Origin of the sequence: Microbacterium sp. RU33B (assembly GCF_900155915.1) — a bacterium.
Lineage (GTDB): Bacteria > Actinomycetota > Actinomycetes > Actinomycetales > Microbacteriaceae > Microbacterium.
Window position 1 is genome coordinate 1413811 of sequence record NZ_FTPO01000001.1, and the last position, 56804, is coordinate 1470614.

Annotated in this window: 57 protein-coding genes, 4 tRNA genes and 1 pseudogene (2 of these 62 only partly in view); 43 read left to right on the forward strand and 19 right to left on the reverse strand. The window is 70.0% G+C overall.

Features of this window, described 5'->3' with window-relative positions:
- The 4 genes from B0B14_RS06865 to B0B14_RS06880 form a co-directional block, all read right to left on the reverse strand.
- Positions 1 to 441, reverse strand: the start of a protein-coding gene (locus tag B0B14_RS06865; protein WP_076680691.1) for a 3-hydroxyacyl-CoA dehydrogenase NAD-binding domain-containing protein. Its footprint begins 1707 nt before the window's first position; only the first 441 of its 2148 coding nucleotides appear in the window; it begins with the start codon at positions 439 to 441; the stop codon falls past the left edge of the window.
- Positions 442 to 445: 4 nt separating this feature from the next.
- Entirely contained in the window at positions 446 to 1648 is a 1203-nt protein-coding gene (locus tag B0B14_RS06870; protein WP_076680692.1) for a thiolase family protein, read from the reverse strand.
- A 73-nt stretch (positions 1649 to 1721) separates the two neighbouring features.
- Entirely contained in the window at positions 1722 to 2921 is a 1200-nt protein-coding gene (locus B0B14_RS06875) for a ribonuclease D (RefSeq protein ID WP_076680693.1), read from the reverse strand.
- Positions 2914 to 3504: a DUF3000 domain-containing protein gene (locus B0B14_RS06880; protein WP_076680694.1), complete on the reverse strand. Its 591-nt coding sequence runs from the start codon at positions 3502 to 3504 to the stop codon at positions 2914 to 2916. The genes B0B14_RS06875 and B0B14_RS06880 overlap by 8 nt, the downstream gene beginning before the upstream one ends.
- Before the next feature lie 25 nt (positions 3505 to 3529).
- Here B0B14_RS06880 and B0B14_RS06885 point away from each other — a divergent pair, with 25 nt between their 5' ends.
- Complete coding sequence (locus B0B14_RS06885; RefSeq protein ID WP_076680695.1) at positions 3530 to 4756, forward strand: alpha/beta hydrolase family protein; 1227 nt, start codon at positions 3530 to 3532, stop codon at positions 4754 to 4756.
- 9 nt (positions 4757 to 4765) lie between these two features.
- Here the strand turns inward: B0B14_RS06885 and B0B14_RS06890 are convergent, their stop codons facing one another.
- Together B0B14_RS06890 and B0B14_RS06895 are read right to left on the reverse strand one after the other, a co-directional pair.
- On the reverse strand, positions 4766 to 5206 hold the full coding sequence (locus B0B14_RS06890; RefSeq protein WP_076680696.1) for a SufE family protein: 441 nt from the start codon (positions 5204 to 5206) through the stop codon (positions 4766 to 4768).
- Positions 5207 to 5264: 58 nt separating this feature from the next.
- Complete coding sequence (locus tag B0B14_RS06895; RefSeq protein ID WP_076680697.1) at positions 5265 to 6161, reverse strand: sulfurtransferase; 897 nt, start codon at positions 6159 to 6161, stop codon at positions 5265 to 5267.
- Positions 6162 to 6281: 120 nt separating this feature from the next.
- Between B0B14_RS06895 and zapE the strand changes: the two genes are divergently transcribed.
- From zapE to B0B14_RS06915, 4 genes are all read left to right on the forward strand, one after another.
- Positions 6282 to 7304 carry a cell division protein ZapE gene (zapE, locus tag B0B14_RS06900; RefSeq protein WP_076680698.1) on the forward strand — a complete coding sequence of 341 codons (1023 nt, stop codon included), beginning with the start codon at positions 6282 to 6284 and terminating at the stop codon, positions 7302 to 7304.
- 201 nt (positions 7305 to 7505) lie between these two features.
- Entirely contained in the window at positions 7506 to 8774 is a 1269-nt protein-coding gene (locus tag B0B14_RS06905) for an ammonium transporter (RefSeq protein ID WP_076680699.1), read from the forward strand.
- Positions 8775 to 8959: 185 nt separating this feature from the next.
- A complete protein-coding gene (locus tag B0B14_RS06910; RefSeq protein WP_372236634.1) occupies positions 8960 to 9421 on the forward strand; it encodes a type II toxin-antitoxin system PemK/MazF family toxin in 462 nt (153 codons plus the stop codon).
- A 195-nt stretch (positions 9422 to 9616) separates the two neighbouring features.
- Positions 9617 to 10963 (forward strand): DUF7507 domain-containing protein, encoded by a 1347-nt coding sequence (locus B0B14_RS06915; protein ID WP_076680701.1) that lies wholly within the window; start codon positions 9617 to 9619, stop codon positions 10961 to 10963.
- Between the two features lie 106 nt (positions 10964 to 11069).
- On the opposite strand, the gene B0B14_RS06920 is transcribed toward B0B14_RS06915, so the two are convergent.
- Positions 11070 to 11145: transfer RNA gene (locus B0B14_RS06920), tRNA-Val, on the reverse strand.
- Between the two features lie 148 nt (positions 11146 to 11293).
- On the opposite strand from B0B14_RS06920, the gene B0B14_RS06925 reads away from it, so the two are divergent.
- From B0B14_RS06925 to B0B14_RS06945, 5 genes are all read left to right on the forward strand, one after another.
- Positions 11294 to 11365 (forward strand) — tRNA-Gly (locus B0B14_RS06925).
- A 51-nt stretch (positions 11366 to 11416) separates the two neighbouring features.
- Positions 11417 to 11487 (forward strand) — tRNA-Cys (locus B0B14_RS06930).
- Between the two features lie 27 nt (positions 11488 to 11514).
- Positions 11515 to 11589 (forward strand) — tRNA-Val (locus B0B14_RS06935).
- Between the two features lie 147 nt (positions 11590 to 11736).
- A complete protein-coding gene (locus B0B14_RS06940) occupies positions 11737 to 13011 on the forward strand; it encodes an acyltransferase family protein (protein WP_076680702.1) in 1275 nt (424 codons plus the stop codon).
- 9 nt (positions 13012 to 13020) lie between these two features.
- Complete coding sequence (locus B0B14_RS06945) at positions 13021 to 13527, forward strand: glycine cleavage system transcriptional repressor (RefSeq protein ID WP_076680703.1); 507 nt, start codon at positions 13021 to 13023, stop codon at positions 13525 to 13527.
- Between the two features lie 80 nt (positions 13528 to 13607).
- Here B0B14_RS06945 and B0B14_RS06950 read toward each other — a convergent pair whose 3' ends face one another.
- The gene (locus tag B0B14_RS06950; protein WP_256714286.1) at positions 13608 to 14792 is read right to left on the reverse strand and encodes an SLC13 family permease; all 1185 of its coding nucleotides are present in this window, start codon (positions 14790 to 14792) and stop codon (positions 13608 to 13610) included.
- Between the two features lie 169 nt (positions 14793 to 14961).
- Between B0B14_RS06950 and thrS the strand changes: the two genes are divergently transcribed.
- A complete protein-coding gene (gene thrS, locus B0B14_RS06955; protein WP_076680705.1) occupies positions 14962 to 16989 on the forward strand; it encodes a threonine--tRNA ligase in 2028 nt (675 codons plus the stop codon).
- 86 nt (positions 16990 to 17075) lie between these two features.
- Positions 17076 to 17573, forward strand: coding sequence for an HIT family protein (locus B0B14_RS06960; RefSeq protein ID WP_076681321.1), 498 nt, complete (start codon positions 17076 to 17078; stop codon positions 17571 to 17573).
- Positions 17574 to 17582: 9 nt separating this feature from the next.
- Here the strand turns inward: B0B14_RS06960 and B0B14_RS06965 are convergent, their stop codons facing one another.
- From B0B14_RS06965 to B0B14_RS06975, 3 genes are read right to left on the reverse strand one after another with little or no spacing between them, the layout of a single operon-like run.
- Positions 17583 to 17882: a hypothetical protein gene (locus B0B14_RS06965; protein ID WP_076680706.1), complete on the reverse strand. Its 300-nt coding sequence runs from the start codon at positions 17880 to 17882 to the stop codon at positions 17583 to 17585.
- A complete protein-coding gene (gene pdxY / locus B0B14_RS06970; protein ID WP_076680707.1) occupies positions 17882 to 18733 on the reverse strand; it encodes a pyridoxal kinase PdxY in 852 nt (283 codons plus the stop codon). Before pdxY ends, B0B14_RS06965 begins: the two co-directional genes overlap by 1 nt.
- Before the next feature lie 28 nt (positions 18734 to 18761).
- Complete coding sequence (locus B0B14_RS06975) at positions 18762 to 20138, reverse strand: pyridoxal phosphate-dependent decarboxylase family protein (RefSeq protein ID WP_076680708.1); 1377 nt, start codon at positions 20136 to 20138, stop codon at positions 18762 to 18764.
- Positions 20139 to 20246: 108 nt separating this feature from the next.
- On the opposite strand from B0B14_RS06975, the gene B0B14_RS06980 reads away from it, so the two are divergent.
- The 8 genes from B0B14_RS06980 (at position 20247) to B0B14_RS07015 (ending at position 29099) form a co-directional block, all read left to right on the forward strand.
- On the forward strand, positions 20247 to 21008 hold the full coding sequence (locus tag B0B14_RS06980; RefSeq protein WP_076680709.1) for a YebC/PmpR family DNA-binding transcriptional regulator: 762 nt from the start codon (positions 20247 to 20249) through the stop codon (positions 21006 to 21008).
- Positions 21009 to 21096: 88 nt separating this feature from the next.
- Entirely contained in the window at positions 21097 to 21654 is a 558-nt protein-coding gene (gene ruvC / locus B0B14_RS06985) for a crossover junction endodeoxyribonuclease RuvC (protein WP_076680710.1), read from the forward strand.
- A gap of 51 nt (positions 21655 to 21705) precedes the next feature.
- The gene (ruvA, locus tag B0B14_RS06990) at positions 21706 to 22329 is read left to right on the forward strand and encodes a Holliday junction branch migration protein RuvA (RefSeq protein WP_076680711.1); all 624 of its coding nucleotides are present in this window, start codon (positions 21706 to 21708) and stop codon (positions 22327 to 22329) included.
- Positions 22322 to 23386 (forward strand): Holliday junction branch migration DNA helicase RuvB, encoded by a 1065-nt coding sequence (ruvB, locus tag B0B14_RS06995; protein ID WP_076680712.1) that lies wholly within the window; start codon positions 22322 to 22324, stop codon positions 23384 to 23386. Before ruvA ends, ruvB begins: the two co-directional genes overlap by 8 nt.
- 87 nt (positions 23387 to 23473) lie before the next feature.
- Positions 23474 to 23953: a preprotein translocase subunit YajC gene (gene yajC, locus B0B14_RS07000; RefSeq protein WP_076680713.1), complete on the forward strand. Its 480-nt coding sequence runs from the start codon at positions 23474 to 23476 to the stop codon at positions 23951 to 23953.
- 41 nt (positions 23954 to 23994) lie between these two features.
- Positions 23995 to 25728 (forward strand): protein translocase subunit SecD, encoded by a 1734-nt coding sequence (gene secD, locus B0B14_RS07005; RefSeq protein WP_076680714.1) that lies wholly within the window; start codon positions 23995 to 23997, stop codon positions 25726 to 25728.
- Positions 25728 to 26717 carry a protein translocase subunit SecF gene (gene secF / locus B0B14_RS07010; RefSeq protein WP_076680715.1) on the forward strand — a complete coding sequence of 330 codons (990 nt, stop codon included), beginning with the start codon at positions 25728 to 25730 and terminating at the stop codon, positions 26715 to 26717. Before secD ends, secF begins: the two co-directional genes overlap by 1 nt.
- A gap of 129 nt (positions 26718 to 26846) precedes the next feature.
- Positions 26847 to 29099: a RelA/SpoT family protein gene (locus B0B14_RS07015; protein WP_076680716.1), complete on the forward strand. Its 2253-nt coding sequence runs from the start codon at positions 26847 to 26849 to the stop codon at positions 29097 to 29099.
- On the opposite strand, the gene B0B14_RS07020 is transcribed toward B0B14_RS07015, so the two are convergent.
- From B0B14_RS07020 to B0B14_RS16505, 6 genes are all read right to left on the reverse strand, one after another.
- The gene (locus B0B14_RS07020; protein WP_076680717.1) at positions 29086 to 29664 is read right to left on the reverse strand and encodes a type IV toxin-antitoxin system AbiEi family antitoxin; all 579 of its coding nucleotides are present in this window, start codon (positions 29662 to 29664) and stop codon (positions 29086 to 29088) included. The genes B0B14_RS07015 and B0B14_RS07020 overlap by 14 nt on opposite strands.
- 95 nt (positions 29665 to 29759) lie before the next feature.
- Positions 29760 to 31070 carry a DUF349 domain-containing protein gene (locus B0B14_RS07025; RefSeq protein ID WP_179085297.1) on the reverse strand — a complete coding sequence of 437 codons (1311 nt, stop codon included), beginning with the start codon at positions 31068 to 31070 and terminating at the stop codon, positions 29760 to 29762.
- A 392-nt stretch (positions 31071 to 31462) separates the two neighbouring features.
- Positions 31463 to 31771 carry a dioxygenase gene (locus tag B0B14_RS07030; protein WP_076680718.1) on the reverse strand — a complete coding sequence of 103 codons (309 nt, stop codon included), beginning with the start codon at positions 31769 to 31771 and terminating at the stop codon, positions 31463 to 31465.
- 84 nt (positions 31772 to 31855) lie between these two features.
- Entirely contained in the window at positions 31856 to 32407 is a 552-nt protein-coding gene (locus B0B14_RS07035; RefSeq protein ID WP_076680719.1) for a hypothetical protein, read from the reverse strand.
- On the reverse strand, positions 32404 to 34251 hold the full coding sequence (locus tag B0B14_RS07040) for an alpha/beta hydrolase (protein ID WP_083710383.1): 1848 nt from the start codon (positions 34249 to 34251) through the stop codon (positions 32404 to 32406). The genes B0B14_RS07035 and B0B14_RS07040 overlap by 4 nt, the downstream gene beginning before the upstream one ends.
- A gap of 68 nt (positions 34252 to 34319) precedes the next feature.
- Entirely contained in the window at positions 34320 to 34622 is a 303-nt protein-coding gene (locus B0B14_RS16505; RefSeq protein ID WP_076680720.1) for a hypothetical protein, read from the reverse strand.
- Positions 34623 to 34707: 85 nt separating this feature from the next.
- Between B0B14_RS16505 and B0B14_RS07050 the strand changes: the two genes are divergently transcribed.
- The 16 genes from B0B14_RS07050 to B0B14_RS07125 all read left to right on the forward strand — a co-directional run bounded on the left by B0B14_RS07050 (position 34708) and on the right by B0B14_RS07125 (position 50191).
- Positions 34708 to 36006: a replication-associated recombination protein A gene (locus B0B14_RS07050; RefSeq protein ID WP_076681324.1), complete on the forward strand. Its 1299-nt coding sequence runs from the start codon at positions 34708 to 34710 to the stop codon at positions 36004 to 36006.
- Between the two features lie 10 nt (positions 36007 to 36016).
- Positions 36017 to 36472 carry an NUDIX hydrolase gene (locus B0B14_RS07055; protein ID WP_076680721.1) on the forward strand — a complete coding sequence of 152 codons (456 nt, stop codon included), beginning with the start codon at positions 36017 to 36019 and terminating at the stop codon, positions 36470 to 36472.
- A 175-nt stretch (positions 36473 to 36647) separates the two neighbouring features.
- Entirely contained in the window at positions 36648 to 37277 is a 630-nt protein-coding gene (gene rpsD, locus B0B14_RS07060) for a 30S ribosomal protein S4 (protein ID WP_076680722.1), read from the forward strand.
- Positions 37278 to 37377: 100 nt separating this feature from the next.
- Positions 37378 to 37728 carry an ATPase gene (locus B0B14_RS07065; RefSeq protein WP_076680723.1) on the forward strand — a complete coding sequence of 117 codons (351 nt, stop codon included), beginning with the start codon at positions 37378 to 37380 and terminating at the stop codon, positions 37726 to 37728.
- A gap of 78 nt (positions 37729 to 37806) precedes the next feature.
- Positions 37807 to 40464 (forward strand): alanine--tRNA ligase, encoded by a 2658-nt coding sequence (gene alaS, locus B0B14_RS07070; protein WP_076680724.1) that lies wholly within the window; start codon positions 37807 to 37809, stop codon positions 40462 to 40464.
- Complete coding sequence (gene ruvX, locus B0B14_RS07075) at positions 40461 to 40949, forward strand: Holliday junction resolvase RuvX (RefSeq protein ID WP_076680725.1); 489 nt, start codon at positions 40461 to 40463, stop codon at positions 40947 to 40949. The genes alaS and ruvX overlap by 4 nt, the downstream gene beginning before the upstream one ends.
- A gap of 1 nt (position 40950) precedes the next feature.
- Positions 40951 to 42666, forward strand: a complete 1716-nt coding sequence (mltG, locus tag B0B14_RS07080) for an endolytic transglycosylase MltG (RefSeq protein WP_076680726.1) — start codon at positions 40951 to 40953, stop codon at positions 42664 to 42666.
- A gap of 4 nt (positions 42667 to 42670) precedes the next feature.
- On the forward strand, positions 42671 to 43528 hold the full coding sequence (locus B0B14_RS07085) for a shikimate dehydrogenase (RefSeq protein ID WP_076680727.1): 858 nt from the start codon (positions 42671 to 42673) through the stop codon (positions 43526 to 43528).
- 25 nt (positions 43529 to 43553) lie between these two features.
- Positions 43554 to 44795: a chorismate synthase gene (gene aroC, locus B0B14_RS07090; protein ID WP_076680728.1), complete on the forward strand. Its 1242-nt coding sequence runs from the start codon at positions 43554 to 43556 to the stop codon at positions 44793 to 44795.
- A complete protein-coding gene (locus tag B0B14_RS07095) occupies positions 44792 to 45304 on the forward strand; it encodes a shikimate kinase (RefSeq protein ID WP_076680729.1) in 513 nt (170 codons plus the stop codon). Before aroC ends, B0B14_RS07095 begins: the two co-directional genes overlap by 4 nt.
- The gene (gene aroB, locus B0B14_RS07100; protein WP_076680730.1) at positions 45301 to 46383 is read left to right on the forward strand and encodes a 3-dehydroquinate synthase; all 1083 of its coding nucleotides are present in this window, start codon (positions 45301 to 45303) and stop codon (positions 46381 to 46383) included. Before B0B14_RS07095 ends, aroB begins: the two co-directional genes overlap by 4 nt.
- Entirely contained in the window at positions 46380 to 46931 is a 552-nt protein-coding gene (locus B0B14_RS07105) for a GNAT family N-acetyltransferase (RefSeq protein WP_076680731.1), read from the forward strand. The genes aroB and B0B14_RS07105 overlap by 4 nt, the downstream gene beginning before the upstream one ends.
- Before the next feature lie 9 nt (positions 46932 to 46940).
- Positions 46941 to 47396 (forward strand): type II 3-dehydroquinate dehydratase, encoded by a 456-nt coding sequence (locus tag B0B14_RS07110; RefSeq protein ID WP_076680732.1) that lies wholly within the window; start codon positions 46941 to 46943, stop codon positions 47394 to 47396.
- Positions 47397 to 47523: 127 nt separating this feature from the next.
- Positions 47524 to 48084 (forward strand): elongation factor P, encoded by a 561-nt coding sequence (gene efp, locus B0B14_RS07115; protein ID WP_076680733.1) that lies wholly within the window; start codon positions 47524 to 47526, stop codon positions 48082 to 48084.
- Positions 48085 to 48087: 3 nt separating this feature from the next.
- Entirely contained in the window at positions 48088 to 48498 is a 411-nt protein-coding gene (gene nusB, locus B0B14_RS07120; protein WP_076680734.1) for a transcription antitermination factor NusB, read from the forward strand.
- A 118-nt stretch (positions 48499 to 48616) separates the two neighbouring features.
- Positions 48617 to 50191, forward strand: coding sequence for a Rieske 2Fe-2S domain-containing protein (locus B0B14_RS07125; protein WP_076680735.1), 1575 nt, complete (start codon positions 48617 to 48619; stop codon positions 50189 to 50191).
- 6 nt (positions 50192 to 50197) lie between these two features.
- Here the strand turns inward: B0B14_RS07125 and B0B14_RS07130 are convergent, their stop codons facing one another.
- Together B0B14_RS07130 and B0B14_RS07135 are read right to left on the reverse strand one after the other, a co-directional pair.
- A complete protein-coding gene (locus B0B14_RS07130) occupies positions 50198 to 51202 on the reverse strand; it encodes a radical SAM protein (protein ID WP_076680736.1) in 1005 nt (334 codons plus the stop codon).
- Positions 51203 to 51205: 3 nt separating this feature from the next.
- Entirely contained in the window at positions 51206 to 51529 is a 324-nt protein-coding gene (locus B0B14_RS07135) for a hypothetical protein (protein ID WP_076680737.1), read from the reverse strand.
- A 208-nt stretch (positions 51530 to 51737) separates the two neighbouring features.
- On the opposite strand from B0B14_RS07135, the gene B0B14_RS07140 reads away from it, so the two are divergent.
- The 7 genes and pseudogenes from B0B14_RS07140 to carB form a co-directional block, all read left to right on the forward strand.
- Entirely contained in the window at positions 51738 to 52157 is a 420-nt protein-coding gene (locus tag B0B14_RS07140; RefSeq protein WP_076680738.1) for a hypothetical protein, read from the forward strand.
- Between the two features lie 61 nt (positions 52158 to 52218).
- A pseudogene (gene pyrR / locus B0B14_RS07145) lies at positions 52219 to 52752 on the forward strand (bifunctional pyr operon transcriptional regulator/uracil phosphoribosyltransferase PyrR); the annotation flags it as partial.
- Complete coding sequence (locus B0B14_RS07150) at positions 52749 to 53711, forward strand: aspartate carbamoyltransferase catalytic subunit (RefSeq protein ID WP_076680740.1); 963 nt, start codon at positions 52749 to 52751, stop codon at positions 53709 to 53711. The pseudogene pyrR and the gene B0B14_RS07150, both read left to right, overlap by 4 nt.
- Positions 53708 to 55039, forward strand: a complete 1332-nt coding sequence (locus tag B0B14_RS07155; protein ID WP_076680741.1) for a dihydroorotase — start codon at positions 53708 to 53710, stop codon at positions 55037 to 55039. Before B0B14_RS07150 ends, B0B14_RS07155 begins: the two co-directional genes overlap by 4 nt.
- The gene (locus tag B0B14_RS07160; RefSeq protein ID WP_076680742.1) at positions 55036 to 55566 is read left to right on the forward strand and encodes a PH-like domain-containing protein; all 531 of its coding nucleotides are present in this window, start codon (positions 55036 to 55038) and stop codon (positions 55564 to 55566) included. Before B0B14_RS07155 ends, B0B14_RS07160 begins: the two co-directional genes overlap by 4 nt.
- Positions 55563 to 56711 carry a glutamine-hydrolyzing carbamoyl-phosphate synthase small subunit gene (gene carA / locus B0B14_RS07165; protein WP_076680743.1) on the forward strand — a complete coding sequence of 383 codons (1149 nt, stop codon included), beginning with the start codon at positions 55563 to 55565 and terminating at the stop codon, positions 56709 to 56711. The genes B0B14_RS07160 and carA overlap by 4 nt, the downstream gene beginning before the upstream one ends.
- Positions 56704 to 56804, forward strand: partial view of a carbamoyl-phosphate synthase large subunit gene (gene carB, locus B0B14_RS07170; protein WP_076680744.1) — the start only. 3187 nt of this gene lie beyond the right edge of the window; 101 of the gene's 3288 nt are visible here — the first part of the coding sequence; it begins with the start codon at positions 56704 to 56706; its stop codon lies off the right edge, out of view. The genes carA and carB overlap by 8 nt, the downstream gene beginning before the upstream one ends.

Sequence of the window (56804 nt, forward strand, 5' to 3'; positions counted from 1 at the left end):
ATTGAGGGCGATCTCGAGGCCGCCACCGAGCGCGAGCCCGTTGACGAAGGCGAAGGAGGGCACTCCGAGCTCGCCGAGCTGGCCGAGCACCTTGTGTCCGAGCTGGGCGATGAGCTTGGCGTTGTCCTTCGATCCCACCCGGGAGATGTCGGACAGATCGGCGCCGGCGGCGAGGATGTACTGCTTGCCGGTGATGCCGACCGCCTGGATCTCGCCGGCGGCCGCCCGCGCGGTGAGGGCTGTCAGGGTCTGCCCCAGCTCGGTCAGCGTCGCCGGACCGAGCGTGTTCGGCCGCGTGTGGTCGCGCCCGTTGTCGAGCGTGATGAGGGCGAGCACCTTGCCGGAGGGGAGGCGGATGTCGCGCACGGGGGAGTGCGTGATCACCTCGCCCTCGGTGAGGGCCATGATGGGCGTGAAGTCGACGTCGTCGTAGTTCGTCATCGGATCAGCGCTTCTTTCCGTCGTAGTGCGGGTTCTCCCAGATGACCGAACCGCCCTGTCCGAGGCCCACGCACATCGCGGTGAGGCCATAGCGCACGTCGGGACGCTCGGCGAACTGCGCCGCGAGCTGGATCATCAGACGCACACCGGATGCCGCGAGGGGGTGACCCAGCGCGATCGCGCCGCCCCACTGGTTGACGCGCGGGTCGTCGTCGTCGATGCCGAAGTGATCGAGGAGGGAGATCACCTGGATCGCGAACGCCTCGTTGAGCTCGAAGAGGCCGATGTCGCCGATCGTGAGACCGGCCTTCTTCAGCGCCTTCTCCGTGGAGGGGATCGGGCCGATGCCCATGATCTCCGGCTGCACGCCAGCGAATGCGAACGAGACGAGGCGCATCTTCGGGGCGAGACCGAGCTCCTTGACGGCTCGACCGCCCGCGAGGAGCGACATCGTCGCGCCGTCGGTGAGCGGCGACGATGTTCCGGCGGTCACCCGGCCGTGCGGACGGAACGGAGTCTTCAGCGCGGCTAGGTCGTCCATCGTCGTCTGCGGACGGCGACCCTCGTCTTCGGTGGCCAGCCCCCAGGCGCCGTCGGCGTCCTTGACGGCGACCGACACCAGGTCGGGCTGGAACTTGCCGGCGTCGTACGCCGCCTGAGCCTTCTGCTGACTGCGCATGCCGAACCGATCGGAGCGCTCCTTCGTGAGGTGCGGGAAGCGATCGAAGATGCGCTCGGCCGTGACGCCCATGTTCAAGGCGCCCGGGTCGACCATGCGCTCCGAGACGAAGCGCGGGTTGGGGTCGGCGTTTCCGCCGATCGGGTAGTGCCCCATGTGCTCGACGCCGCCGGCGAGGGCGAGGTCGTACATGCCCATGCCGATGGATCCCGCCATCGTCGTGACGCTCGTCATCGCTCCGGCGCACATCCGGTCGATCGCGAAGCCGGGCACCGACTGCGGGAGCCCCGCGAGGATCGCGACCGAGCGGCCGAGGGTCAGGCCCTGTTCGCCGGTCTGCGACGTCGCGGCGATCGCGACGTCGTCGATGCGGTCCGCAGGAACGTTCGCGTTGCGCTCCATGAGTCCGATGGTCGCCTTGACGGCGAGGTCATCGGAGCGGGTGTTCCAGTACTGGCCTTTTTCGCCGGCACGCCCGAAAGGGGTTCGCATGCCATCGACGAAGAAGACGTCCGAGATCTCGGCCACTCTGCCTCCAAGTTTGGGTATGACCCCAGCCTACGGAAGGCGTTTTTCCCGGCTCGAATCGGGTGGGGGAAACCTACGAAGCGGTTTCGGGCGCCTCCGAGTCGTCTTGCACGGAACCCACAAAGGCATCGGCGATCACCTGTGCAGTCTGCGCAATCTGCCACGGGCGCGCGCCGAGCGCGGCCAGCGATGCGCCGATGGACTCGGCCGTGATGTCGGCGGGAGGCGTCCACGCGACGCGGCGGAGGGTCTCGGGTGTCAGCAGGTTCTCGGTCGGCATCGCCAGAGCCTCGGCGATCTCCTCGACCCGTGGCCTGGCCGCCTTCAGGCGGGCGTCGGCGTCGGGGTTGCGATCGACCCAGGCCCGCGGGGGCGGCAGCGTGTCGCCGCCGACCGCGCGGTCGGTCGGGAGGTCGGTCGCCGCGCGACCGGCCTCGATCGCCGCCCACCACCGGTCGAGCTCGGAGCGGCTCGCACGGCCGTTGAACTCCTTGAGGCGCGCGAGCTCGGCCTTCGACGGGGGATCGGCGAGGATCGCAGCGACGAGCGATCGATCGGGCACGAGCCGGCCGGGCGAGACATCCTGCGCCTGCGCGAACTCCTCACGCGCCTGCCACAGCGATCGTGCGACCGCGAGAGCCCGCCGACCACGGACGGTGTGCAGGCCGCTCAGACGCCGCCAGGGCTCTTCGCGCGCCGGCTTGGGCACCCGATCGAGCACCGCGCGGAACTCCTCGGCCGCGAACTCGGTCTTGGCCTGCTCGACGAGTTCGGCGACGAGGACGTCGCGGACGTCGATGAGGTGCTCGACATCGAGGGCGGCGTACTCCAGCCACGACTGCGGCAGCGGTCGCGTGGACCAGTCGGACGCGGAGTGGGCCTTGGCGAGGGTGATGCCCAGCGTGTCCTCCACGACGGCGCCGAGCCCGACGCGCGCATGCCCGAGGAGCCGGGCGGCGAGCTCGGTGTCGAAGATCGTGTGAGGGTCGAGCCCCAGTTCGCGCAGCGACGGCAGGTCCTGGCTCGCGGCGTGCAGCACCCACTCCTCGTCGCCGATCGCCTCCTGGAGAGCGGTGAAGTCGCCGACCGCGGGCGGGTCGAAGAGGAAGACGCCCGCGCCACGGCGGAACACCTGCACCAGATACGCGCGCTGCGAGTAGCGGAAGCCCGACGCGCGTTCGACGTCGACGGCGACCGGGCCCGTGCCCTCGGCCAGCGTCAGCGCCGCATCGACGGCGGCATCGGCATCCGTGATGACGGTGTATTCAGCCACGCGCAGTCCTGCGAGTTCCGAGCACTTCGATGCCCTCCGACCCCGGGGGCAACCCCGCCAACATGCAGACGAGTTCGGCCCAGGCCTCGACGTGCGGGGTGAGGGGTCCCTGGGGAGACCAAGAGGCGCGCAGTTCGATCTGGGCGCCGTCGCCTTCGGCGGCGAGCGTGCCGAAGCCCTTCGAGATCGTCTTGGTGGCGGTGCCGGATGCCGAGTGGTGTCCGGCGCCGTGCGACTTCAGCGCGTCGACGAGCCACGCCCACGCGACGTCGGCCAGGAGCGGATCGACGCCGATGTCGGGTTCGAGCGGCGCCTGCGCGAAGCAGATGATGCGCCACGGCCCGTTCCATGCACCCGGCTCGTCGGGATCGTGCAGCAGGATGAGGCGTCCGGTGCCGTAGGGGGAGTCGACGCCCTCCTCCTCCGGTCGCACGTCGCCGGCCAAGGCGAGGGCGTCGGGCGCGAGTCCGGGCGGAGCGGGGATCTCGCGGACGAGGAAGTCCCCGCGGATCTCGAGCGAGCGGATGTCGTCTGCGGCGCGCGCGAAGGCGACCGGAGTCGCGGGGGGACGGAGCGTGGCCACGCCGACAGACTAGAGTGAGGCCTCGATGGTCCCCTCCAGGCGCGCCGCATCACGCGGCGCCTCACCCGCACTCGTGGACACGCTCCGCGCAGCCGTCGCAGGCTTGAGCCTCGCGCTGGCCGGTGTGCTGTCGGTCCTCGCGTTCTTCTCGGTGCGTCTGGCCCGCCAGGTCGTGACCCCGGCGCTGCGGGTCGCCGACACCCGCATCCTCTCGCTCGACACCGCCGCGCAGACGATCACGCTGTCGCGAACGGCCGACACCGGACTCCCCGGCCGTTACGGCCTCTTCACGAGCGGCACCGAGGCGTATCTCAAGCTCGGGTCCGTGCTCGCGGAGGACGACACGTCGGTGAAGCGCAAGCTCCTGACCGAGGTGGACGGCCGTTCGCGCCTGTCACCGGATGCCGCCTTCAGCGGGTGGTACTTCTCCCGCCCGGAAGAGCTCCACCTCCCCTTCAGCCCCGAACTCGTCGGCTCACCGCTCGGACCGTGCCCGGCCTGGCTTTTCCCCGCCGATCCGGATGCCGCCGCCGAGACCGACACGTGGGTCATCCAGGTGCACGGACGCGGCACCACACGGGCGGAGTGCCTCCGTGCCGTTCCGCTGTTCCATTCCCTCGGCTTCTCGAGCCTCGTGGTGTCGTACCGCAACGACGGCGAGGCGCCGCGCAGCCGCGCCGGCACGTACGCCCTCGGCGCCACCGAGTGGCGCGACGTGGATGCCGCGCTCGGCTTCGCCCGCCGCCGCGGCGCGAAGCGCGTCCTGCTCATGGGCTGGTCGATGGGCGGCGCGATCGTGCTGCAGGTCGCGCTCAACTCGGCCCACCGCGACCTGATCGCCGGGATCATCGTCGATTCCCCCGTGGTCGACTGGCGGGTCGTCCTCGACTATCAGGCGAAGCTCATGCGGGTCCCGCACACCGTCGCGGGCCTGGCGATCGGGGCCCTCGCGGCCGACTGGGCGACGCCCGTCGTCGGTTCGGGCGCGGCGATCCCGTTCGATCGCCTCGACGTCGTCAAGCGTGCGGCGGAGCTGCGGCATCCGGTGCTCATCCTGCACTCCGACGACGACGGCTTCGTGCCCTCGGATGCGTCGCACGACCTCGTCCTCGCGCGTCCCGACCTCGTCGAGCTCGAAGTGTTCGAGGTCGCCCGCCACACGAAGCTGTGGAACTACGACCAGGAGCGGTGGAGCGACCGCATCCGCACCTGGATCGACCGCCGCGTGACGGCGCCCGCGGCGAGCGGCTGACGTCTGCGGTCAGGCCGCGCGCTTCGCCTTCACCTGACGCTTCGCGCGCAGGAGCATCCCCGTCATGCCGGCGATGCGCAGGGGCGACACGGCGCGCGTGAGGCCGATGGACTGCGGGAAGTCGTCGGGGATGCCGATCACTTCGTCGGCGGTGAGTCCGGTGAGACCCTGCGCGAGGATGCTCGCGAACCCCCGCGTCGTCGGCGCCTCGCGCGGCGCGGTGGCATGCATCGCCACGACGTCGTCGGCGGAGACGTCGACGACGATGTAGACCGGCGACTGGCATTCGACGACCCGCTCCTGCAGCTCGGGGTGCCCCGCGTACTCCTCGGGGATGTCCGGGAGGTCGTTCGCGAATTCGAGAAGCAGCTCGAGACGCTCGGGCTCGGGGAGCTCGAGGAACTCCTCGCGGATCTCGGCGAGGCGGGAGGGGAGGGCGGTGTCGGTCATCGCCCCCATCCTCCCACGCGTACGGTGCGAGCGCCGGGCGCGCGGACCGCGCGGAGGGCTAGACCGTGCCGGGCTCGGATCCCGTGACGATCGGAACCCGCACAGCGCTGCCCCACTCGGTCCACGAGCCGTCGTAGTTGCGCACGTTCTCGAAGCCGAGCAGGTGGTTGAGCACGAACCACGTGTGGCTCGACCGCTCGCCGATGCGGCAGTACGCGACGATCTCGTCGCCGTCGCGCAGTCCGGCCCCGTCGCGGTAGATCGCGTCGAGCTCGGCGCGGGACTTGAAGCCGCCGTCCTCGGCGACCGCCCGCGCCCACGGCACGCTCTGCGCCGTCGGGATGTGCCCGGCGCGCAGCGCGCCCTCCTCGGGATAGGCCGGGGCGGACGTGCGGGTGCCGTCGTACTCCTCCGGGGAGCGCACGTCGATGAGCGATCCGCGGCCGAGATGCGCCACCACGTCCTCCTTGTAGGCGCGCAGAACCGAGTCGTCGCGCTCGACGACGGGGTACTCGGTCGTCGGACGCACGGTCTTGTCGGTCGTGATCGGCCGTCCCTCCGCGATCCACTTGTCGCGGCCGCCGTCGAGGAGACGCACGTCCTCGTGTCCGAACAGCGAGAACACCCAGAGCGCGTAGGCGGCCCACCAGTTGTTCTTGTCGCCGTAGATCACGACGGTGTCGTCGCGTGCGATGCCCTTGCGGCTGAGCAGCTCGGCGAAACCCGCGCCGTCGACGTAGTCGCGCACGACGGGGTCGTTCAGCTCGGTGTGCCAGTCGACCTTCACGGCTCCCGGGATGTGACCGGTCTCGTAGAGGAGCACATCCTCGTCGGATTCCATCACGACGAGTCCGGGCGTGCCGAGGCGCGCCTCGAGCCACTCGCCCGTCACGAGGCGACCCGGCTCGGAGTATTCGGCGAACTTGGCGGACGACGTGTCGGTCTCGACGGTCACTGGGGGCTCCTCGGGTCGGGGATCGATGGGCGACGGTAGGGTGGAACCGTCGACTCCGACCCTAGATTCCCCGGCGGGGTACCGCATTCCCGCCGTCACCCTGCGACACAGGATCACCGCATGACCTCCACCGGCATCGTCCATCTCTCCGAGCGCGCTCCGCAGGTCTCGGGGGCCGAGATGGTCGCCGCGCTCGTTCCGCCTCCGCAGTTCGACGACGCGACGTTCGACACATACCGTGCCGACCCTGCCTTCCCGTCGCAGCAGGAAGCGAAGGACACCCTCCTGGCCTTCTGCGGCCAGGGGGCTCCCGCCGCGAAGGGCGGATTCTTCCGACGCCCCAAGAAGGGGCCCGAGCCCAAGCCGGGCGTGTACCTCGACGGCGGCTTCGGCGTCGGCAAGACCCACCTGCTCGCCGCCGTCTATCTCGACATGCCCGCCCGGCGGAAGTACTTCGGCTCGTTCATCGAGTACACCGCGCTGGTGGGCGCACTGGGCTACAAGAACACCGTCGACCTGTTCCGCGGCTCCGACCTGCTGTGCATCGACGAGTTCGAACTCGACGATCCCGGCGACACGATGGTGATGACCCGGCTGCTGGGCGAGCTCGTCGCGACGGGAACGAAGCTGGCGGCGACGTCCAACACCCCGCCGAATGCCCTCGGCGAGGGGCGTTTCGCGGCCCAGGACTTCCTCCGCGAGATCCACGCGATGTCGGCGAGCTTCGAGACGCTCCGCATCGACGGCACCGACTACCGTCAGCGCGCGCTCGACGGGCACGCGGTGTCGCTGGCCGACGACGAGTATCCGACGGCGATCGCGGATGCCGCGACGCGCGGCGTGGTGTCCGACGACGCGTTCGACTCGCTGATCGACCACCTCGCCCGTGTGCACCCCAGCCGGTACATCCGTCTGCTCGACGGGCTCGACGTCATCGGCCTGCGCGACGTGCACCAGCTCGTCGACCAGTCGAGCGCGCTGCGCCTGGTGGCCTTCATCGACCGCGCGTATGACGCGCAGATCCCCATCCGGGCCTCCGGACGCCCTCTCGACGAAGTCTTCGGAGACGAGATGCTGGCCGGCGGATATCGCAAGAAGTACCTCAGGGCCGTCTCACGGCTCAACGCCCTCACACACGAGTGAGAGGGGTTCGGGGGCCGACTGACGGCATCCCGAAACGTGATGTTTACGCAGGGGGCACCCGCGTAACCGTTGCGAAACACGACACGCACGCCGTTCGAAACGGTGTGTCGTGAAACTTGGGCCCAGCCCGAAGTGCCGCGACCCGACCTGCGGCCACCTCGGCGCCCCTCGAGTAACACGACACATTGGATGAGGATTCTCATGGACAGCGGAAATCTCGCTTGGTACATCACCGCGACAGCGCTGGTGCTCTTCATGACGCCGGGCGTGGCGTTCTTCTATGGCGGTCTCGTCAAGGCGAAGAGCGTCGTCAGCATGATGATGATGAGCTTCGGCGCCATCGCACTCATCGGCGTTCTCTGGATCCTCTACGGATTCAACATGGGCACCGTGAGCCCCGGCGAGGGAAACCTCATCCCCGGCGTGCTCGGCAACCCCTTCTCGGACTTCGGTCTCACCAAGCTCGCTGAGGGCAGCCTCGGCACGCAGGGCGACGGCCTCGCCGGCGTCGCGTACGGTGCGACCTTCGCGATCATCACGGTCGCACTGATCTCCGGCGCCATCGCCGACCGCGCCAAGTTCGGCGCGTGGATGATCTTCGCGGCCATCTGGGCCACCATCGTCTACTTCCCGGTCGCCGGCTGGGTCTGGGGCTTCAACGACGAGGGGATGACCGGCTGGATCGGCAACCTCGGTGGTCTGCTGGGCCTCTCCACCACCACGATCGACTACGCGGGCGGCACGGCCGTCCACATCAACGCCGGTGCCGCCGCCCTCGCGCTGGCGCTCGTCCTCGGCAAGCGCATCGGCTTCCAGAAGGGCATCCAGAAGCCGCACAACGTGCCCCTCGTGCTCCTGGGCGCGGCGATCCTGTGGTTCGGCTGGTTCGGCTTCAACGGCGGCGCTGCGGCGACGGTCGGCATGGACGGACTCGGCCTCATCACGATCAACACGCTCGGCGCCACCGCCGCGGCGATCCTCGGCTGGGTCATCATCGAGAAGGTCAAGGACGGCAAGGCCACGTCGGTCGGCGCTGCGTCCGGAGCCGTCGCAGGCCTGGTCGCCATCACCCCCGCGTGCTACGCACTCGCACCGGGCTGGGCGCTCCTCCTCGGCCTCGTGGCCGGTGTCGTCTGCGCCCTCGCGGTCGAGCTCAAGTGGAAGCTCGGCTTCGACGACTCGCTCGACGTCGTCGGCATCCACCTCGTCGGCGGCCTCATCGGAACCCTGTACCTCGGCTTCTTCGCCACGGGCACGGGCCTGTTCCTCGGCGGCAACGCCGACCAGCTGATCGTCCAGTTCCTCTCGGCCGGCGCCGTCCTGCTCTACTCGTTCGCCGTCGCCTGGGTCCTGGGCACGATCATCGAGAAGACGATCGGCTTCCGCGTCACCAACGAGGACGAGATCGCCGGAGTCGACACCGTCGTCCACGGCGAAGAGGGCTACAAGCTCGCCGACCAGATCGCCTGATCGGTTCCACTTCCTCGCACACAGCAGCAGAGGGGCGTCGCGTTCGCGCGGCGCCCCTCTCGCGTGCGCCGGGCGGGGGCACGTGAGAGGGTGGGCAGGTGGCTCAGAGAACGACCCTCCTCGATCGGATCAAGGGCTTCTTCCGTGCGGCGGCGCCGGGCGTCGTCAACGTGGCCGCGGGCGGACTGCCGGTGCTCGACGAGCAGCTGCAGCGCGCCGCACGCGCCGACGCCGCGATCGCGACCGTCGAGATCCCGCCGCCGGGCCGCAACGGCCTGCGGATCACGTACGCCCCGGATCGCGACGGGGATCCGGATGCCGGTGAGGTCGTGTGGACCTGGGTGCCCTACGCCGAGAACGACGGCCGCGGCAAAGACCGACCGGTGCTCGTGATCGGCCGTCAGAGCGCCGACCGCGTGTACGCCGTGCGGCTCACGAGCAAGGCGCACGAAGGCGATCGCGATTTCCTCTCGATCGGGTCGGGTCCGTGGGATTCCCAGGGCCGGCCGTCATGGGTCGACATCGAGCAGCTGTACAGCGTGCATGCGAACGGGATGCGCCGAGAGGCATCCGCTCTCGACCTCGATCGGTTCACGCGGATCGCGGCGGCCCTCCAGCGTCGCTACGGCTGGAGCGTGGGGGAGTAGACCCCGCTTTCGGCCGGTACGCAATCGAGCGCGGCGAGTACGCAAGCGAGGGCTCGTCACTACTGCACCTCGATGGGCGCGCACGGCACCACCTCCTCTCGAGCGACCGGCGACCGCCGCGCCTGACAACGTCGAATGATCGACTTCGCTCCGCCGGATCGCCCGCGGAGACGACATTCCTCGGGGGAGACGCTCTTGAACACCATTTCCGCGCGCCCGGCGCGCACACTGTCACTCGGCCTCATCGGCCTTCTCGTCGCGGGCGGTACGTCCGCCCTCACCACCGCGGCCGTCGCGGACGATTCGTACGCGCCCGTCGCTGCCGAGGTGCCCACGCTTGCGCCCCTCACGCTGGAGCCGGCGACGCGCTACACGATCTCCAAGGATCGGATGTGGTGCTGGGACGACACCACGATGGCGGAGGACGACGAGCAGCGCTCGTCCGCCGCCTTCGTCAACGGCTTCACTCCACGCAGCAATGCGGCCAGCGCGGGCAGCGTCGGGAGTGATGCGAACATCACCACCTGGATCTCTGACGGAGACAGCATCCGATACTTCGGGACGAGTGCCGGATGCAGCGTTTCCAGCACGGTCTGGGGCGACGTCGACGGTGCGTGGGACCTCACGAGCTTCGGCACGCCGCCGGAGATGGCGGAGCAGTACGCCACCGATCCCGGCGACGGCGCCGTGCCGTTCGACGGCTCGTGGTGGAAGCGCATCCCCCTGGACAACGTCGATGCCGGCGCACCCGGGAAGTTCATCTTCACCGGCGACAAGGTGCTCGGCCCCTTCACGGCCGACACCCGGCCGGTGCGCGTCTGGTACGGCAACGTGCCCGGGGTCAACACGGGTACAACGCCGAACCCCGGCGTGCGGATCTCATCCGCCGACTCGGCCTACATCGCGGTTGCCCAGCCCGGTCTTTCGGTGCTGCGCGAGGTCTGCATCGACGGACTCTGCGACCCGGCCGACGACGCCGCGTGGGGGAAGGACGTCCTGGTGCCGCGCGGATCCGACGTGCGGTGGCGCACGACCGTCACCAACACGGGCAACCTGACCCTCACCGGCCTCACCGTCTCGGACGACGGCTTCGCCGGCGACGACTTCCCGACGACCCTCGCCCCCGGCGCGTCCGCCTCGGTCGTCTACACGCAGGAGTCGCTCGTCGGAGCGGTCACCAGCCCGGCCACGGCGTCGGCGGACTTCGCAGACCCCACCCGCGCGGGCGCGTTCCTGCCGGGGCAGTCCATCGGCGAGCGCTACATCGCCGCGGCATCCGCTCTCGGTCAATCGCACGTGCTGACCGCGACCGACGCGGCATCCGCCCGCACGCCCGACGAGATCGTTCCCGAGATCGTCGACCCCGAGGTCGATCCGACACCCGAGGAGAAGCCCCTCACCGAGGGCAGCGGATCGGTCACCCCGCAGGAGCTCGCCGCCACCGGCGGGCAGCAGCTCTGGGCCGGCGTGGGAGCGGCGATCGCCTCTCTCGTCCTGGGTGCGCTCGCCCTCGTCGCGCGGCGGCGCCCCCGCGGGGTCTGACGACGAAGGAGGCGGATGCTGCGCACGCCGGTGGAGTCCGCCTCCCGGCACGCGCGCAGGGTGGGCCCGGAAACACAAGAGACCCGCGTCGTGACGCGGGTCTCGGTGGTGGGCGATACCAGACTCGAACTGATGACCTCTTCCGTGTGAAGGAAGCGCGCTACCAACTGCGCCAATCGCCCGTGATCCCGGAGGACCGAGTCTCGATAGTACCGGATGCCGGGGGCAGGTCACGAACCGGGAGAGGTGACACGCGCGACATCGTGTCGGTTTTGCGCTCCGGCATTCGTCGGCTAAAGTCGATCAAGTGCCCGGGGAAACCAGGGTCACGCGGATGTAGCGCAGTGGTAGCGCATCACCTTGCCAAGGTGAGGGTCGCGAGTTCGAATCTCGTCATCCGCTCGAGTGCGGGGATCTCTCTCGAGAGATCACGACACGTGGGTCGAACCACATGGTGGCGTGGCCGAGCGGCTAGGCACCGGCCTGCAAAGCCGTTTACACGGGTTCGAATCCCGTCGCCACCTCGCCGGACAACTGAACAGCCTGTACAGGCGCGATTGGCGCAGCGGTAGCGCGCTTCCCTGACACGGAAGAGGTCACTGGTTCGATCCCAGTATCGCGCACCAAGAAACCCCCGGATTCCCGGGGGTTTTTTCGTTCCCGCCCGAGTCTGCGGCGATGGTGGCGCTCCGACTTCTCCACAGCACGCGTCGCCGCCCGCACGAGGAGGGCTCCTGCCGTACATTCGGGTGCGAGCAGCCCACGGAGGTGCCATGACCCGGACCGCCCCGCCCGAGATCGATCTGGCCACGCGCGACCTCACCCTCGATCTCGCGCGCGTCACGTGCGTGCTGCTGGTCGTCGTCATCCACCTCGTGCAGGTGGGCATCGGCGCCGGGCCCGACGGCGCGCTCGTCGTCACGCGGCCCGCAGAGCTCCAGCCCTGGTTCCCGGCCGCCACATGGGCGGGTCAGATCATGCCGCTCTTCTTCGTGGTGGGCGGATTCGCGTCGGCAGCGGGATGGCGTTCGCACACCGCCCGGGGCGGCACGGCGACCGCCTTCGTGCGGGGCCGCGCCCTGCGCCTGGCTCAGCCGGCACTTCCGCTGTTCGTGTTCTTCGCCGTCGTCCTGACTGCCGCCTCACTCCTCGGACTCGCCCCCGACATCGTCGCCGCGGCCGCCGTCGGTGCGGGATCGCCCCTGTGGTTCCTCGCGGCCTACCTCCTGTGCCAGGCATCCGTCCCCCTCATGATGAGACGGGATGCCGCGGCCCCGCGCCTCACCGTGGTCGTGCTCGCCGTCGCCGTCGTCGGGGTCGATGCGCTCCGCTACTCGACGGGACTCGAAGACATCGGGCTGTTCAACCTCGCCTTCGTCTGGCTCCTGTGCCAGCAGTTCGGCATCCTGTACTTCCGCGGGGTGTTCGACCGCCTCCGCGGCCCCGTCCTCGTCGTGATCGCCATCGCGTGCTATCTCGCCCTGTGGCCGCTGACCGCCCTCGGTCCGTACGACGTGAGCATGCTCGAGAACCTCAACCCGCCGACTCTGCCGCTGGTCGTTCTCGGACTCGCGCAGGCCTGCATCCTGCGACTGCTCAAGGATCCGCTCACGGCGTTGATGCGGCATCGCGTGGCCCAGGGGGTCGTCTTCATCGTCGGCGGCCGCCTCATGACGATCTACCTCTGGCACCTTCCAGTGATCCTCGCGGTGACCGGACTCACGCTCCTCATCCCGGGTGCGGCACCAGCCCCGGCGACGGCCGCGTGGTGGTGGAGCCGGATCCCGATGTTCCTCGTGGTGATGGGTCTGCTCTACGCCCTCTCCCTCGTCGTCGCGCGGTGGGAGGCGATGCCGTCGCTGCCCCCGGCGCCGCGGACAGGTGCGGTCGCGCTCGGGGTGCTGCTCGCCTTCGTCCCCGCGTTCCTGGTCATGGAGCTCGGCCTCGACGTGCGCCTGGCGCTCCTCGGGGCAGCGGCCTACGCGGTCGCCGTGCTCGCCCTGCGCCGAACGGGCGTCCGCCGGTCCATCGCCGACGCACAGCGCTAGGCTCACGGCATGGCTCAGCTCGTGCTCACCCTGGTCGGAGACGACCGGGCAGGACTCGTCCGTTCATTGGCGGATGCCGTGGCCACCCACGGCGGCAACTGGGAGCGCAGTGAGCTCGCCGAGCTCGCCGGGGCGTTCGCGGGGATCGTGCTGATCTCGGTTCCGGACGATTCGCTCGCGGCCCTGACCGAGGAGCTGAAGAGCCTCGACGGGCTTCTGTACATCACTCCGCACGCGAGCAGGGGAGCGGCCGCGCCGGCGGGGGAGAAGCTGTCGTTCACCGTGCTCGGCAACGACCACCCCGGCATCGTGCGCGACATCACCCGCGCCCTCGTCGACCACGGTCTCAGCATCGACCGCTTCACGAGTCGCACGCTGGAAGCGCCCATGTCGGGCGGGACGCTGTTCGAGGCGACCGTGAGCGCGCACATCCCGTCCGGTGTCGACGCTGCGGAGGCGACCGGCGCGCTCGAACGCATCGCCGGTGAGATCCAGGTCGACCTCACCGTCGGCTGAATTCCGCACACCGAGGCTGTCGGGTCCTGCGCGCGGCGCGAAGATGCGCAGCACGGTCGAGAGCTGCCGCGCGAGCGGAATCAGAACAGCGCCAGCGGGATGACGGAGAGGCCCACCACGAGCGGCGCCGTGATCAGCCCGAGGAGCACGTAGCGCCGCCACGGCACGTCGATGCCCACGGCCGTGAGCCGGGCGTGCCAGAGCAGCGTCGCGAGGGACGCCCACGGTGTGATGAGCGGGCCCGCGTTGACACCGATCAGGAGCGCGGCCAGCCGCGCCGGGGAGTCGGCCGAGGACTCGAACGCCAGGTACGCCGGCAGGTTGTTGATCGCATTCGCGCCCAGCATCCCGACACCCGAGAGCTGCCACAGCGACAGCAGGTCGTCTCCCGTGCCCGTGGCGGCCGCGACCACCGCACCCGATCCGAGCGCCTCCAGGGCTCCGACGGCGAGGAAGAGCCCCGCCGCGAACACCACGAGCTGCCACGGCACGAGCGCGAAGCGCAGCGCACCCGGCGACCGCCACGCGAAGAGGATGCCCAGGACGACCGCCGCGGCGAGTGCCGGCATCCAGGGAGGCAGTCCGCTCACCAGGAGCGGCAGGAGCACGACGACGACGGACGCCGCGACCACGAGCTGCACGCGGTCGGAGACCACGGGGGGCCGTGCCGGGGCGTAGGAGCCGCGCAGCGCACGGCGGTGCACGAGGACGAGCACGGCACAGGTGACGACGACGGCGACGAGGGCGGGAAGCCCCAGGAGCGCGACGAACGAGCCCGCATGCCCCGCACCGACCCGCTCGACGGCGAGCAGGTTGGTCAGGTTGGACACGGGAAGGAACAGGGATGCCGTGTTGGCCAGCCACACCGTCGCGAACGCGAAGGGAAGCGGATCGAGGCGATGGGCGCGGGCGACGGCGACCACGACGGGCGTCAGCAGCACCGCCGTGGTGTCGAGCGAGAGGAACGCCGTCACGGCGATCGCCAGCACCACGACGAGCAGCCACAGCACCCACGTACGCCCCTTCGCGACGCGGGCGAGCCAGGAGGCTGCGACGTCGAACACGCCCGCGGTTGCGGCGAGCTCGGCGACGATCGTCACGGCGACGACGAACAGCAGGATCGGCCACACGCGGTCGGCGATCACGAGGGCGTCCGAGGCGGGGAGCAGGCCGAGCGCCATCGCCAGCCCGCCGAGGACGAGCAGCACACCGCCGACGATCGCGAGCTTCACGGCATCCATCATCCCCGTCCGCGCGGGTACCATGGCCACATGGAACTCCGCCGGCACGTCGCGACCGTCGTCGCCGTCACCGGCACGCGAACTCCGCAGGCCTGAGCGGGCAGGACGCCAGCGCGTCCGAAGCTGAGCACCGCCGCGGCGCATCCGCGCGCCGACGGTAGCCTGGAATCCACGCATCCTCTGGAGAGTTCCCTTGACTGACGTCGTCATCCCGTCGGACGCGGCCTACCCCGCCGACGGCTTCGCACTTTTCCCCGACCGCTCCGTCGTCGCCCTGCGCGTGAACGGAGAGCTGAAAGACCTCGCGACCCTCGTGCAGGAGACCGATGTCGTCGAGCCCGTCCTGGTCGACAGCCCCGAAGGCCTCGGCATCCTGCGCCACTCGTCGGCGCACGTGCTCGCCCAGGCCGTGCAGCGCATCCGACCGCAGTCGGATCTCGGCATCGGTCCGCCGATCGAGAACGGCTTCTACTACGACTTCGGCGTCGACGAGCCCTTCACGCCGGAGGACCTCAAGGCGATCAAGAAGGAGATGGAGCGGATCGTCCGCGAGAACCAGCGCTTCGTCCGCCGCGTCGTCACCGACGACGAGGCGCGCGCAGAGCTGGCCGACGAGCCGTTCAAGCTCGAGCTGATCGGGCTCAAGGGGCCTTCGGCGGGCTCAGGGACCGAGATCGCGAAGACCGAGGGCGCCTCCGTGGAGGTCGGCGCCGGCGAGCTGACGATCTACGACAACGTCGACCGCAACGGCGAGACCGTGTGGAAGGACCTCTGCCGCGGACCCCACGTGCCCGGCACGCGCTACATCGGCAACGGCTGGGACCTCACCCGCGTCGCCGGCGCGTACTGGCGGGGGAGCGAGAAGAACCCCCAGCTGCAGCGCATCTACGGCACGGCCTGGCCGACGAAGGACGAGCTGCGCGCCTATCAGGAGCGCCTCGAGGAAGCCGCCAAGCGCGATCACCGCAAGCTCGGCAAGGAGCTCGACCTCTTCTCGTTCCCGGACGAGATCGGATCTGGCCTGTCGGTCTGGCATCCCCGCGGCGGCATCGTGCGCGGCGAGATGGAGCAGCACGCCCGCAAGCGCCACATCGAGGGCGGCTACACGTACGTCTACACGCCCCACATCTCGAAGCAGGATCTCTTCCTGCAGTCCAACCACCTCGTCACCTACAAGGAGGGCATGTACCCGCCCATCCACATGGACGAGGAGCGCGACGAGAACGGCGAGATCACCAAGGCCGGCATCGACTACTACCTGAAGCCGATGAACTGCCCGATGCACATCCTCATCTACAAGGAGCGGGGCCGCAGCTACCGCGACCTCCCGATGCGCCTCGCGGAGAACGGGACGGTGTACCGCAACGAGCTGTCGGGGACGATCCACGGCCTCACCCGCGTGCGCGGGTTCACGCAGGACGACTCGCACCTGTTCGTGACGCCCGACCAGCTCGAGGGGGAGACCACCCGCGTTCTGGAGTTCGTCATCTCGATGCTGCGCGACTTCGGACTCGAGGACTTCGAGCTCGAGCTGTCGATGCGCGACGACGAGAAGTCGAAGTGGATCGGCTCGGACGAGTTCTGGGAGTATTCGACGAGTGCGCTGCGCAACGTCGCGCACGCCAGCGGTCTGAAGGTCACCGAGGTGCCGGGTGAGGCCGCCTTCTACGGTCCGAAGATCGACCTGAAGACGAAGGACGCGATCGGCCGCACGTGGCAGCTGTCGACCGTGCAGGTCGACGTCAACCTCCCCGAGCGCTTCGACCTCGAGTACACCGGCCCCGACGGCGAGAAGCACCGCCCGATCATGATCCACCGCGCCCTGTTCGGATCGATCGAGCGGTTCTTCGCGATCCTGCTCGAGCACTACGCGGGCGCGTTCCCGGTCTGGCTCGCACCCGTGCAGGTCGTCGGCATCCCGATCGCCGACGATTTCGCGGACTACCTCGGCGAAGTCGTCGTGCAGCTGAAGGCCGACGGCGTGCGCGCCGAGCTCGACCACAGCAGCGACCGGATGCAGAAGAAGATCCGCACCCACACGACGCAGAAGGTGCCGATCATGCTGATCGCCGGCGCCGCCGATCGCGACGCGGGCACCGTGTCGTTCCGCTTCCGCGACGGCTCGCAGGAGAACGGCGTTCCGATCGCCGACGCGGTGCGCCGCATCCGGCACGCCATCGCGGCCAAGACGCTCGTCAACACCGCCGAGGATCTCGCGTGAGCGACCCTTCGACGGGCTCAGGGACCGAGGTCTCAGGATCAGGGGCCGAGGTCCCGGACCCCGAGCCCGTCGAAGGGTTCGCCGGCGTGCCCGATGCCTTCCAGCGTCTGTGGACTCCGCACCGGATGGCGTACATCCAGGCGGGCCCGCAGGTGCTGCGCGACGACTGCCCGTTCTGCGCGGCTCCCGACAAGTCCGACGAGGCGGGCCTCATCGTCGCGCGGGGCCGGACCGCGTACGTGCTGCTGAACCTCTTCCCGTACAACTCCGGCCATCTGCTCGTGTGTCCGTACCGTCACGTCGCGACCTACGACCAGGCGACTCCCGAGGAGATCGCCGAGATCGGCGCGCTCACCCAGCAGGGCATGCGCGTGCTCCGCAGGGTCTCACGGTGCGACGGCTTCAACATCGGCATGAATCAGGGAGCCGTGGCGGGCGCCGGCGTCGACGAGCACCTGCACCAGCACATCGTGCCGCGATGGAGCGCCGACGCGAACTTCTTCCCGATCATCGCCCGCACCAAAGCGCTGCCGCAGCTGCTGGGGGACGTGCGCGAGGCCGTCGCGGCGGCCTGGGACGACTGAGTCGAGCCGTCAGCCCCCGAGTGCGTCCCAGTTCACGTCGACCGCGTCGTGGTGTCGCACGGAGATGCGTGCGGGGAGCACGCGGCCGGCGTCGGGCCACCGCCGGGAATCGAAGACGACCGTCATGACGACGGTGCGCGGGGCGATTCCGGATGCCTCGGCCAGCAGCTCGATCTCGCACTCCTGGTAGCGGCGTCGACCGGCGGGCGGAGGCACGCGCACGATCGTCACGCGCCCGGGCACCGCGTCGGCGAATCGGCTGCCCGTGATCACCTCGAGGATGTGAGCGGAATCGCCCTCGGAGCTCATCAGCGGACCTGACGCACGGCGAACTGCAGGCGAGGATGGGCGTACGCCCCCTGCGACTCGACCAGCTGCAGTTCGCGCTGACCCGAGAGATGCGTCTTCTCGAGCAGATCGAACACGCTGGACACCGTCCGTGCCAGCGCATCGGCTGCATCGCCGGTGGCGCGGTAGTGCGCCGTGAACAGCGCGGCCGTGACGTCGCCCGATCCGTTGGCCTTCATCGGAAGCAGGGGCGTCTGCACGATCCATGCGCCGGAGTCGTCGACCGCGAGCATCTCGATCGTCTCCGGATCACGGTCGGGCCGCTCGACGCTCGTGACGAGGACGGTGCGCGGACCCATTGCGCGTGCGGCGTCGACCGAGGCGAGCGTGGACTCGATCGAATCGGGTTCCGTGCCGGTCAGGAAGCCGAGCTCGAACTGGTTGGGGGTGATGAGGTCGGCGGCGGGCACGACCTTCTCGCGGAGGAGGACAGGGATCGCCGGGGCCACGAAGCATCCCGACTTCGCATTCCCCATGACCGGATCGCAGGCGTAGATCGCGCTCGGGTTGGCCGCCTTGACGCGTGCCACGGCGTCGACGATGACGTCGCCGATGCCTTCGCTGCCCTGGTAGCCCGACAGCACCGCATCGATCTCGGGGAACACCCCGCGGTCCTCGATGCCGGCGATCACGTCGGCGACGTCGGCGGGGGAGATGAGCGGACCTCGCCAGGCTCCGTAGCCGGTGTGGTTCGAGAAGTTCACGGTGTAGACCGGGAGCACTTCGACGCCGATGCGCTGGAGGGGGAACACGGCGGCCGAGTTGCCGACGTGACCGAAGGCGACGGCCGACTGGATCGAGAGGATCTTCACTCCCCGATCATCCCACCCGCGGAGCGGCTCATCGCATCCCGGTCACCAGCCGCCCGATCGCGGCGACGGTCAGGTCGACATCGTCGAACGTCGTCGCCCACGACGACATCGAGCAGCGGAGCGCCGCCGCTCCGCGCCACTGGGCACCCGTGAGAGCCGCCGTCCCCTCGACGAGGATCGCTGCGCCCAAGGCCTGCGTCGCCTCGTCGGTATCGAGGCGGAACATCACCTGCGTGTACGGCACGTCGTTCACGATCGACACGCCAGGAATGTCGCGGAGACCGGCCGCGAGCCGCAGGGCGTTGCGGTGCAGGCGGTCCACGAGCCCACCCACGCCGCGGCGACCGAGGGCCCGCAGCGCCGCCCAGGCGGGCACTCCGCGGGCGCGCCGCGACAGCTCGGGATTCACGTCCCACGGATCGAGGCTCGTGAACATGAGGTAGTCGCCGCCCGTGCGGAACATCGCGATCGCATCTGCGGGGTCGCGCACGACGGCGATGCCGCAGTCGTAGGGCACGTTGAGCGTCTTGTGGGCGTCCGTCGTCCACGAGTCGGCGCCCTCCATGCCGAGGGTGAGCTCCCGGAGGTCGTCGGATGCCGCCGCCCAGAGGCCGAACGCACCGTCGATGTGGACCCACACGTTCGCCAGCCGCCGCGCGATCTCGATCAGCTCGCCGAACGGGTCGAAGGCGCCCGTGTGCACCTCCCCGGCCTGCAGGCAGATGATCGTCGGGATTCCGCGGTCTCCCGCGAGAGCGTCCTCCAACGCGGTCGGCAGCATCCGGCCTTGGTCGTCGGACGGCACGACCGTGAACTCCGCCGATCCGATGCCGCAGAACCGCGCTGCGCGGTCGATCGAGCCATGTCGGTCCGCACCGACGACGAATCGCACGGACGGCGCTCCGCGCAGTCCCTGCACCGTGATATCCCATCCCGCACGCCGGAGGACGGCGTGCTGCCCCGAGGCGAGACACACGACGTTCGACACCTGCGCTCCCGTGACCCAGCCGACGGCGGCTCCTGCCGGCAGACCCAGAAGATCGCACACCCATTCGCCGGCCACCCGCTCGAGGGCCACGGTCGCCGGTGTGAGGGTGCTCGATCCCGAGTTCTGGTCCCAGGTCGACACGAGCCAGTCCGCGGCCAGCGCGGCGGGGAGGGTGCCGCCGATCACGAAGCCGAAGAAGCGGCCGCCGGGGATCGCGACGAGGCCCGGTCCGGCGCGCTCGGCGAGGTCGGTGACGAGGGTCGCGGCATCCATCCCCTCGTCGGGAAGGTCGCCGCCGAACACGTCGATCATGTGGTCGATCCCCACGCGGGGCCAGACCGGTCGATCGACGAGGGAATCGAGGAAGGCGAGGGATGCCGTATGCGCGGCGTCGAGCGCACGCTGTCGTTCGTCCATGCCACGAAGTGTTCTCCGGGTGGAGTCCTGATACAACCGCCCCCGCTGCAACCGCCCCTGCGCCGAGATCTGCGCGGGCGGACGAGCAGTCGGAATAGACTTGTCGTCATGTCCGGCCACTCCAAGTGGGCGACGACCAAGCACAAGAAGGCCGTGATCGACGGCCGCCGTGCGAAGTCCTTCGCCAAGCTCATCAAGAACATCGAGGTCGCCGCGAAGCTCGGCGGAGCCGATATCGCAGGCAACCCGACGCTGTACGACGCCATCCAGAAGGCGAAGAAGACGTCGGTCCCCAACGACAACATCGATCGCGCCGTCAAGCGCGGTGCGGGTATCGGGGGCGACGCCGTCGAGTACACGACCATCGTGTACGAAGGCTACGGACCCAGCGGCGTCGCGCTGCTGATCGAGTGTCTGACCGACAACAAGAACCGCGCGGCCGCAGAAGTGCGCACCGCCCTCTCGCGCAACGGCGGCACGCTCGCCGACCCCGGCTCGGTCGCGTACAACTTCTCCCGCAAGGGCGTCATCGTCGTCTCCGGCGAGGGCACCACGGAGGACGACGTCATGATGGCGGCGCTCGAAGCGGGCGCCGAAGAGGTCGAGCCGCACGCGCAGGGCTTCGAGGTCACCACCGAGGCTTCCGACCTCGTGCCGGTGCGCGCCGCGCTGCAGGCCGCAGGCCTCGACTACGAGTCGGCCGACGTCGAGTTCGTCCCCAACCTCAAGGTGGAGGTCGACGCCGAGACCGCGCGCAAGGTCTTCCGCCTCATCGACGCCCTCGAAGACAGCGATGACGTGCAGAACGTCTTCAGCAACTTCGACCTCACCCCCGAGGTGCAGGCCGAGCTCGAAGCCGCCGACGACTGAACCTCCGCGGGATCGGCGCCGACCGCCGAGCCCGTGCACGAGGGCGCGCCTGACCCGGGCGCGCCCTCGTCGCGTTTAGCGTGGGGGAGTGCCCAGCCTTCGCGTCCTCGGGGTCGACCCCGGCCTGACCCGCTGCGGCGTGGGCGTCGTCGACGTCGCGCGCGACCGCTCCGCGACGCTCGTGCACGTCGGCGTCGTGCGATCGGACCCCGGCACGCCGATCGAGAAGCGGCTCGCCGCGATCGCCGCCGGGATCCGCGCGGTGATCGAAGAGCACCGACCGGATGTCGTGGCCGTCGAGCGCGTGTTCGCCCAGCAGAACCGCAGCACCGTCATGGGGACGGCGCAGGCGAGCGGGATCGCGCTGCTCTTGGCGGGGGAGCGGGGGCTCCCCGCCGCGACGCACACCCCGACGGAGGTCAAGGCGGCGATCACGGGCTACGGCGCAGCAGACAAGCGTCAGGTGCAGACCATGGTCGCCCGCATCCTGCGTCTGGACGCTCTGCCCCAGCCGGCGGATGCCGCCGACGCCCTGGCACTCGCGCTGTGCCATGCCTGGCGCGGCGGACTCGCGGCCCCCTCCGACGCCCCTCTGACGCCCGCCCAGCGCGCGTGGGCCGAGGCCGAGCGCCTGACCCGCCGCTGAGGCGTGCGTGTCGCTCGAACAAATCTCCGAAGCATTCCGTAGGCTCGCTGCATGATCTCCTCGCTGCGGGGGCGCATCGCCCACGTCGACGCCGAATCGCTCGTCCTCGAGGTCGGCGGCGTCGGCCTGTCGGTCTTCGTCTCGCCGCAGCTCCTCCACGGCGCGCACACCGGGAACGACCTTCACCTGCACACGAACCTCATCGTGCGGGAGGACGCGCTCACCCTGTTCGGCTTCGAGACCCGCGAAGAGCTCGTCGTGTTCACCCAGCTGCTCGGGGTGACCGGCGTCGGGCCGAAATCCGCCCTCGGTGTGCTCGCGACGCTCACGGTGGATCAGATCGCCGAGGCCGTCATCGCCGACGACGACGCCCCCTTCCGGCGGGTCTCGGGCATCGGCCCCAAGACGGCCAAGCTCATCGTGGTGCAGCTCTCCGGCAAGCTCGCCCCTCCCCGGCCGACCGTCGTCGCGGGCGTCTCTACGGCGGCCCCCGCTGTCGCGGTGCAGGTGACGCAGGCGCTGATCGGACTCGGGTGGTCGGAGCGCGTGGCGGCGGATGCCGTCGCCTCCGTCGCGGCGGACGCCGGCGAGTCCGACCGCGCATCCGTCTCGGCGCTGCTGCGTCTCACGCTCGCGATGCTCGGGCCCGCGCGCAAGGAGTCCGTCGGTGGATGACCTGCGCGACATCGACGATCCGATCGATGAGACCGAGCTCGCGATCGAGGGCGCGCTGCGTCCCACGTCGCTCGCCGAGTTCGTCGGACAGCAGAAGGTGCGCGCGCAGCTCCAGCTCCTGCTCGACGCAGCGCGCATCCAGCAGCGCGCCCCCGACCACATCCTGCTGTCCGGTCCACCGGGTCTCGGCAAGACGACCCTCGCGATGATCGTCGCGCACGAGAGCGGGCGTCCCCTCCGGCTCTCGAGCGGTCCGGCCATCCAGCACGCCGGTGATCTCGCGGCTCTGCTGTCGAGCCTGACCCCCGGCGAAGTGCTGTTCATCGACGAGATCCACCGCATGGCGCGCTCCGCCGAGGAGATGCTGTATCTCGCCATGGAGGACTTCCGCATCGACATCATGGTGGGCAAGGGCGCCGGTGCCACCAGCATCCCGCTCGACCTCGCGCCGTTCACCCTCGTCGGGGCGACGACGCGGTCCGGGATGCTGCCCAATCCGCTGCGCGACCGCTTCGGATTCACCGCGCACCTCGAGTTCTACGAGACCGATGAGCTCGAAGTGGTGGTCCGCCGCTCGGCCGAGCGTCTCGACGTTCGGCTCGCCGACGACGCGCGCGTCGAGATCGCCCGACGGTCGCGGGGGACTCCCCGCATCGCGAACCGCCTGCTGCGCCGTGTGCGCGACTATGCGCTCGTGCACGGACCGTCGACGGGTGCCGGCACGGCGCGGGGAGTGCGGGTGGGCTCGGAGGTGTCGGTGACGGATGCGGGGCACGCCCTCGCCCTCTACGACGTCGACGCGATCGGCCTCGACCGCCTCGACCGCGCCGTCCTCGATGCGATCGTGCGACGCTTCCGCGGCGGTCCCGTCGGCCTCAGCACCCTCGCGGTCGCGGTGGGCGAGGAATCCGACACGATCGAGTCCGTCGTCGAGCCGTATCTCGTGCGGATCGGATTCCTCGGGCGCACCCCGCGCGGACGCGTCGCGACGCCCGAGGCCTACGCGCATCTGGGCGTCGCGGCCCCCGACGGGGCCCTCAGATTCGATGACCTATAATCACTGAAGGCTTTCGCCACATCACCCCCTTCTTCGAGGCAGCGCCGCCCACGGCGCGCCCGAACCCGAAAGGTGTCCGCACACTCCATGGATCTCGCGACCTTCTTCGGCCAGTACGGCCTGATCATCATCCTGTTCGTCCTCCTGATCTTCATGTTCTGGAGTTCGCGTCGCCGCATGCAGAAGCAGAAGGCGGAGCAGGAGACCAAGGCCCGCCAGACCGTGCCGGGTGCCGAGGTGCTGCTGCAGGGCGGCCTGTACGGCACGATCGTGGCGTACGACGTCGAGAACCTCGACCAGCCCGCGATCGTCGAGATCGCTCCGGGCGTCGAGATCAAGGTGCACAGCCAGGCCATCCTCCGCGTGGTCAGCCCCACCGAGGGCGTCGTGACCGAGGACGAGTTCCTCGAGGCCGAGGCAGACCAGGCCGAGTACGCGTCGGATGTCGCGAACGGCTTCGAGACGTCGATCAGCGACGACCACGCGATCGCCGCCGAGAAGGCCGCTCGTGAGGCCGAGAAGACGGCCGACACCGACACCGAGCCCGGCGCCAAGCCGCAGGCCTGATCCGTCCGCCCTTCGCGGGCACCCGAGAAAGCTGACCCTTCGTGGCCACTCCCACCCCCGTCCGGCACGCCTGGCGCGCGCTCACCTGGCTTCTGGTGATCACCGCCGTCCTGTTCGGCATCAACGCCCTCGGCGTGTACGTCTTCAAGGGCAGCTCGTGGGCCCCCGAGCTCGCGCTCGACCTGCAGGGCGGCACGCAGATCATCCTCGAGGCGAACACGCCCGACGGCGCCGAGCCGTCCGCGGAACAGATGGCCCAGGCCGCCACGATCATCCGCCAGCGCATCGACGCCTCGGGCGTCAGCGAGGCCGATGTCACGACGCAGGCCGGCAACCAGATCGTGGTGCAGATCCCCGGCGTCGCCGACGAGGAGACCCGCAACCGCATCGAGGCCTCCGCGCAGCTGCAGCTGCGCGCCGTCCTGTTCACCGGCGCTCCCGCGACCAGCTTCGTGGGAGAGGACGGCACGGCCACGCCCTACCCGACGCCCGATCCGTCGCTCAACTCCACGCCGACGACGTCGCCGACGAACGGCAGCGACCCCGCGTGGATCACCGACTCGCTCTACGCGCAGTTCCTCGTGTACGACTGCGCCGATCCCGCCAACGACCCGGCGAACGCGCCCCAGGACCAGCCGCTCATCACCTGCGACGCGTCCAACACGATCAAGTACATCCTCGGACCGGTCGAGCTCGACGGCTCGTCGATCGACGACGCCACGTTCGGCATGCAGCAGAACAACGGCCAGTGGGCCGTCAACCTGACCTTCGACGGCGACGGCACCGAGACGTTCGGACAGATCAGCCAGCGCCTCTACGGCGCCACTGCCCCGCTCAACCAGTTCGCCTTCGTGCTCGACGGCTTCGTGCTGTCGGCGCCGTCGATGAACGGCGTCATCCTCGACGGCAAGCCGAGCATCACCGGAAGCTTCACTCAGGAGTCCGCGAAGACCCTCGCCGACCAGCTGAAGTACGGTGCGCTGCCGCTGAGCTTCTCGGTGGAGAGCTCCAATGCGATCTCCGCGACCCTCGGCTCGCAGCAGCTGCAGATCGGTCTCGTCGCCGGCCTGATCGGTCTCGCTCTGGTCGCGCTGTACTCGCTCATCGTCTACCGCGCGCTCGGTGCCGTGATCATCGCGTCGCTGGTGGTGATGGGTGTCCTGACGTACATCACGCTGTGCATCCTCGCGTGGCGCATGGGCTTCCGTCTGTCGCTCGCGGGCGTCGCGGGCCTGATCGTCACGATCGGCTTCACGGCGGACTCGTTCATCGTGTACTTCGAACGCATCCGAGACGAGCTGCGCGACGGGAAGTCGATCACCAGCGCCGTCGAGGACGGCTGGGGCCGTGCCAAGCGCACGATCTACATCTCGAAGTCGGTCAACATCCTGGCCGCCATCGTGCTGTACATCCTGGCCGACGCCAACGTGAAGGGCTTCGCGTTCACGCTCGGTCTCACGACCGCGATCGACGTCCTGATCTTCATCCTCTTCACCCACCCCGTGCTCCAGCTGCTGGCGCGTACGCGGTTCTTCGGCGGTGGACACCCGCTGTCGGGCCTCGACCCGGAGGCGCTGGGCGCCGTCTACCGCGGTCGCGCGCAGTTCCGTGCCCCGGTGCCGGCGACCGCGAAGACGCAGGCGGCACGTCGCTCGCAGAAGTCGCGCGGCGAAGCCGAGCGGCGCCAGACCATCGCCGAGCGAAAGCAGGCGGAGCTCGACGCGAAGTCGGGCGACAGCAGACCGGGCACGACCGGCAAGGAAGGTGACGTCTGATGCGCACCATGAACCAGCTGGGCAACGACCTCTACACCGGCAAGACCTCTGTTCCCTTCGTGGGCCGCCGACGCCTGTGGTTCATCATCGCGGCGATCCTCGTCATCGGTGCGGCGCTCGTACCGCTGCTGCGTCCGATCCAGTTCTCGATCGAGTTCACCGGCGGATCGCAGTTCACGGTGTCCGGCGTGGCCACACCCGACCAGGATCTGGCGAGCGAGGTCGTGCGCGAGGTCGTCCCCAGCGCGACCACCAAGGTCGTGACGGTCGGCACCGACACCCTCCGCATCCAGACCGATCAGCTCACCGATCAGGAGAGCCGGGATGTCTCGGCCGCCCTCGCCGAACGCTTCGACGTCGCCGCCGACGAAGTCAGCTACTCGTTCATCGGTCCCAGCTGGGGAGCCGACGTCACCCGGCAGTCGCTGTGGGGACTGGCGATCTTCCTCGCGCTGACGTTCCTGATCCTGGCGATCTACTTCCGCACGTGGAAGATGTCGGTCGCCGCCATCATCGGCCTGGTCGACGTGCTCGTCATCACGATCGGCGTGTACGCGCTGTTCGGATTCGAGATCTCGCCCGCCGCCGTCATCGGGTTCCTGACGATCCTGTCCTACGCGCTCTACGACACCGTCGTGGTGTTCGACAAGATCAGGGAGAACACCGCGGAGGACGGCGAGATTTCCGGGCGCACGTTCGGCGAGTCCGTGAACCTCGCGGTCAACCAGACCCTCGTGCGCTCGATCAACACCACCGTGGTGGCGGTCCTCCCCACCGGGGCGATCCTGTTCATCGGCGCCCTGTGGCTCGGCGCGCAGACCCTGACCGACATCTCGCTGTCGATCTTCGTCGGCACGATCGTCGCGGCCTACTCGACGGTGTTCGTCGCGTCGCCGCTGTACTCGCTCATGCGCGAGAACGAGCCCGCCATCAAGGCGCGCGACGCGCGGGTCCTCGCGTCCCGCGAGCTCGCCGCCGCCTCGGCGTAACCCGACCCGGTTCCAGAGGGCAGGCCTCCACCCCGGTGGAGACCTGCCCTTTCGGTCGTCTCGGGTCGGTCTGCGGCCCGGCGCCGCGGGCATAGGATTGAGCAGTCCGTCGCAGGGGAGGAGTCCGACATGACCGAGACCGCCCCCGCGTCTGCCCAGTCCTCGTCGCTCCGCCGGCTCGTACCGCGGATCTTCTCGCGCTCCGCCCGACGGGACGGGCTCGAGCAGCTGCTGCGCACCGTCCGCACGAACCACCCCAAGGGCGATCTCTCCGTCATCGAGCGCGCCTACACGGTGGCCGAGAAGGCCCACTCCGGCCAGGTGCGTCAGAGCGGCGAGCCCTACATCACGCATCCGCTCGCCGTCGCCCAGATCCTGGCCGACTTCGGGCTCGGACCGAAGGCGATCACGGCGGCGCTCCTGCACGACACCGTGGAGGACACCGACTACAGCCTCGACCAGCTCACCGCCGAGTTCGGCGACGAGGTCGCGATGCTCGTCGACGGCGTCACCAAGCTCGACAAGGTCAAGTACGGCGAGAGCGCGCAGGCCGAGACCGTCCGCAAGATGATCGTGGCGATGTCGAAAGACATCCGGGTGCTGCTCATCAAGCTCGCCGATCGCCTCCACAACGCGCGCACGTGGGGCTTCGTGCCGCCGCACAAGGCCGCCAAGAAGGCGACGGAGACCCTAGAGATCTACGCGCCGCTGGCGCACCGGCTCGGCATCCAGGCCATCAAGTCGGAGCTCGAGGACCTCTCGTTCGCGGTGCTCCATCCCAAGCTCTACGCCGAGATCGAGAGCCTCGTGAAGCAGCGCACGCCGCAGCGCGAGCAGTACGTGCAGAGCGTGATCGACGCCGTCGACGCCGATCTGCGCGAGCTGCGCATCCGCGGACGCGTCATGGGCCGCCCCAAGCAGCTCTACTCCGTGTACCAGAAGATGGTCGTGCGCGGCCGCGAGTTCGACGACATCTACGACCTCATCGGCATCCGGGTGCTCGTCGGCAGCGTGCGCGACTGCTACGGCGTGCTCGGCTCGATCCACGCACGCTGGACGCCGCTTCCCGGACGCTTCAAGGACTACATCGCGACCCCGAAGTTCAACCTCTACCAGTCACTGCACACGACCGTGATCGGGCCGGGCGGCCGCACCGTCGAGATCCAGATCCGCACGAACGAGATGCACCAGCAGGCGGAGTACGGCGTCGCGGCGCACTGGAAGTACAAGGAGCAGGTCGCCGGCGGAAAGGTCGACTCGAAGTCGGTCGACACCGACATGGCGTGGCTGGCGCACATCTCGGACTGGCAGGCCGAGACGGCCGACCCGGGCGAGTTCCTCGATTCGCTGCGCTTCGAGATCGGTGCGAAGGAGGTCTACGTCTTCACCCCGAAGGGTCGGGTCATCGGACTTCCGAGCGGGGCCACCCCGGTCGACTTCGCGTACGCGGTGCACACCGAGGTGGGGCACCGCACGATGGGCGCGAAGGTCAACGGCCGCCTCGTGCCCCTCGAGTCCGAGCTGAAGAGCGGCGACGTCGTCGAGGTCTTCACGTCGAAGAATCCGGATGCCGGACCCAGCCAGGACTGGCTCGGCTTCGTGAAGAGCACCCGGGCGCGCAGCAAGATCCGCGGCTGGTACGCGAAGGAACGGCGCGAAGAGGCCATCGAGCAGGGCAAGGAGGCCATCGCCCGTGCGATGCGCCGCCAGAACCTGCCGCTTCAGCGCCTGATGAGTCAGGACTCGTTCGCCGAAGTCGCCCAGCAGCTGCGCTACGAGGATGTGTCGTCGCTGTACGCCGCGGTCGGCGAGGGGCACGTGTCGACGCAGTCGGTGATCGAGAAGGTCACGGCGCTCGTCAGTGCCGCCGACACGTCGACCGGGCCCATCGACATCCCCGCCGTAGGACGCTCACGGGCACCGCGGGGCGGCGATTCCGGCATCCTCGTGCGCGGAGCGCCCGACATCCTGGTCAAGCTGGCCAAGTGCTGCACACCGGTGCCCGGCGACGAGATCCTCGGGTTCGTCACGCGGGGGAGCGGCGTGTCGGTGCATCGCAGCGACTGCACGAACGTCCAGTCGCTCCTGAACGACGCAGAGCGCATCATCGACGTCGAGTGGGCGCCGACCACCAAGAGCATCTTCCTCGTGCAGATCCAGGTGGAGGCGCTCGACCGCTCGGGCCTGCTCAGCGACGTCACCCGCGTCCTGAGCGAGCATCACGTCAACATCCTCTCCGCCACCGTCTCGACCTCGAGCGACCGCCTGGCGATCAGCCGGTTCGTCTTCGAGATGGGCGACATCGTGCACCTCGATCGGGTGCTGAACGCCGTGCGGCGCATCGACGCCGTCTACGACGTCTACCGCGTCACGTCGTCGTAGGGGCGCGGCCCGCGACCGCGTCTTCTGCGGCGGCGAGACCTCGGAGGAAGACCAGTCCGGAGCGCTTGTGCGGGAGCTTCCCCGAGCGCTCGAGCCGGTCGGCAGCCTCTCGTGCGAGACCCGCGTACGCCGCGGCCAGCAGTCGTGCCGCGTGGGCGTGGGCCTCATCGGGCACCCGCGCGAGGTCGGCCAGGGTGCGCACGGGCGTCGTGACGCGCACGCCTCCGAGGAGCACGACGTCTGTCGCGGCGACGCTGCCGTCGCGGTAGAGGAGCCGCAGATCGATCACGGCGTGGAGGCGCCTCTCGACCGCCCGCTGGACCGTATGGCGCACCGGGGGGAAGGGAAGGGCTCCATGCACCCAGGCGGCCGTCAGATGCGTCGCAGCGAGCGTGTCGCCCAGGATGCCGCGCAGCGACCCGGCGCGGAGCCCCGCGGTCTCGACGGCGTCTGCCGGGATGTAGGCGTCGCCGAGTTCGACCAGGTGTCCGTCGAGCCGAGCGGCGGAGAGCTCGGCCGTGGAGAGACGGTCATCCGCGAAATACAGGAACGGCGACGGATGCATGTGAGCCAGTGTGGCCCACGGCATCCGTCGCCGTTCCCGCGTCATGCGCGACTGTGGACAACCTCCCTCGCAGCGGAGCCGAGGGAGGACGGGTGTCAGCCTCCGAGTGCTCGCAGCCAGCCCTTGCGAGCTTCGAGCGCGTCGGTGGCCTGAGCGATCTTCGACGCGTCGCCGGACTTCTTCGCAGCGGCGAGCTCGGCCTCGAGCTTCTCGATCGCGTCGGTGAGCTGACGCGTCATGTCGTTGGCGCGCGCCTTCGTCTCCGGATTGTTCCGCTTCCAGTCGGTCTCTTCGCGCGTGCGGAGGGCGTTCTCGACCTTCCGCAGGTCGTCGTCGAGGGTGCGCTCGGCATCCCTCGGGAAGATCCGGCCGATCTCATCCCACTGCCGCTGGATGCTCGTGAGGAGCTGACGCGCCTTGGCGATCTCCGGCTCGTCGGCGACCGCTTTGGCCTCGACGAGCAGGGCGCGCTTCTGCACGATCTTCTCGCGCGACTCCTCGGCCTCGACCGCCTCCCGCTCACCGCGGGCGCTGTACAGCGCATCGCCGGCGGCCTTGAAACGCGCCCAGAGCGCGTCGTCGGCCTTCTTGCCGGCGCGACCGGCGGTCTTCCACTGATCCAGCAGCTCGCGGTACGCGGCGATGCCGTCCTCGCCCTTGGGGGCGAGCGCCTCGGCTCGTTCCACGAGCTTCGCCTTGCGCTCACGGACGCCCTTGTGGGCCTCATCGAGCTCGGCGTAGAACTCGCGGCGGTGCTTGTCGACCGTCGCGCGCGCGTCGCGGAACCGCTTCCAGAGCTGCTGGCCAGCCGCCTTCGGGAGGCGCGGACCCGTCTTCTGCTGCGCCTGCCAGGCGTCGAAGAGCTCCGTCATGTCGACGGATGCCTGCTTCCACTGCACGCTGCGCGGATCGCGGGCAGCGAGGGCCTCGGCCTTCTCCACGAGGGCCGTGCGTGCCTTGACCGCCTCGTCGACCGCTTCGCGCGCAGCGGCCGACTCGGCCTGCGTCGCCACCGAGAGCTCCTCGGTCAGCGCCGCGACGCGGGCTTCGAGCGATGCCAGGTCGCCGACGGCAGCGGCCCCCGTGATCTTGTCCCGGACGAGCTTTGCCGTCGCCCGCAGATCGGATGCCGACGCCCCGCCGCTGTGGTGACGCACCTCGAGCAGCGTGACCTCGCTCACGAGGTCGGCGAACTTGCGCTCGAAGTAGGCGAGGGCTTCGTCGGTCGTTCCGTCGGGGTACTGCCCGACCACACGCCACTCGTCGCCTTCGCGGACCGACACGGTGCCGTCCTCCTCGACCCGACCCCACGGCTCTCCGGTGGGTGCCGGGGCGGGCGCGGTCTCGGTCGGGCGCGGTGCAGCCACGGGGGGCTTCGGGCGGGCGACCATCTTCGGGGTCGGCATCGGGCGCGGCGAGGGGTGGGGCACCGGAGCCGGCGCAGCCGCCGGCTCGGTGGACTCGGCGGCTTCCGGCTCGTCGGTCACCGGCGCTTCGGCGGCCTCCGCGGCCTCGACGGGCTCGGATTCCGCGGGTGCGGTTTCGTCGACTGCGGCCTCCGAGGCCGCATCGTCTTCGGCCGGAGCGGGATCGGTCTGCTCAGCGGCGCTCGTCGGCTCGTCGACGCCGGCGGTCGACTCGGTGGCGTCGCTCGTCGGTTCTTCGACGACGGCGTCGAGATCGGCGGGGGTTTCGGGTGTGGGGTCTGCTGCGGCAGTCACGGAATGCACCTCAATGCGGCTCGTGCCGCCTTCGGGGGATGGACGCGCACCAGCCTAGTACGGCGGGGCCGATCGACTCAGGGCGTGGGAGTGGGCGCAGGCTCGGTCGCGTCGGGCGCCGGCGTCGGATCCCCCGTCGGCGTCGGGCTCGGCGTCGGGACGGACGTCGAGGTGCCCGTCGGCGTCGGCTCGGGCACGCCCGGGCCCATCGTGAAGTAGGCGATCTGCCCGCCGACGACCGCGAGGATGAGCACACCGCCGGCGATGCCGGCGACGAGGTTGTCACGCACACGACGCCGGACGCGGCCGTCCTGGTAGTCCTGACGCGCCTGGTAGAGGCGTGCTCGCTCGCGCTCCGCGCGCGCTCCGCGATCCTTGGCAGCCACGAATCCTCCTCGTCCCGGGGCCTCCGGGGCGAGTCGATCCTACGCAGGCCGTCGGGGGCGTCCAAACCGCGACGCGAGCACCGTTCAGCCCGAACGACCCGGCCGCGGATCCATGTCGGGTCGGGTGGAGCAGTCGCTCATGACGTCCATGCTCACGAGATGCTCCGTCGCCCCGAAGACGGCCACGAGTCCGTCGGCTCCGTCGACACGCAGCGACAGATCGACGTGTTCGACATCGACGTCGCCGGGCCCGACGACCCACGACACGTCGTACCCCTCGCCTTCCCAGGCATCCCACACCGCGCGCACGACCGCTTCTGCGTCGTCGTCGGGGAGCGGATCGTGGTCGAGGGTGAGCTCGATGCGGCCGGCGCCCGAGCCGCCTTCCCCGGTCGAGCAGGGAGAGGCGTAGAACTCCGCCGTCTGGGGGTCCCACGGCGTCGCGGTACCGCGCACCCAGCCGTCGGGCAGTCCGGATGCCTCGATCGTGAACCGCGTGCGGTCGAGAACCTGCTCCCGGGCGTCGGCGAAACCGGGTCCCGTCGCGTCCTGCTCCTGCATGGCGCATCCTCCCAGAAGTGCTGTCGTGATGATCGTCATCGTGAGGGCCGCAGCCCGCTTCGCGCCGAGGCTCATGGACGATCCTGATCGGCCGTGGGCACGAGGGCTCCCGGCACACGCTCGGGCTGGCCGGTCGACGTCGCCGCGATGCCGCGGAGCGACTGCGTGCCCTTGTCGAAGTAGCCCTGTCCTTCCGGCGGTTCCGCGCCGAGGAATCCGCTGCGATCGTCGCCGTGCCCGATGACGCCGTGTCCGGCGGCCGGTCCGAACCCGGCCTGACCGTCGGACGAGAACGACCACGCCCCCCGGATGTCCCACCCGCGGACATCGGCCTGCGTCGGATTGGGGTTCTCGCGTCCGGCGAGGTAGGCGCCGTACGGGGCGAGGTCGTCCAGCGTCGCGCTGGTCGTGTACACCGCGGGGATGCCGTGGACGCGCGCGACGTTCAGATCGGACAGCTCCGCGACCCACCCCTGATCGATGCCCGCCGACCCGACCATCGTGAACGAGTCGACCGGGTGCGTGGTCAGGATGAGCGCGTCGGCGGCCATCGTCGTGCCGTACGAATGGGCGACGACGGCGATGTGCGGCATCCCGGAAGCGCTGCCGGCGCGAACGGCATGCGTGCCGTCGATCTCCACGGCGAAGCGGGCGGCGCCGGCCCGGGCGAGCCCCTCTCCGAGTACGGAGACCATGTCGGGCGTGTCGTAGCCCATCCATCCCACGACCGCCGCCCCCGCGCCCAGCCGCCGTTGCTCCTCGTACAGATTGAGGGTGGCGCGGCCCCACGAGGACTCTCGATTGTCGAAGTCGTTGTCCATCCCCGGTGCCGCCCACGTGACGTTGTCGGCGCTGTCGAGATCGCCGTAGGCGAAGGCTCCGAGCGGGGGCCGCGCGCCGAGATGCAGGGCCGTGATCTGGAACGGGACGTCGTCGATGCCGGCCCGACGGCGCAGCGCGTTCATCTGGTCCACCGCCCGCTTCTGCGCATCGGTGAGGTCGTCGTACGACGCGGTCGCGGCCCGCAGGACGGCGCGATTGGCGCGGTCGCGGATGCCGTAGGGCAGGCCCGCGAGGTTGCCGAGGATCGCGGGCGCGAGTGCCACGAGCGCCGTCTGCTCCTCGACATCGAGCGCGTTCCACCACCGCGCGACCTGGTCAGGGGCCGGGGGATCGTCCCACAGCGACTGGAGGATCGAGGGGTTCTCGGCGGCCAGGGCGGCGAGCTGCTCGGGAGTGAGCGTCTTCAGCAGTCGCAGCAGCTCGTCGGAGGTCGTCGCACCCTCGCGGCCCGATGCGAGGGCGACCAGGGCCGCGCCGAGACCGTCGGGGACCGCACCTGCGCCCCTGAGGGCGTCGGCGGCCGCGGTGAACGCCGCAGCGGATGCCCAGGCCGCCGTGTCGTACTCGTCGCGCGCCGCGGCGGCGTCGGCCGTCGCCGCCGACAGGCGCGATGCGGCATCCGACGCGGTGTTCTGGGAGCGGACGAGCTCGCCGCGCGCATTCGCGGCATCCTGCGCGTACTGCGACCGGATCCACGGGCGCGGATCGTCGGGGGAGACGCGGGTGAGGGCGACCTCCGCATCCGCCGCCTCGATCGTTGCGCGATCGAGTCGTGCGTGGGCATCGGTGAGGTCGTCCCTCGCCACCCGCGCCTGTTCGAGGGCACGATCGGCCCTGCCTTGAAGTCGCTCGACGGTGCCCGCCCATTCACGCAGCGACGTTCCGATCTCGCCCTGGTTCCGCGCGATGCGTTCCAGGAGAGTGCAGATCTCCGAGGCGGTGTCCCCCGCCGCGGTCGCGGCCACTCCCAGCCAGACGACGCCGGAGCGCAGCGACTGCTCGGCACTGCTCACGTGCTGAAGGGCCGACCGGATCTCGATCTCGCGCACGCCGTAGAGCGTCGCGAGGTCATCCATCGCGACCGGGTCGCCTGGCGTGGGGTCCTCATCGAGACCGACCGCTGACCAGTCGCCCGGCCGCCCCATCACTGAACCCGCATGGCGCCGGCGGCGGCGCCGGTCGACGCCGAGCGGGCGAGGCCGCGGTCCACGCTCTCGAAGGACCCCGCCGCCCGATCGCAGGCGCGTGCGAGGATCTCGATTCGAGCGGCGACAGCCGCGCGTGCGTCGTGGCCGGCGCGATTGGCGTCGGAGAACGCCGCCGAGACGTGCGCGGGGCCCAGATCGCTCCACGAGAACGTGGGGCGCGCACCCGAGACCTCGTCGACCTGGCTCTCCAGTGCGTCGGCGATGCCGCGCACCCCGGCAGGCACGACGTACAGATCCACGGCCCACCTCCCTGTCCGACGTCCACGTTAGCCTGGGGTCGTGGGGGATGCACTGTTCCAGGGCCAGACGCCGCTCGCGGTGCGGATGCGCCCCACCTCCCTCGACGAGGTCGCGGGTCAGGCGCATCTGCTGCGACCGGGGTCTCCTCTCGTGACCCTCGCCGCCCCGGGCGTCTCGGCGAACACGGCGTCGTCCGTCATCCTGTGGGGCCCCCCGGGGACGGGGAAGACCACTCTTGCCCAGGCGATCGCCCGCTCGTCGGGACGTCGTTTCGTCGAGCTCTCCGCGGTGACCGCGGGGGTCCGCGACGTCCGCGAGGTCATGCAGGACGCCATGACCCAACGCGATCTGTACGGGCATTCGACGATCCTGTTCCTCGACGAGATCCACCGCTTCACCAAGGCCCAGCAGGACGCGCTCCTGCCCGGAGTCGAGAACGGGTGGGTCGTGCTCATCGCGGCCACGACCGAGAATCCGTCCTTCTCAGTGATCTCGCCCCTCCTGTCCCGCTCCCTCCTCCTCACGCTCCAGACGCTCAGCGACGACGACCTCGCGCTCCTGGTCGACCGTGCCGTCGCCGATCCGCGCGGGCTGAACGGCTCCGTCGTGCTGCTTCCCGATGCGCGCGACGCCCTCGTCCGGCTCGCGTCGGGCGACGCGCGCCGCGCCCTCACCGCGCTGGAGGCGGCGGCGTCCGTGGCCCCCTCCACGGTCGATGACGACGGCGGAGCGGATGCGGCTCCCACGGTCGAGATCACCGCCGACCATGTCGCCCAGGCCGTCGACCGGGCGCTGCTGCGCTACGACCGGCAGGGCGACGAGCACTACGACGTCATCAGCGCGTTCATCAAGTCGATCAGGGGATCCGACGTCGACGCCTCCCTCCACTACCTCGCGCGCATGATCGAGGCAGGGGAAGACCCGAGGTTCATCGCCCGACGCCTCATCATCTCGGCCGCGGAAGACATCGGCCTCGCCGATCCGCACGCGCTCCCGCTCGCGGTCGCGGCCGCCGACGCCGTGCAGTTCATCGGAATGCCGGAGGGGCGCATCCCGCTCGCCGAGGCGACGGCGTACCTCGCCACGACGGCGAAGTCCAATGCGGCGTATCTTGCGATCGACAGGGCGATCGCCGACGTGCGCGGCGGGGGATTCGGCCGCGTGCCCAAGCACCTGCGCGACGCGCACTATCCGGGCGCCAAGCGACTCGGCCACGGCAAGGGCTACGCGTATCCGCACGACTCCGACATCGGCGTCGTGGCGCAGCAGTACCTGCCCGACGAGCTCGTCGGCCGCCGCTATTACGAGCCGAAGAGTCTGGGCGCGGAACGCGATGTGCAGGCGCGCGTGGAGAAGATCCGACGCATCCTCGACGGAAACTGAGGACCGCACCGTGACCCCTCCATCGGAGCGCATCCGAAACATCGCCGTCGGACTCGTCGCGCGCGACGGGCACGCCCTCGTCGAGATCTACCCCGCCACCGCGAGACACGGCGTGTTCGCCCGGGCACTGGGGGGAGGGATCGAGTTCGGAGAGACGGCGGCGGATGCCGTGGTCCGCGAGTTCGCCGAAGAGCTCGGCGTGACGCTCTCCCGCGCGGAGCCGCTGGCCATCACGGAGAACATCTTCGAGCAGGGCGGTCTGCACGGGCATGAGATCGTGCACGTCTTCGCGGTCGGGAGCCCCGACCTCGACGCGCTGCCCCTCGATGTCGAGCTGCGCGTGCTCGACAATCACACGACGGTGCGCTGGGTCGCCCTCGATGAGCTCCGCGCGTCGCAGCCGCCGTGGTATCCCGTCGGCATGATCGACCTCGTGCCGGACGGCGACGCGGCATCCGGCGTCTGATCGGCGAGAATCCGCGGATCTGTTAGACTTGACCGGCTCGAAACCGTGTTTTCGGGCATCCCCTCTTCTTCAACACCCTTCCGACGCGCCCCGGCGTGCGCCCGGAGCCGGGGGAAGAGAGCGATACGTCCGTGAGTCGTGAAAGTCACGCCCACGTCACCGGAAGGAATACTTCGTGGCTACGAAGTCCCAGGACCGCCGCAAGGTCCGCCTGTCCCGCGCGCTCGGCATCGCGCTGACCCCCAAGGCAGCCAAGTACCTCGAGAAGCGTCCCTACGCTCCGGGTGAGCACGGCCGCACCAAGCGCAAGCAGGACAGCGACTACGCCGTCCGCCTCCGCGAGAAGCAGCGTCTGCGCGAGCAGTACGGCATCCGCGAGAAGCAGATGCGCAACACGTTCAACGAGGCGCGCCGCACCCAGGGCCTGACGGGTGAGAACCTCGTCGAGCTCCTCGAGATGCGTCTCGACGCCCTCGTGCTCCGTTCGGGCTTCGCCCGCACCACGGCGCAGGCCCGCCAGATGGTCGTGCACCGCCACATCCTCGTCGACGGCCAGCTCGTCGACCGCCCGTCGTTCCGCGTGAAGCCGGGTCAGCTCATCCACGTCAAGGCCAAGAGCGAGGGCACCGAGCCCTTCCAGGTCGCAGCGCTCGGCGGACACGCCGAGGTCCTGCCCCCGGTTCCGGCCTACCTCGAGGTCGAGCTCGACAAGCTCCAGTCGCGCCTCGTGCGTCGCCCGAAGCGTGCGGAGGTCCCCGTCGTGGGTGACGTCCAGCTCGTCGTCGAGTACTACGCGGCCCGATAAGACCGAGATCACGCGAAGGGCGCCGGGGGAGACCCCGGCGCCCTTCGTCGTATCCGATTACGATGGGGGAAGGCCGCGCCCGCGGCGAGGAGTTGGTGACATGAAGACTTTCGTGTGGTTCGTTCTCGGCATCGCCGGCGGTCTGGTGGCCGCGCACCTGCTGAACCGAGACCCTCGCGGGCACGAACTGCTCGCCGAGGTCGACGCGCGGATCAACGAGTTCACGGACCGCATCGGCGACGCCTACCGCGACCAGGAGGCGCGTCTCGGCGACTTCGTCGACGCGGCCAAGGGCGCGGCGGGCGATGTCGCGTCGGCGACGAAGGATGCGGCATCCGACGCCCTCGGCGCCGCGAAGGATGCGGCATCCGGTGTCGCGTCCGCGACGAAGGATGCGGCCTCCGACGTGGCCTCCGCGGCCAAGGACGCCGCGGCCAAGCTGACCGACTGATCTTCCCCCATCCGACCCCCGAGCCGCGGGGGCGCCTTCGCTCGCCCGTCTGCGGCCGACCCCCGAGGAACCACCCGCATGAAAACCGCTGAGATCGCGCAGCGTTATCTCGACTTCTTCCAGAAGAACGACCACGTCATCGTGCCGTCCGCATCTCTCATCACCGACGATCCGGCGCTGCTGTTCACGGTCGCCGGCATGGTCCCCTTCATCCCGTACCTCAGCGGCGATGTGCCCGCGCCGTACAAGCGCGCCGCCGACAACCAGAAGTGCATCCGCACGCTCGACATCGAAGAGGTCGGCAAGACCCCTCGGCACGGGACGTTCTTCCAGATGCTCGGCAACTGGTCGTTCGGCGACTACTTCAAGGAAGGCGCGATCCGTTTCGCGTGGGAGCTCCTGACGACGCCCGACGCCGACGGCGGCCTGGGCTTCGACCCCGAGGACCTGTGGGTCACGGTGTACGAAGAGGACGACGAGGCGCACGACCTGTGGCTGCGGCTCACCGATCTGCCGGAGGAGCGCATCCAGCGTCTCGGCAAGGACACCAACTACTGGAGCACCGGGCTGCCCGGCCCCGCAGGACCCTGCTCGGAGATCTTCTTCGACCGCGGCCCGGCCTACGGGATCGACGGCGGACCGGCGACGGACGACGACCGCTACGTCGAGATCTGGAACCTCGTGTTCATGCAGTACGAGATCACGAACGTGACCTCGAAGTACGACTTCGACATCGTCGGGGAACTGCCGAACAAGAACATCGACACCGGCATGGGGCTGGAGCGCGTCGCGTTCATCAAGCAGGGCGTCGACAACATGTACGAGACCGACCAGGTGCGTCCCGTGCTCGATGCCGCCGTCGCCCTGTCGGGGAAGCGCTACGGCGCCGATCACGAGGACGACGTGCGGTTCCGCGTCGTCGCCGACCACGTGCGCTCGTCGCTCATGCTGCTCTCCGACGGCGTCACGCCCGCCAACGACGGACGCGGCTATATCCTGCGCCGACTGATGCGGCGAGCGATCCGCTCGATGCGTCTGCTCGGGGTCGAGGGCCCGACCTTCGCCGAGCTCTTCGCGGCATCCCGCGACGCCATGAAGGACGCCTACCCGATCGTCGCGACCGACTACGACCGGCTCGCGCAGTACGCCCTCGCTGAAGAGGCCACGTTCCTTCGCACGCTCGCGTCGGGATCGGAGATCCTCGACGAGTCCGTGGCCGACACGAAGCGCTCCGGCGGGAAGAGCATCAGCGGCTCGGAGGCGTTCCTTCTGCACGACACCTACGGCTTCCCGATCGACCTGACGATGGAGATCGTCGAAGAGGCGGGCCTCGAGGTCGACCGCGCCGCCTTCGACGCGCTCATGCAGGAGCAGCGCTCACGCGCGAAGGCCGACGCCCGCTCGCGCAAGCGCCAGCTCGCCGACACCAGCGTGTACCGCGATCTGCGCGCGCAGGGCGAGACGATCTTCACCGGATATTCCGATCTCGAGACCGAGTCGAGCATCCTCGGCCTCCTCGTCGACGGCGTGCCCGTCGATCGCGCCACGTCGAGTCAGATCGTCGAGGTCATCCTCGCCGAGACCGCCCTGTACGCGGAGTCGGGTGGCCAGGTCGCCGACAAGGGCGTCATCGTCGGCCCGGGCTTCGAGCTCGAGGTGCTCGACGTGCAGAAGCCCGTCCCCGGACTCGTCAGCCACACGGTCGAGGTGTCGTCCGGTGAGGTCGGTGTGGGTCAGCCGGCGACGACCGTGGTCGACGCCGCGAACCGCCGCTCGGCGCGCGCGGCGCACTCCGCGACGCACCTCGTGCACGCGGCGCTCCGCGACACGCTCGGGAAGTCGGCGACGCAGGCGGGATCCCTCAACCGCGCCGGCTACATGCGGTTCGACTTCGCCTGGGGACAGGCCCTGTCGGATGCCACGAAGAGCGAGATCGAGGAGATCTCGAACAACGCCGTGCGCGACAACCTCGAGGTCACCACCCGTGTGCTCGCTCTCGACGAGGCGAAGGCAGCGGGCGCGATGGCGCTCTTCGGCGAGAAGTACGGCGAGACGGTGCGCATGGTCGACATCGGCGGCCCGTGGTCGCGCGAGCTCTGCGCCGGCACGCACGTGTCGACGAGTGCCGAGATCGGCCTGATCAGCCTGGTCGGCGAGTCGTCCGTCGGCGCGTCGAACCGCCGCGTGGAGGCCCTCGTGGGCCTCGACGCATTCCGCTCCCTGGCGGCCGAGCGTGCGATCGTCTCGCAGCTCACCGCGAACCTCAAGGCTCCGCGCGACCAGCTCACGGCACGCGTCGCGGAGCTCCAGGCGCAGCTCAAGGCGGCGGAGAAGAAGATCGCGTCCTTCGAATCGAAGGCGCTGGGCGACCGTCTCCCGGCTCTCGCGGCCACGGCTGCACCGGTCGGGGCCTACCGCCTCGTGTCCGAGTCGCTCGGCACCGCGGCATCCGGAGACGACGTGCGCGCGCTCGCCCTCCAGGTGCGGGAGCGACTCGGAGTCGACGCGGCCGTCGTCGCGCTGGGCGCCGTCGTCGGCGATCGCCCCGTGGTCATCGTCGCCACGAACGAGGCCGCGCGTGCCGCCGGCGCGAAGGCCGGTGTGCTCGCGAAGGCCGCCGCCGCGGCGCTCGGCGGCGGCGGCGGTGGTCGCGACGACGTCGCACAGGGCGGAGGGACGGATGCCACGGCAGTCCCGGCCGCGCTGTCCGCTGTGAGGGACGCCCTCGGCGCGTGAGCGGCTTCCGACGAGGAAAGCGTCTCGGCATCGACGTCGGGAAGGCCCGCATCGGCGTCGCCCGGAGCGACCCGGACGGACTCCTCGCGACGCCGGTGGAGACCGTCGCGCGCACGGACGAATCGATCGCCCGCATCCTGGTCCTCGCGGACGAGGAGGATGCCTTCGAGCTTCTCGTCGGCCTTCCGCTGAGCATGTCGGGCGCCGACACGGCCTCGACGGCCGATGCGCGGGAGTTCGCCGCAGCGCTCGCCGAGGCATCCGTCCGCAGCGGATCGGACCGCGGCGTGCGCCTCGTCGACGAGCGGCTGAGCACCGTCTCGGCACACGCGGCGCTGCGCCAGTCGGGCAGATCCCAGCGTTCGTCGCGTAGCATCGTGGATCAGATCGCCGCCGTCGTGCTGTTGCAACAGGCGATCGACTTCGAGAAAAGCCAAGGACGTCCCCCCGGAATCGCCGTCCTCGTGGACCAGGAGCCCGCCTGACATGCCCGAAACGACGCCGCCGTCCCCCGACGACCCGTTCGCAGAACTGTTCGGCAAGCTGCCCGACCCGCGTGCACGCGCGGCATCGCCGGGGTCGGATCCCGGGGGCGACTCCCGGCCGACCTCCGAGGCCCCGCTGTCGCGTCGAGCCGCCCGCGAGGCGGCCGGAGCCGCCGCTCCGGAGTCTGCGGCGGAGACGCCGACCGCTCCGGACGTCGCCACGCCTCCCGTGTCGACCGCGGGACAGTACCGCGCGTCCGCGGCGCCGGTGCCTCCCGCCTCCGACGAGCCCGAGACCTCCGAGCCGCCCGCGCGGCCGTATGCGAGGTCCGGCAACACGCCCCCGCACGGCACGCCCGCCGTCGCCGCGGCACCCGCTGATGCCGCGGCCGCGGCCGACCGCGCAACCGCGGCGACGGCCGAGCCCACCGCCGCGGTCGCGGCCGGCGCGGCGGTCGGGTCGGCCGACTTCGCGTCGATCTTCGCCGCCGAGGAGCCGGCGCGCTCGCCGGCGCGTCCTGCTCCGACGGGAAGCCTCGACGACCTCTTCACCGGAGCCACCTCCACCGACGACATCGGCGCTCCGCCGCCTCCGAAGAACAAGCGCAAGCGACGCATCGGCGGATGGATCGCCTTCGGTGTCGTCCTGGTGCTGTTCGGCGGGATCGCCGCCGGCGGACTGTACGTGTGGACCACGTACGAGAGCCAGATCCGCGAGTTCATGGGCTGGGAGGAGCCGAAGGACTTCGAGGAGGGACTGGCGAACGGGGAGGCCCTGCTCACGATCGTCTCCGGCGACAACGGGCAGACGATCTCCCAGAGCCTCTTCGACGCCGGCGTCACGAAGACTCCCGAGGCGTTCTACGAATACCTGATCGACGAAGGGCAGAATCCTCCGTTCGTGCCGGGACTGTTCAGGCTCCAGCGCGAGATGACCTCGGCGGCGGCGCTCGAGGCGATCCTGAACCCCGCGAACAAGCTGGAGAACCAGGCTCAGCTGCGCGAGGGTCTCACGCTCGAAGAGTCGCTCGTGGTTCTGTCGGAGTCCCTGAGCATCCCGCTCGAGGACTTCCAGGCCGCCGTCGCCGATCCGCTGGCGGTCGGTGTCTCACCCGACCCCGCCGTGGTGGCCGCGGGCGGACAGCCGCTCGAAGGATGGCTGTACCCCGCGACGTACACGTTCGACCCGGGCGTGACGGCCACCGATGTCATCGGGCGCCTCGTCACGCAGACCCAGACGGTGCTGGGCAACCTCGGTGTACCGGAGGAGGACCGGCAGCGGGTCCTCACGATCGCATCGATCATCCAGCGCGAAGCGCGGTACGAGGTCGACATGCAGAAGGTCTCGCGCGTCATCCAGAACCGACTGGATCCCGCGATCTCCGACACCAACGGTCTGCTGCAGATGGACTCCACCGCCCAGTTCGGATACGGCGAGATGCACGACGGCACCGTGAGCTCGTCGGGGGAGGCCCTGCGCGATCCCAATCCGTGGAACACCTACGTCAACGTGGGGCTGCCGGTGGGTCCGATCGCCAACCCCGGCGAGGTCGCGATCGCGGCCGCGATGAGTCCCGCCGAGGGCGACTGGCAGTACTTCGTGACGGTCAACCTCGCCACGGGCGAGACGATCTTCACGTCGAACCTCGCCGATCACAACCGCGCGGTCGCTCAGTGGCAGCAGTGGTGCCGCGACAACCCCGACGGCGGATGCTGACGGCGTGCTGAGCGCCGGCCAGACGCGACTCGCGGTGTGGGGCGATCCGATCGCCCACAGTCGCTCACCGCAGCTCCACGCTGCGGCGTACGCGGTGCTCGGCCTGGACTGGACGTACGAGCGACGCCGCGTGCGAGAAGACGAGTTCGTGGGCGCGGTCGCCGGTCTGGATGCCGGATGGCGCGGCCTGTCGTGCACGATGCCCCTGAAGTCCGTCGCCTTCGCCACGAGCGTCGAGCGCGAGCGGCGCGCGGAGCTCACCGGCGCTGTGAACACCGTGCTCCTCGACTCCGACGGCCCTCGCGGCTTCAACACCGACGTGGGCGGCCTCGTACGGGCCCTGGCCGACGACGACATCCTCGGACTGGAGACGGCCCGGATCGTCGGAGCGGGCGCGACCGCCACCTCGGCACTGGTCGCACTCGCCGAGCTGGGCGCGCGCCGAGTCGAGGTCGTGGCACGCAGGCCCGAAGCGGTGGCGCCGCTGCGCGAACTGGGCGACCGGCTCGCCGTCGACGTCGTCGCGGTCCCGTTCGCCTCCGGGCCCGCGGCAGAGGTCCCCGTCACGATCGCCACCCTTCCGGGCGACGCGCCGGTGCCGGATGCCGTCGCCGACGCCCTCGCCGCCTCCGGCGGGCTCCTCCTCGACGTCGTCTACGGCCACTGGCCGACGTCTCTGGCTGCGGCCTGGGAGCGCGCGGGCGGGCGGGCGCGCGACGGGCTCGGGATGCTGCTGCACCAGGCGCTGCTCCAGGTGCGGGTCTTCACGTCGGGAGACGTCGCGTCGGCCCTGCCGCGCGAACCCGAAGTGTTCGCCGCGATGCGCACGGCCGTCACAGAGAGCGCGAGCGACGCGACCTGACCGCGGCGCGTGGGAGACTGGACGAATGCTCCGCGTGCTCACGGCCGGCGAATCCCACGGCCCCGAACTCGTCGCCATCATGGAGGGTCTGCCTGCGGGCGTCCCCGTGTCTCGCGCCGCGATCCAAGCCGACCTCGCTCGACGCAAGCTCGGCTACGGCCGCGGCTCGCGCATGAAGTTCGAGGAGGACGAGCTCACGCTCTCGTCGGGCGTGCGTCACGGACTCTCTCTCGGCAGCCCGATCGCCCTGCGCATCGGCAACACCGAGTGGCCCAAGTGGGTCGAGGTCATGAGCCCCGATCCCGTCGAGCTCACCGACATGTCGCGCGGCCGCGGCGCCGCGCTCACGCGCCCCCGCCCCGGGCACGCCGACCTCGTCGGCATGCAGAAGTACGGGTTCGACGAGGCGCGCCCCATCCTCGAACGCGCGAGTGCCCGTGAGACGGCCGCCCGCGTCGCCCTCGGTGCGGTCGCGCGCGGATTCCTGTCGGAGCTCGGCATCCGTCTCGTCTCGCACACGCTGTCGATCGGGCCGGTGCGCGTCCCGGAGGGCGCTGCGCTGCCCACGCCCGACGATGTCGACGCGCTCGACGCCGACCCGTTGCGCTGCTTCGACGCGGAGACCAGCGCGGCCATGGTCGCCGAGGTCGACGACGCGAAGAAGTCCGGCGACACGCTGGGCGGCATCGTCGAGGTGCTCGCCTACGGGCTGCCGCCCGGACTCGGCTCGCACGTGCACTGGGACCGCCGACTCGACGCCAAGCTCGCGCAGGCGCTCATGAGCATCCAGGCGATCAAGGGCGTCGAGGTCGGCGACGGGTTCGAGACCACGCGTCGCCGCGGATCCCGCGCCCACGACGAGCTGTACGCCACCGGCGACGGGATCACCCGCGGCTCCGACAAGGCCGGCGGAACCGAGGGCGGGATGTCGACGGGCACCGTGCTGCGGGTGCGCGCCGGCATGAAGCCCATCGCCACCGTCCCCCGCGCGCTGCCCACGGTCGACATCGCCACGGGCGACGCCGCCGCCGCGCACCACCAGCGCTCCGACGTGTGCGCGGTCCCCGCTGCCGGCGTCGTGGCCGAGGCGATGGTCGCCGTCGTGCTGGCCGACGTCGTGCTCGAGAAGTTCGGGGGCGACAGCGTCGCCGAGACCCGACGCAACCTCGAGGGCTACCTCGCCGCCATCCCGGGGACGCTCCGCACGAGCACCGAGAGCGATGCGTCGCTCCGTGCCGAAAGCGCCGCCGACCCCGCCTCAGAATGACCGCGATCGTCCTCATCGGACCGATGGGCGCCGGGAAGACCAGCATCGGCCGTCGTGTCGCGCGGTCGCTCGGCCTTCCGTTCACCGACACCGACAAGGTGGTCGTGCGCGACCACGGACCGATCCCCGCCCTGTTCGAGACCCATGGCGAGAGCCACTTCCGCGCCCTCGAGCGCGCGGCGGTGGTCGACGCGCTGACGGGCGGCGGCGTGGTGGCCCTGGGCGGGGGAGCGGTGCTCGACGCCGACACACGAGCCGACCTCGCAGACCACCGCGTCGTGCTGCTGACCGTGGCCCCGCACATCGTCGCCTCGCGGATCGGCGGAAGCGACCGCCCGCTGCTGGCCGGGGAGGACCCCCTGGCGCGGTGGTCGCGCATCTACGCCGAGCGACGCCCGGTGTACGAGAGCGTCGCCGACGTCGCGTTCGACACGTCGTCGGGTCCTCTCGCAGGCGTCGTCGCCCAGATCGTGGACTGGATCCAGACGCAGCCCCAGGAGGACTCATGACCGAGACGACGACCATCTCCGTATCCGGCGACGCCGGCTACGACATCACGATCGGGCGCGGCATCCTGGATCGCGTCGGCGAGGCGCTCGCCCCGGCCGTGCGCAAGTTCCTCGTGGTGCACCCGCCGACCCTCACCGCGCAGGCGGGCGAGCTGCGCGAGCGGCTCATGGCCGACGGGTCCCGAGAGGTGCTCCTCGCCGAGATCCCGGATGCCGAAGCAGGCAAGCGCATCGAAGTGGCCGCGTTCTGCTGGCAGGTCATGGGCAAGGCCGACTTCACCCGCACGGATGCCGTCGTCGGATTCGGCGGCGGCGCGGTCACCGACCTCGCCGGCTTCGTCGCGGCGACCTGGCTGCGCGGCATCCAGGTCGTGCAGGTGCCGACCACCGTGCTCGGCATGGTCGATGCCGCCGTGGGAGGAAAGACCGGCGTCAACACCGCCGAGGGCAAGAACCTCGTGGGCGCCTTCTGGGCTCCCGCCCACGTCGTGTGCGACCTCGCGCTGCTCGACACGCTCTCGCGCAACGAGGCGGTCGCCGGGTTCGCGGAAGTGGTCAAGGCCGGGTTCATCTGGCATCCCGAGATCCTCGATCTCATCGAGGCCGATCCCGAGCGCGCCGTCGACCCGTCGACGCCGGAGTTCCGACGTTCGATCGAGCTCGCGATCGACATGAAGGCCCGGGTCGTGGGGGAGGACTTCCGCGAGGGCGGACTGCGCGAAGTCCTCAACTACGGCCACACGCTCGGGCACGCGATCGAGCACGCCGAGCGCTACCGCTGGCGTCACGGCGCCGCCGTGTCGGTCGGCATGGTGTTCGCCGCCGAGCTCTCGCGCCTGGCCGGACGACTTCCGGATGCCGTCGCCCAGCGCCACCGCGACATCCTCGACCTCCTCGGCCTGCCGACGACCTACCGTCCCGGCGGATGGCCGCAGCTGCTGGCGACGATGCAGCGCGACAAGAAGAGCCGCGGCGGGATGCTGCGATTCATCGTCCTCGACGACATCGCCCGCCCGACGGTGCTGCAGGCCCCCGATGAGTCGCTGCTGTTCGCGGCCTACCAGGAGATCGCGGGGTGACATCGGCCGCATCGGTGCGCCGGGTGCGCCTGCACGAGTGGCGCGAGGTGCGGGATCTGCGCATCGAGGCCGTCGGCGATCCCGACGCATCGATCGCCTTCCTCACGACCACCGCCGAGGAGCTCGCGCGCGGCGACGCCTTCTGGCAGGCGCGCACCGCGGGGGCGGCGATGGGGGAGTCCGGAGCCCAGTTCGTGGCCATCGTGGATGACGCCTGGGTCGGCAGCGCGACGGTGCTGCTGCGCGAACCCGGAAGCCGCGATCATCTCGGCCAGGAGGTCGTCGTCCGGCGTGCCGACGTCGTCGGCGTGTACCTCTCGCCCGCGCATCGCGGGCGCGGCATCCTGGGCGAGCTCTTCGCCGGCGCAGCGGAGTTCGCCGCCGGACGCGGAACCGACGCGCTCACGCTCGACGTGCACACCGAGAACCTCCGGGCGCAGGCGGCGTACCGCAAGCTCGGCTTCACGCCGACCGGGGTGACGTTCACGAGTGTCATCGGTCCGGAGCTCGAGATGCGCCGGCCGTTCCGCGCAGCGGTGCCCGGCTAGGGTGATCGCGTGACCGAACGCCGCCTCCTGCTCGTCAACGGACCCAACCTCAACCTGCTCGGCACACGCGAGCCCGAGGTGTACGGCACGGCGACGCTCGCCGACGTCGTCCAGATCGCGACGGATGCCGCGGCATCCCGCGGCTTCGTCGTGCGCGCCGTCCAGAGCAACCACGAGGGCGTGCTGATCGACGCGATCCACGCGGCCCGCGAGGACTGCGCCGGGATCGTGATCAACCCCGGCGGCCTCACGCACACCTCCGTCGTGCTGCGCGACGCCCTCGCCGGCGTCGCGCTCTCCGTCGCCGAAGTCCACATCTCCGACGTCGGGAAGCGCGAGGAGTTCCGCCACTTCTCGTACGTCGCGGATGTCGCGATCGTGCACGTCGTCGGCGAAGGCGTCGCAGGCTACGCGAAGGCCGTGACGCTCCTCGTCGACGCGCTCACCGGTCACGCCGAAGGCTGACGCGGCCCGCCGGGAGCGTGCGGCCGAGGGCACCCGCCGCGGCATCCCGTAGAATCGAACGTCGGCGCTCAGCGTCGCTTCGGCGCTCGCCGCATCCTCGCTTCACACGAACGGACATCTTCGACCCATGGCATCGACTGCAGACATCAAGAACGGCGTCGTCCTCAGCATCGACGGCCAGCTCTGGAACGTCATCGAGTTCCAGCACGTCAAGCCGGGCAAGGGCGGTGCGTTCGTGCGCACCAAGCTCAAGAACGTCGTCTCGGGCAAGGTCGTCGACCGCACCTACAACGCTGGCGCCAAGATCGAGATCGAGAACGTCGATCGCCGCGACTTCACGTACCTCTACAACGACGGCGACGGCTACGTCTTCATGGATGTCGCCGACTACGACCAGCTGACGGTCGGCGCCGGCACCGTCGGAGACGCCGCCAACTTCCTGCTCGAGAACCAGCAGGTGCAGATCGCTCTGAACAACGGCAACCCGCTCTACATCGAGCTCCCCGCCTCCGTCGTGCTGGAGATCACCTACACCGAGCCCGGCCTGCAGGGCGACCGTTCGTCGGCCGGCACCAAGGCGGCCACGCTGGAGACCGGCTACGAGATCCAGGTCCCGCTCTTCGTCGAGCAGGGCACGAAGGTCAAGGTCGACACCCGCACGGGCGACTACCTCGGCCGCGTCAGCTGACGAGTGAGCGCACGCAGCAAGGCGCGCAAGCGCGCCCTCGACATCCTCTTCCAGTCCGACATCCGCGGTGACGAGCTCGGCGTGACGCTCGCCGCCGAAGCCAAGCGCGCGGCGGGAGAGCCCTCGCGGGAGTCCTCGTGGCTCTACGCCCGCGACATCGTCGACGGCGTCATCGACAACCGCGACGCCATCGACGAGCAGATCACGACCTTCGCGAAGGACTGGTCGCTCGCGCGCATGCCCGCTGTCGACCGGGCGGTGCTCCGCATCGGCGTGTGGGAGCTGCTCTACAACGACGAGGTGCCGGCCGCCGTCGCGATCGACGAGGCCGTCGAACTCGCGAAGGAGTTCTCGACCGACGACTCGGGCGCCTTCGTGCACGGAGTGCTCGGGCGCATCGCCCGCTCCAGCTGAACTCGACGAAGGGCCGGATGCCTCGGCATCCGGCCCTTCGTCATTCCCACGGCCGGGCCTTCCGGGGTCGTACGAGGCCTCGCGTAGACTCGTGAGCTGTTCGACACAGGAGGATCGCATGCGGATCACGGGCCTCGGCCACGCCGGAATGTTCATCGAGACGGCAGGGGGGAGCATCCTGTGCGACCCCGTCGTCGGACCGACGTTCTTCGGCTCGTGGTTCCCGTTCCCCGACAACCGCGCGCTCGACTGGGAGCGGTTCGGCAAGGCCGACTTCCTGTACGTCTCGCACCGCCACCGCGACCACTTCGACCCGGCCCTGATGCAGCGGGTCATCCCGAAAGACATCAAGGTTCTGCTGCCCGACTACCCGACCGACGACCTGGAGAACGACCTCCGAGCGCTCGGGTACGACAACATCATCTACACGCAGGCGGGCGTCCCCCTCGAGTTCGGCGACCTCAAGATCATGGTGACGCCGCTGCGAGCCCCCTCCGACGGACCGATCGGCGACTCGTCGCTCAGCGTCGACGACGGCACCGCGAGCATCCTGAACCAGAACGACTCGCACCCGCTCGACCTCGAGGCCCTCCTGGGCTTCAGCAAGCCGGAGGCGTACTTCACGCAGGTCTCGGGCGCGATCTGGTGGCCCATGGTCTACGACCTGCCGCAGGACTCGAAGCAGAACTTCGCCCGGCTGAAGCGCGATGCGCAGAACAAGCGCGCGATGTACTACATCGAGAAGGTGGACGCCCCCCACGTGTTCCCGATGGCGGGGCCGCCGATGTTCCTGCGCGAAGAGCTGTTCCGCTACAACGGCTACGGGCTCGAAGACGACTCGATCTTCACCGATCAGCGCCAGTTCCTCGCGCACATGAAGGAGCAGCGCCCCGAGCAGAAGGGGTACGAGTTCGTCCCCGGAACGGTCGTCGAACTCGACAACGGCGAGATCTCGGTCACCCAGAGCCTGTACACACAGGCCGAGATCGATCGCGTCTTCGACGACAAGTGGGCCTACCTGGCCGAGCAGCGCGACTCCCGCCAGGACGAGGTGCGGGCCGAAGAGGCATCCCGCGCCCCCGTCCTCCCGCCGCAGGAGATGCTGGCCGCCATCAAGGAATGGTGGGAGCCGCTCCTGCGCCGCGGCCGCACGATCCGCAACGGCGTCGGCGGCAACGTGCGGTTCCGCATCGGCGATCTCGACATGGTCGTGGACTTCCCGAAGGCCAAGGTCCGCGAGTACGCCGGCGAGGAGTGCATCTACTGGTACACGATCCCCGCCGACCTCGTCTCGACGAACATCCGCGATCACGAGATCGACTGGTCGAACTCGATCTTCCTGTCGATGCAGTTCGAGGTGGGGCGCAGCGGCAAGTTCAACGAGTTCCTCACGACCTTCCTCAAGTGCCTGTCGCGCGACCGCATCGAGTACGTCGAGAACTGGTACTCGGAGCAGACCGACCAGACCGAGGACGCGCAGCTGGGGGACTGGATCGTGCAGCGCCGGTGCCCGCACCTGCGCGCCGACCTCACGAAGACCGGCAAGATCGAAGACGGCGTGCTCACCTGCTCGCTGCACGACTGGAGCTGGGACCTCGCGAGCGGCAAGTGCCTGACGAGCCAGGGCCACCCGATCCGTGCGACCCAGGTGGAGGACGACCTCCACCGCGCCGCCACCGCGCCTGCCGCCTGACCCGCCTCAGCCTGCGCGCGCCAGTCGCACGCGCCCGCTCTCTGCGCGCAGCGCTGCGCGGCGCATCTCCTCGTACCAGTTGAAGAAGGGTCGCCTCTCGGCGATCAGCCGATCACGCGTCGTCGTGCACAGCTCGACGAAGGGACCCGCATCCCATCGCCGCGCGAGGTCTGCGAGCCCTGCGCCCTCGAGGCGACCGAGTCCGAAGCGTCGCGGGAATCCGTAGGTGAGGGGCACGACGGCGCCGTCGGTCTCGATCACCAGCGGCGTCAGCCAGTCCCCGAGCCGCAGATCTTCGCCCGTGATGGGGAGCGTGATGCCGGCGATGTCGGCGGGGCGCGCGATGTCGACGTGCACTCTCACGTCGTCGCGCATGGCGGCCTGTACGAGCCCTTCGAACATGGCGAAGCCGAGCTCCTGGTCATCGGGCACGGCCCCTGCCAGGTTGCTCGCGGCTGCGCCGACCGGCTCGAGCGGATGCACCTGAACGAGCCCGGCGCCGTACTCGCCGGCGAGCCCCACCACGAAATCGAGCTCGTCGACGTTGCTCTGCGTCAGGGTCGTGATGAAACCGAACGGGATGCCGGAGCGGGCGACGCCGGGCAGCCGTGACGACAGCCTCGCGAATGCCCCGCGACTGTTGCGCATGACATCGTGCGTCTCGGGCGTGCCGTCCACGGAGATCGCGAGCACGTCGAGGAGACCGTGCAGCTCGGCCAGCCGACGCTCGGAGAGCAGAAGGCCGTTCGTCGTCACCGTCGTGCGCATGCCGCGGGACCGTGCGTGCGCCAGAAGCTCGAGCAGCGGGCGATAGAGCAACGGCTCGCCTCCTGACACGCTCAGTACGGAGTACCCCAGCTCGACTGCGTCATCCAGCGCGTCGGTCAGAAGCTCGAGCGGGGTCGTCGCCGCGACACGCGGGCCGGACGACGAATAGCAATGCAGGCACGTCAGATTGCACCGCCGCGTCGGATGGACCTGGACGATCCCGCGATCAGCCGTGAGTCGCATCGGTCAGCGCTGTTCGATCGTGAGTTCGATGTTGAACTCACCGGGCCACGGGATGCCCTTGGGGAACAGCCGGATCTCGGCGAGCGGCACTTCGGCCACCGTCCCGAGGATCCGTTCGATCACCTTCGAGGTCTCCTCCGGACCGCTCGTGGTGAATCCCGCCCGGAACCAGTCCGGATGCGGCATCCCTCGAACCAGCACGCCGTTCACGGTCAGTTCGCCGAGCGAGTCCGACAGCTTCGCGACGAAGTCCTCGTTCAGCGTCACCCCGCGGTTCTTGTACGCATCGATCAGCCTCGCCGATCCGCGCGTGTCTTTCGCTTCCATCGTTCGATTCCTTCCGATCTGGATGACCCGCGATCGGGTCACCGCGAAGAGCGCCCGTGTTCCGGGCGTGATACCCGCCCTCCTGTGCGCAACTCCTCACGGGCTGCGCGCAGACGGCGTGTCGGGGCCCCGACACGCCCGGTCGGCCCCAGATCTGAGGAGGTGCGGCGACCGCGCTCCGCGCGGCGCACGCCGTAAGATCAGCGGCGTGCGACGCCGATTGATCGACCCCCTGCACATCGTCGATGTGTTCGTCTACGTCGTCGTGCTGAACCTGGCCACGGAGTACTTCCCGTCCGTCCTCGCCGAGTCCTTCACGATCTCGCTGCTGACAGCGGTGATGCTCAAGCTCGTGCTGGAGGTCGTGCTGATCGCGAAGACGCGGGTGCTCCGCCGCATCCGGGGCTCCTCCACGATCGCGCGTCGCACCGTGTCGATCGGGATGCTCGTGCTCCTGCTGCCCGCGAGCAAGTTCGTCGTGCTCTGGCTTGAGGACGTGGTGTTCGGGGATGCCGTGAGCCTCGGAGGGTTCTGGTCGGTGACCCTCCTGATCTTCGCGCTCATGGGCGCGCGCTGGGGCGTGCGATGGCTGCTCGCTCCCACCACGAGCGCTGCCCGGAGGCGATAGGCTGGGACGGCACGACCACAGCAACCTTTAACACCGTCCAGAGAGGCGGAGAAGGGAGCGGCGGATGAGCACGCGAACCGTGCTGCATGAGGCCGACATCGCCAGAGCCCTCACTCGGATCTCACACGAGATCCTCGAGGCCAACAAGGGGCCGGACGATCTCGTGATCCTCGGGATCCCCACACGCGGGGCGACGCTCGCCGATCGCATCGGCGGACTGCTCACCGAGTTCTCGGGACGGCCCGTGCCGGTCGGATCGCTCGACGTGACGATGTACCGCGACGATCTGCACCGCAACCCCACCCGCTCGCCCCAGCCGACGCAGATCCCGGCCGGTGGCATCGACGGCAAGACCGTCGTCCTGGTCGACGACGTGCTGTTCTCGGGTCGCAGCATCCGCGCCGCCCTCGACGCCCTGCAGGACATCGGACGACCGGCCGCCGTCCGCCTCGCCACGCTCATCGACCGCGGCCACCGCGAGCTCCCGATCCGTCCGGACTTCGTCGGCAAGAACCTGCCGAGCTCCCGGGAGGAGCGCGTGAACGTGCGGCTCGTCGAGGTCGACGGGCTCGAGGAGGTGACGATCGAGTCATGAGGAATCTCCTCGACACCCAGACACTCTCGCGCGCCGATGCCCTGCGCACCCTCGACGTCGCCGAGGACATGGCCGACACGCAGCAGCGCGAGGTCAAGAAGCTGCCGACGCTGCGCGGCAAGACAGTCGTGAACCTCTTCTTCGAGGACTCCACCCGCACCCGCATCTCGTTCGAGGCGGCGGCGAAGCGCCTCAGCGCCGACGTCATCAACTTCTCCGCGAAGGGGTCGAGCGTCTCGAAGGGCGAGTCGCTGCAGGACACCGCCCAGACGCTGCAGGCCATGGGGGCGGATGCCGTCGTCATCCGCCACGGCGCCTCGGGGGCGCCCCGCACCCTCGCGACGAGCGGATGGATCTCGGCCGGCGTCGTGAACGCGGGCGACGGGACGCACGAGCATCCGACCCAGGCGCTGCTCGACGCGTTCACGATCCGCAAGCGCCGCTTCGGCGCCGACAGCCGCGGGCGCGACCTCGCCGGTCTCCGGGTGACGATCGTGGGCGACATCCTGCACTCGCGCGTCGCACGGTCGAACGTGTGGCTGCTGAGCACGCTCGGAGCCGAGGTCACCCTGGTTGCGCCGCCCACCCTGGTGCCGCAGGACGTGTCCGGGTGGCCCGCGCGGGTGGTCTACGACCTCGACGACGCCCTGGCGGGCGCGCCCGACGCGCTCATGATGCTGCGGATTCAGCTCGAGAGGATGAATGCCGCGTATTTCCCGACTGAACGGGAGTATTCCCGCCGGTGGGGACTCGACGCGCGGCGATTGGCGGCCCTGGGGCCGGATAGCATTGTCATGCACCCGGGTCCCATGAACCGCGGTCTCGAGATCTCCGCGGAGGCCGCCGATTCCGCACGTTCGACCGTGCTCGAGCAGGTCGCGAACGGCGTCTCGGTGCGCATGGCGGTGCTGTATCTGCTCCTTGCGGGAGCCGGCGAAGGAACGGAGGACGGACGATGACCCTTCGACGCGATTCGGGGACCGACGTGCTGGTGGTGCGCGGGGCGCGCCTGGAAGGCGGGGATGCCGCCGACTTCGTCGTCGAGGACGGCATCATCGCCGACGTGGGCACGGGCCTGACCCGCGCCGGCGCGACCGTCGTCGACGCGGACGGCCTGCTCGCCCTGCCGGGACTCGTCGACCTGCACACGCATCTGCGCGAGCCCGGGTACGAGGCATCCGAGACGATCCTCTCCGGCTCGCGGGCCGCGGCGTCCGGCGGCTACACGACGGTCTTCGCCATGCCCAACACGTCTCCCGTCGCCGACACCGCCGGCGTGGTCGAGCAGGAGCTCGCGCTCGGCGAAGCCGCCGGTTACGTCACGGTGCAGCCCATCGGCGCCGTCACGGTCGGCCAGAAGGGCGAGCGCCTCGCCGAACTGGGTGCGATGGCCGACTCGCGGGCCCGCGTGCGGGTGTTCAGCGACGACGGCTTCTGCGTCTGGGATCCGCTGATCATGCGGCGAGCGCTCGAGTACGTCAAGGCGTTCGACGGAGTGATCGCCCAGCACGCGCAGGACCCCCGGCTCACGGAGGGCGCCCAGCTCAACGAAGGCGCGGTCTCGGCCGAGCTCGGCCTGACCGGATGGCCCGCGGTCGCGGAGGAGTCGATCATCGCCCGCGACGTGCTGCTCGCCGAGCATGTCGGCTCGCGTCTGCACGTCTGCCACCTCTCCACCGCGGGATCGGTGGACATCATCCGATGGGCGAAGAAGCGCGGCGTGAACGTGACCGCCGAGGTCACGCCCCACCACCTCCGGCTGACCGACGAGCTCGCCCGCGGGTACGACGCCCGCTACAAGGTCAACCCGCCGCTGCGTCGTGAGGAAGACGTTCTCGCCGTGCGCGAGGGCCTCGCCGACGGCACGATCGACATCGTCGCGACCGATCACGCCCCGCACCCCACCGAGGCGAAGGCGTGCGAGTGGCAGGCCGCGGCGAACGGCATGGTCGGGCTGGAGAGCGCCCTGCGCGTCGTGCAGCAGTCCATGGTCGACACGGGACTCATCGTGTGGGCCGACGTCGCGCGGGTGATGTCGCGCACGCCCGCCCGGATCGGACGCCTCGAGGGGCACGGCACTCCGCTCACGGCGGGGCAGCCGGCGTCGTTCACGCTGTACGACCCGCGACCGGTGCGCGCATTCACGACCGACGATCTGCACGGTCTCAGCGTCAACTCGCCGTACCTCGGCCGAGAGCTGCCGGGCGAGGTGCGCTGGACCGTGCACCGCGGTGTGCCGACGGTCGTCGACGGTGCGCTGCTGGACGCACCCGGGGTGCGCTCATGACCCGCGAGGGCGCCCTGCTCGTCATCCTGGCTGTGACGGCGCTCATCATCGGACTCGGCGTGTGGGGGTGGCGGCGCCGCGCCACGCGCGACCGCGTCGTGCTGATCGCACCGGGCGAGCTGCCGGCGTCCGCCGCCGTGACGCAGGTGTTCGACGGCTTCTACGTCGCCACGACGGCGCATGACGCCCCGCTCGAGCGCATCAACGCCCCCGGATTCGCGTTCCGCTCGCGCGTCGGCGTCACCGTGACCGATCGCGGCGTCGCGCTCGACCTGACCGGTCAGCCGCGGATCGCCCTCCTGCCCGAGCGGCTCGTCGACGTCGCGCAGTCGACCGTCGCGATCGACCGCGTGGTGGAGAAGGACGGCCTCACGCGGCTCAGCTGGCGCACCGACGCCGGTGACGTGGTCGACACGTACCTCCGACCCCAGGATGCCTCGGCCAGGGCCCTCGCCGAGGCGATCCGCCCCCTCATCCCTCAGACGACGACGGGTCTCCCCGAGACCCGGACAGGAACAGGCGCATGACTTTCACGACAGATCCCGCCGTGCTCGTCCTGGAGGACGGCACCCGCCACGTGGGCCGTGCCTACGGCGCGCGCGGCACGACCCTCGGCGAAGTGGTCTTCTCGACCGGGATGACCGGCTACCAGGAGACGCTCACCGACCCCTCGTACGCCGGCCAGATCGTGCTGCAGACCGCGCCGCACATCGGCAACACCGGCATGAACGCGGAAGACCCCGAGTCGCGACGCATCTGGGTCGCCGGCTACATCGTGCGCGACCCGTCCCGCATCGTGTCGAACTGGCGTGCCGACGAGTCGCTCGACGACGCGCTCGTGACGGACGGCATCGTGGGCATCAGCGGCATCGACACCCGTGCCGTGACGCGCCACATCCGCTCGGCGGGCTCGATGCGCGGCGGCATCTTCTCGGGGGAGGCGGCGACCCTGGATGCCGAGGAGCAGCTGCGCCTCGTGGCGGAGGCCCCGCAGATGGCCGGACAGAACCTGTCGGCGGCCGTGTCGGTCGCCGTCTCCGAAGTCACCCCGGCGACGGGGGAGCGCATCGGCGCCCTCGCGGTGCTCGACCTGGGCGTCAAGCAGTCCACGGTCGACAACCTCGCGGCACGCGGGTTCGACGTGCACGTCCTGCCGCAGGACGTCACCATCGACGGCATCCGCGCGATCGACCCCGTCGCGGTGTTCTACTCCAACGGCCCCGGCGACCCTGCGGCATCCGACGACCACGTCGACCTGCTCCGCGGCGTGCTCGATGACAGGCTGCCGTTCTTCGGCATCTGCTTCGGCAACCAGCTGCTCGGCCGCGCCCTCGGGCTCGGAACCTACAAGCTCCCGTTCGGCCACCGGGGCATCAACCAGCCGGTGCTCGACAAGGCGACGGGCCGCGTGGAGATCACCGCGCACAACCACGGCTTCGCGGTCGAGGCGCCGCTCGAGGGCTCGTTCGACAGCCCGCAGGGCTACGGACGGGTCGAAGTGAGCCACGTCGGCCTCAACGACAACGTCGTGGAGGGGCTCCGCGCCCTCGACATCCCGGCCTTCTCGGTGCAGTACCACCCCGAGGCTGCTGCGGGACCGCACGACGCCAACTACCTCTTCGACCGCTTCCGCGACCTCGTGATCGCCACTCTGGAGACCAAGAATGCCTAAGCGCGACGACATCAAGAGCGTCCTCGTCATCGGCTCGGGGCCGATCGTCATCGGCCAGGCGTGCGAGTTCGACTACTCGGGCACGCAGGCCTG

Excerpts from the sequence above, each read along its gene's own strand:
- B0B14_RS06885 (WP_076680695.1), top strand. The coding sequence starts at position 3,530 with ATGGTCCCCTCCAGGCGCGCCGCATCACGCGGCGCCTCACCCGCACTC.
- B0B14_RS06890 (WP_076680696.1), bottom strand. The coding sequence starts at position 5,206 with ATGACCGACACCGCCCTCCCCTCCCGCCTCGCCGAGATCCGCGAGGAG.
- zapE (WP_076680698.1), top strand. The coding sequence starts at position 6,282 with ATGACCTCCACCGGCATCGTCCATCTCTCCGAGCGCGCTCCGCAGGTC.
- B0B14_RS06905 (WP_076680699.1), top strand. The coding sequence starts at position 7,506 with ATGGACAGCGGAAATCTCGCTTGGTACATCACCGCGACAGCGCTGGTG.
- B0B14_RS06940 (WP_076680702.1), top strand. The coding sequence starts at position 11,737 with ATGACCCGGACCGCCCCGCCCGAGATCGATCTGGCCACGCGCGACCTC.
- B0B14_RS06945 (WP_076680703.1), top strand. The coding sequence starts at position 13,021 with ATGGCTCAGCTCGTGCTCACCCTGGTCGGAGACGACCGGGCAGGACTC.
- B0B14_RS06950 (WP_256714286.1), bottom strand. The coding sequence starts at position 14,792 with ATGGTACCCGCGCGGACGGGGATGATGGATGCCGTGAAGCTCGCGATC.
- B0B14_RS06965 (WP_076680706.1), bottom strand. The coding sequence starts at position 17,882 with ATGAGCTCCGAGGGCGATTCCGCTCACATCCTCGAGGTGATCACGGGC.
- B0B14_RS06975 (WP_076680708.1), bottom strand. The coding sequence starts at position 20,138 with ATGGACGAACGACAGCGTGCGCTCGACGCCGCGCATACGGCATCCCTC.
- B0B14_RS06980 (WP_076680709.1), top strand. The coding sequence starts at position 20,247 with ATGTCCGGCCACTCCAAGTGGGCGACGACCAAGCACAAGAAGGCCGTG.
- ruvA (WP_076680711.1), top strand. The coding sequence starts at position 21,706 with ATGATCTCCTCGCTGCGGGGGCGCATCGCCCACGTCGACGCCGAATCG.
- yajC (WP_076680713.1), top strand. The coding sequence starts at position 23,474 with ATGGATCTCGCGACCTTCTTCGGCCAGTACGGCCTGATCATCATCCTG.
- secF (WP_076680715.1), top strand. The coding sequence starts at position 25,728 with ATGCGCACCATGAACCAGCTGGGCAACGACCTCTACACCGGCAAGACC.
- B0B14_RS07015 (WP_076680716.1), top strand. The coding sequence starts at position 26,847 with ATGACCGAGACCGCCCCCGCGTCTGCCCAGTCCTCGTCGCTCCGCCGG.
- B0B14_RS07020 (WP_076680717.1), bottom strand. The coding sequence starts at position 29,664 with ATGCATCCGTCGCCGTTCCTGTATTTCGCGGATGACCGTCTCTCCACG.
- B0B14_RS07025 (WP_179085297.1), bottom strand. The coding sequence starts at position 31,070 with ATGCCGACCCCGAAGATGGTCGCCCGCCCGAAGCCCCCCGTGGCTGCA.
- B0B14_RS07035 (WP_076680719.1), bottom strand. The coding sequence starts at position 32,407 with ATGAGCCTCGGCGCGAAGCGGGCTGCGGCCCTCACGATGACGATCATC.
- B0B14_RS07040 (WP_083710383.1), bottom strand. The coding sequence starts at position 34,251 with ATGGATGACCTCGCGACGCTCTACGGCGTGCGCGAGATCGAGATCCGG.
- B0B14_RS07050 (WP_076681324.1), top strand. The coding sequence starts at position 34,708 with ATGCGCCCCACCTCCCTCGACGAGGTCGCGGGTCAGGCGCATCTGCTG.
- B0B14_RS07065 (WP_076680723.1), top strand. The coding sequence starts at position 37,378 with ATGAAGACTTTCGTGTGGTTCGTTCTCGGCATCGCCGGCGGTCTGGTG.
- alaS (WP_076680724.1), top strand. The coding sequence starts at position 37,807 with ATGAAAACCGCTGAGATCGCGCAGCGTTATCTCGACTTCTTCCAGAAG.
- mltG (WP_076680726.1), top strand. The coding sequence starts at position 40,951 with ATGCCCGAAACGACGCCGCCGTCCCCCGACGACCCGTTCGCAGAACTG.
- aroC (WP_076680728.1), top strand. The coding sequence starts at position 43,554 with ATGCTCCGCGTGCTCACGGCCGGCGAATCCCACGGCCCCGAACTCGTC.
- B0B14_RS07095 (WP_076680729.1), top strand. The coding sequence starts at position 44,792 with ATGACCGCGATCGTCCTCATCGGACCGATGGGCGCCGGGAAGACCAGC.
- aroB (WP_076680730.1), top strand. The coding sequence starts at position 45,301 with ATGACCGAGACGACGACCATCTCCGTATCCGGCGACGCCGGCTACGAC.
- efp (WP_076680733.1), top strand. The coding sequence starts at position 47,524 with ATGGCATCGACTGCAGACATCAAGAACGGCGTCGTCCTCAGCATCGAC.
- B0B14_RS07125 (WP_076680735.1), top strand. The coding sequence starts at position 48,617 with ATGCGGATCACGGGCCTCGGCCACGCCGGAATGTTCATCGAGACGGCA.
- B0B14_RS07130 (WP_076680736.1), bottom strand. The coding sequence starts at position 51,202 with ATGCGACTCACGGCTGATCGCGGGATCGTCCAGGTCCATCCGACGCGG.
- B0B14_RS07135 (WP_076680737.1), bottom strand. The coding sequence starts at position 51,529 with ATGGAAGCGAAAGACACGCGCGGATCGGCGAGGCTGATCGATGCGTAC.
- B0B14_RS07150 (WP_076680740.1), top strand. The coding sequence starts at position 52,749 with ATGAGGAATCTCCTCGACACCCAGACACTCTCGCGCGCCGATGCCCTG.
- B0B14_RS07155 (WP_076680741.1), top strand. The coding sequence starts at position 53,708 with ATGACCCTTCGACGCGATTCGGGGACCGACGTGCTGGTGGTGCGCGGG.
- B0B14_RS07160 (WP_076680742.1), top strand. The coding sequence starts at position 55,036 with ATGACCCGCGAGGGCGCCCTGCTCGTCATCCTGGCTGTGACGGCGCTC.
- carA (WP_076680743.1), top strand. The coding sequence starts at position 55,563 with ATGACTTTCACGACAGATCCCGCCGTGCTCGTCCTGGAGGACGGCACC.